The sequence below is a fragment of the Azospirillum sp. A29 genome, assembly GCF_042604625.1.
Classification (GTDB): Bacteria; Pseudomonadota; Alphaproteobacteria; order Azospirillales; family Azospirillaceae; genus Azospirillum; species Azospirillum palustre.
Genome location: NZ_CP170466.1, coordinates 1880001 through 1934781, shown reverse-complemented (window position 1 = coordinate 1934781; position 54781 = coordinate 1880001). Strand labels below are relative to the sequence as shown.

The 54781-nt window shown below is 67.3% G+C and carries 54 protein-coding genes, 1 tRNA gene and 2 rRNA genes (2 of these 57 only partly in view); 24 read left to right on the top strand and 33 right to left on the bottom strand.

The genetic code is table 11. The features are described from left to right. Positions 1–40, top strand: the final stretch of a protein-coding gene (locus ABNQ38_RS24195) for a metallophosphoesterase family protein (protein ID WP_377808396.1). It extends 491 nt beyond the left edge of the window; 40 of the gene's 531 nt are visible here — the last part of the coding sequence; its start codon lies beyond the left edge, outside the window; the stop codon is at positions 38–40. Here ABNQ38_RS24195 and ABNQ38_RS24190 read toward each other — a convergent pair. The 6 genes from ABNQ38_RS24190 to ABNQ38_RS24165 all read right to left on the bottom strand — a co-directional run bounded on the left by ABNQ38_RS24190 (position 26) and on the right by ABNQ38_RS24165 (position 6097). Continuing rightward, positions 26–2410: an EAL domain-containing protein gene (locus ABNQ38_RS24190; protein ID WP_377808395.1), complete on the bottom strand. Its 2385-nt coding sequence runs from the start codon at positions 2408–2410 to the stop codon at positions 26–28. The two genes, ABNQ38_RS24195 and ABNQ38_RS24190, sit on opposite strands and share 15 nt — an antisense overlap. A gap of 242 nt (positions 2411–2652) precedes the next feature. Further along, a complete protein-coding gene (locus tag ABNQ38_RS24185; RefSeq protein ID WP_377810115.1) occupies positions 2653–3435 on the bottom strand; it encodes a hypothetical protein in 783 nt (260 codons plus the stop codon). 50 nt (positions 3436–3485) lie between these two features. Beyond that, complete coding sequence (locus ABNQ38_RS24180) at positions 3486–3770, bottom strand: hypothetical protein (RefSeq protein ID WP_377808394.1); 285 nt, start codon at positions 3768–3770, stop codon at positions 3486–3488. 7 nt (positions 3771–3777) lie between these two features. Next, positions 3778–5319, bottom strand: coding sequence for a portal protein (locus tag ABNQ38_RS24175; RefSeq protein WP_377808393.1), 1542 nt, complete (start codon positions 5317–5319; stop codon positions 3778–3780). Next, entirely contained in the window at positions 5298–5696 is a 399-nt protein-coding gene (locus ABNQ38_RS24170) for a hypothetical protein (RefSeq protein ID WP_377808392.1), read from the bottom strand. Before ABNQ38_RS24170 ends, ABNQ38_RS24175 begins: the two co-directional genes overlap by 22 nt. Next, positions 5693–6097 (bottom strand): hypothetical protein, encoded by a 405-nt coding sequence (locus tag ABNQ38_RS24165; RefSeq protein ID WP_377808390.1) that lies wholly within the window; start codon positions 6095–6097, stop codon positions 5693–5695. The genes ABNQ38_RS24170 and ABNQ38_RS24165 overlap by 4 nt, the downstream gene beginning before the upstream one ends. 162 nt (positions 6098–6259) lie before the next feature. On the opposite strand from ABNQ38_RS24165, the gene ABNQ38_RS24160 reads away from it, so the two are divergent. Further along, a complete protein-coding gene (locus ABNQ38_RS24160; RefSeq protein ID WP_042701266.1) occupies positions 6260–6892 on the top strand; it encodes a helix-turn-helix transcriptional regulator in 633 nt (210 codons plus the stop codon). A 107-nt stretch (positions 6893–6999) separates the two neighbouring features. Next, entirely contained in the window at positions 7000–7287 is a 288-nt protein-coding gene (locus ABNQ38_RS24155) for a hypothetical protein (protein WP_377808389.1), read from the top strand. Here the strand turns inward: ABNQ38_RS24155 and ABNQ38_RS24150 are convergent. Beyond that, positions 7263–8111, bottom strand: coding sequence for a branched-chain amino acid aminotransferase (locus tag ABNQ38_RS24150; protein ID WP_377808387.1), 849 nt, complete (start codon positions 8109–8111; stop codon positions 7263–7265). The two genes, ABNQ38_RS24155 and ABNQ38_RS24150, sit on opposite strands and share 25 nt — an antisense overlap. Before the next feature lie 226 nt (positions 8112–8337). Between ABNQ38_RS24150 and ABNQ38_RS24145 the strand changes: the two genes are divergently transcribed. Next, the gene (locus tag ABNQ38_RS24145) at positions 8338–8547 is read left to right on the top strand and encodes a hypothetical protein (RefSeq protein WP_377808386.1); all 210 of its coding nucleotides are present in this window, start codon (positions 8338–8340) and stop codon (positions 8545–8547) included. A gap of 66 nt (positions 8548–8613) precedes the next feature. Here ABNQ38_RS24145 and ABNQ38_RS24140 read toward each other — a convergent pair whose 3' ends face one another. From ABNQ38_RS24140 to ABNQ38_RS24110, 7 genes are all read right to left on the bottom strand, one after another. Continuing rightward, positions 8614–9390 carry a succinate dehydrogenase iron-sulfur subunit gene (locus tag ABNQ38_RS24140; protein ID WP_377808385.1) on the bottom strand — a complete coding sequence of 259 codons (777 nt, stop codon included), beginning with the start codon at positions 9388–9390 and terminating at the stop codon, positions 8614–8616. Positions 9391–9416: 26 nt separating this feature from the next. Continuing rightward, positions 9417–11201 carry a succinate dehydrogenase flavoprotein subunit gene (gene sdhA, locus ABNQ38_RS24135; protein ID WP_109051846.1) on the bottom strand — a complete coding sequence of 595 codons (1785 nt, stop codon included), beginning with the start codon at positions 11199–11201 and terminating at the stop codon, positions 9417–9419. 5 nt (positions 11202–11206) lie between these two features. Beyond that, the gene (gene sdhD / locus ABNQ38_RS24130; protein ID WP_098738834.1) at positions 11207–11602 is read right to left on the bottom strand and encodes a succinate dehydrogenase, hydrophobic membrane anchor protein; all 396 of its coding nucleotides are present in this window, start codon (positions 11600–11602) and stop codon (positions 11207–11209) included. Positions 11603–11613: 11 nt separating this feature from the next. After that, positions 11614–12003 (bottom strand): succinate dehydrogenase, cytochrome b556 subunit, encoded by a 390-nt coding sequence (sdhC, locus tag ABNQ38_RS24125; RefSeq protein ID WP_098738833.1) that lies wholly within the window; start codon positions 12001–12003, stop codon positions 11614–11616. A 276-nt stretch (positions 12004–12279) separates the two neighbouring features. After that, positions 12280–12543 (bottom strand): hypothetical protein, encoded by a 264-nt coding sequence (locus ABNQ38_RS24120; protein ID WP_042442270.1) that lies wholly within the window; start codon positions 12541–12543, stop codon positions 12280–12282. 197 nt (positions 12544–12740) lie between these two features. Continuing rightward, on the bottom strand, positions 12741–13910 hold the full coding sequence (rlmN, locus tag ABNQ38_RS24115) for a 23S rRNA (adenine(2503)-C(2))-methyltransferase RlmN (RefSeq protein ID WP_109051844.1): 1170 nt from the start codon (positions 13908–13910) through the stop codon (positions 12741–12743). Between the two features lie 78 nt (positions 13911–13988). Further along, entirely contained in the window at positions 13989–14555 is a 567-nt protein-coding gene (locus ABNQ38_RS24110) for an invasion associated locus B family protein (protein ID WP_377808384.1), read from the bottom strand. A gap of 232 nt (positions 14556–14787) precedes the next feature. Between ABNQ38_RS24110 and ABNQ38_RS24105 the strand changes: the two genes are divergently transcribed. The 6 genes from ABNQ38_RS24105 (at position 14788) to ABNQ38_RS24080 (ending at position 19781) form a co-directional block, all read left to right on the top strand. Then, entirely contained in the window at positions 14788–15162 is a 375-nt protein-coding gene (locus ABNQ38_RS24105; protein WP_377808383.1) for a response regulator, read from the top strand. 65 nt (positions 15163–15227) lie between these two features. Then, positions 15228–16889, top strand: a complete 1662-nt coding sequence (locus tag ABNQ38_RS24100) for an HD domain-containing phosphohydrolase (RefSeq protein WP_377808382.1) — start codon at positions 15228–15230, stop codon at positions 16887–16889. Between the two features lie 134 nt (positions 16890–17023). Continuing rightward, positions 17024–17278 carry a DUF1272 domain-containing protein gene (locus ABNQ38_RS24095; protein ID WP_377808381.1) on the top strand — a complete coding sequence of 85 codons (255 nt, stop codon included), beginning with the start codon at positions 17024–17026 and terminating at the stop codon, positions 17276–17278. A gap of 117 nt (positions 17279–17395) precedes the next feature. Next, positions 17396–18031: a glutathione S-transferase family protein gene (locus ABNQ38_RS24090; RefSeq protein WP_377808380.1), complete on the top strand. Its 636-nt coding sequence runs from the start codon at positions 17396–17398 to the stop codon at positions 18029–18031. A gap of 81 nt (positions 18032–18112) precedes the next feature. Then, complete coding sequence (locus ABNQ38_RS24085; protein ID WP_377808379.1) at positions 18113–19294, top strand: M20 aminoacylase family protein; 1182 nt, start codon at positions 18113–18115, stop codon at positions 19292–19294. 7 nt (positions 19295–19301) lie between these two features. Continuing rightward, complete coding sequence (locus ABNQ38_RS24080) at positions 19302–19781, top strand: protease complex subunit PrcB family protein (protein ID WP_377808377.1); 480 nt, start codon at positions 19302–19304, stop codon at positions 19779–19781. 30 nt (positions 19782–19811) lie between these two features. Here the strand turns inward: ABNQ38_RS24080 and ABNQ38_RS24075 are convergent, their stop codons facing one another. Further along, a complete protein-coding gene (locus ABNQ38_RS24075; RefSeq protein WP_377808375.1) occupies positions 19812–21557 on the bottom strand; it encodes a putative bifunctional diguanylate cyclase/phosphodiesterase in 1746 nt (581 codons plus the stop codon). A 520-nt stretch (positions 21558–22077) separates the two neighbouring features. On the opposite strand from ABNQ38_RS24075, the gene ABNQ38_RS24070 reads away from it, so the two are divergent. The 3 genes from ABNQ38_RS24070 (at position 22078) to ABNQ38_RS24060 (ending at position 25132) form a co-directional block, all read left to right on the top strand. Further along, complete coding sequence (locus tag ABNQ38_RS24070; RefSeq protein WP_377808374.1) at positions 22078–22917, top strand: universal stress protein; 840 nt, start codon at positions 22078–22080, stop codon at positions 22915–22917. A gap of 360 nt (positions 22918–23277) precedes the next feature. Continuing rightward, a complete protein-coding gene (locus ABNQ38_RS24065) occupies positions 23278–24198 on the top strand; it encodes a replication protein RepA (protein ID WP_109051836.1) in 921 nt (306 codons plus the stop codon). Positions 24199–24361: 163 nt separating this feature from the next. Further along, complete coding sequence (locus ABNQ38_RS24060; RefSeq protein WP_377808373.1) at positions 24362–25132, top strand: sulfite exporter TauE/SafE family protein; 771 nt, start codon at positions 24362–24364, stop codon at positions 25130–25132. Between the two features lie 19 nt (positions 25133–25151). Here ABNQ38_RS24060 and ABNQ38_RS24055 read toward each other — a convergent pair whose 3' ends face one another. After that, positions 25152–26063 (bottom strand): methyltransferase domain-containing protein, encoded by a 912-nt coding sequence (locus ABNQ38_RS24055; RefSeq protein WP_377808372.1) that lies wholly within the window; start codon positions 26061–26063, stop codon positions 25152–25154. A 111-nt stretch (positions 26064–26174) separates the two neighbouring features. Between ABNQ38_RS24055 and ABNQ38_RS24050 the strand changes: the two genes are divergently transcribed. The 4 genes from ABNQ38_RS24050 (at position 26175) to ABNQ38_RS24035 (ending at position 28453) form a co-directional block, all read left to right on the top strand. Beyond that, positions 26175–26441: a flagellar biosynthetic protein FliQ gene (locus ABNQ38_RS24050; RefSeq protein WP_377808371.1), complete on the top strand. Its 267-nt coding sequence runs from the start codon at positions 26175–26177 to the stop codon at positions 26439–26441. A 12-nt stretch (positions 26442–26453) separates the two neighbouring features. After that, a complete protein-coding gene (locus ABNQ38_RS24045; protein WP_377808370.1) occupies positions 26454–27221 on the top strand; it encodes a ComF family protein in 768 nt (255 codons plus the stop codon). Positions 27222–27338: 117 nt separating this feature from the next. Further along, positions 27339–27602, top strand: a complete 264-nt coding sequence (grxC, locus tag ABNQ38_RS24040) for a glutaredoxin 3 (protein ID WP_014248998.1) — start codon at positions 27339–27341, stop codon at positions 27600–27602. Continuing rightward, positions 27599–28453 carry a carbon-nitrogen hydrolase family protein gene (locus ABNQ38_RS24035; protein WP_377808369.1) on the top strand — a complete coding sequence of 285 codons (855 nt, stop codon included), beginning with the start codon at positions 27599–27601 and terminating at the stop codon, positions 28451–28453. The genes grxC and ABNQ38_RS24035 overlap by 4 nt, the downstream gene beginning before the upstream one ends. Positions 28454–28468: 15 nt before the next feature. Here the strand turns inward: ABNQ38_RS24035 and ABNQ38_RS24030 are convergent, their stop codons facing one another. The 5 genes from ABNQ38_RS24030 to ABNQ38_RS24010 form a co-directional block, all read right to left on the bottom strand. Continuing rightward, on the bottom strand, positions 28469–28948 hold the full coding sequence (locus ABNQ38_RS24030) for a DNA polymerase III (protein ID WP_377808368.1): 480 nt from the start codon (positions 28946–28948) through the stop codon (positions 28469–28471). A gap of 10 nt (positions 28949–28958) precedes the next feature. Then, complete coding sequence (locus ABNQ38_RS24025) at positions 28959–30827, bottom strand: DUF294 nucleotidyltransferase-like domain-containing protein (protein WP_377808367.1); 1869 nt, start codon at positions 30825–30827, stop codon at positions 28959–28961. Positions 30828–31096: 269 nt separating this feature from the next. Then, entirely contained in the window at positions 31097–32818 is a 1722-nt protein-coding gene (locus ABNQ38_RS24020) for a cation acetate symporter (RefSeq protein WP_377808366.1), read from the bottom strand. After that, on the bottom strand, positions 32818–33120 hold the full coding sequence (locus ABNQ38_RS24015) for a DUF485 domain-containing protein (protein ID WP_098738812.1): 303 nt from the start codon (positions 33118–33120) through the stop codon (positions 32818–32820). The genes ABNQ38_RS24020 and ABNQ38_RS24015 overlap by 1 nt, the downstream gene beginning before the upstream one ends. A gap of 384 nt (positions 33121–33504) precedes the next feature. Further along, a complete protein-coding gene (locus ABNQ38_RS24010) occupies positions 33505–34092 on the bottom strand; it encodes a DUF1178 family protein (RefSeq protein WP_377808365.1) in 588 nt (195 codons plus the stop codon). Positions 34093–34291: 199 nt separating this feature from the next. Between ABNQ38_RS24010 and ABNQ38_RS24005 the strand changes: the two genes are divergently transcribed. Then, on the top strand, positions 34292–34852 hold the full coding sequence (locus tag ABNQ38_RS24005) for a class I SAM-dependent methyltransferase (RefSeq protein WP_377808364.1): 561 nt from the start codon (positions 34292–34294) through the stop codon (positions 34850–34852). A 23-nt stretch (positions 34853–34875) separates the two neighbouring features. On the opposite strand, the gene ABNQ38_RS24000 is transcribed toward ABNQ38_RS24005, so the two are convergent. Then, complete coding sequence (locus ABNQ38_RS24000; RefSeq protein ID WP_377808363.1) at positions 34876–35460, bottom strand: RNA methyltransferase; 585 nt, start codon at positions 35458–35460, stop codon at positions 34876–34878. A gap of 79 nt (positions 35461–35539) precedes the next feature. On the opposite strand from ABNQ38_RS24000, the gene ABNQ38_RS23995 reads away from it, so the two are divergent. From ABNQ38_RS23995 to ABNQ38_RS23985, 3 genes are all read left to right on the top strand, one after another. Then, entirely contained in the window at positions 35540–36676 is a 1137-nt protein-coding gene (locus ABNQ38_RS23995; protein WP_377808362.1) for an asparaginase, read from the top strand. A gap of 61 nt (positions 36677–36737) precedes the next feature. Then, on the top strand, positions 36738–37655 hold the full coding sequence (locus tag ABNQ38_RS23990; RefSeq protein ID WP_377808361.1) for a GyrI-like domain-containing protein: 918 nt from the start codon (positions 36738–36740) through the stop codon (positions 37653–37655). 106 nt (positions 37656–37761) lie between these two features. Next, a complete protein-coding gene (locus ABNQ38_RS23985) occupies positions 37762–39000 on the top strand; it encodes a class I SAM-dependent methyltransferase (protein ID WP_377808360.1) in 1239 nt (412 codons plus the stop codon). A 27-nt stretch (positions 39001–39027) separates the two neighbouring features. Here the strand turns inward: ABNQ38_RS23985 and ABNQ38_RS23980 are convergent, their stop codons facing one another. Then, a complete protein-coding gene (locus tag ABNQ38_RS23980; RefSeq protein WP_377808359.1) occupies positions 39028–40410 on the bottom strand; it encodes an aspartate aminotransferase family protein in 1383 nt (460 codons plus the stop codon). 224 nt (positions 40411–40634) lie between these two features. Between ABNQ38_RS23980 and ABNQ38_RS23975 the strand changes: the two genes are divergently transcribed. Continuing rightward, positions 40635–41270 (top strand): glutathione S-transferase family protein, encoded by a 636-nt coding sequence (locus tag ABNQ38_RS23975; protein WP_377808358.1) that lies wholly within the window; start codon positions 40635–40637, stop codon positions 41268–41270. A gap of 42 nt (positions 41271–41312) precedes the next feature. Here ABNQ38_RS23975 and clpB read toward each other — a convergent pair whose 3' ends face one another. Then, on the bottom strand, positions 41313–43916 hold the full coding sequence (gene clpB, locus ABNQ38_RS23970) for an ATP-dependent chaperone ClpB (RefSeq protein WP_377808357.1): 2604 nt from the start codon (positions 43914–43916) through the stop codon (positions 41313–41315). A gap of 306 nt (positions 43917–44222) precedes the next feature. Here clpB and ABNQ38_RS23965 point away from each other — a divergent pair, with 306 nt between their 5' ends. Beyond that, the gene (locus ABNQ38_RS23965) at positions 44223–44774 is read left to right on the top strand and encodes an NUDIX domain-containing protein (protein WP_377808356.1); all 552 of its coding nucleotides are present in this window, start codon (positions 44223–44225) and stop codon (positions 44772–44774) included. 127 nt (positions 44775–44901) lie between these two features. Beyond that, positions 44902–45666: an MOSC domain-containing protein gene (locus ABNQ38_RS23960; protein WP_377808355.1), complete on the top strand. Its 765-nt coding sequence runs from the start codon at positions 44902–44904 to the stop codon at positions 45664–45666. Between the two features lie 26 nt (positions 45667–45692). Here the strand turns inward: ABNQ38_RS23960 and ABNQ38_RS23955 are convergent, their stop codons facing one another. From ABNQ38_RS23955 to ABNQ38_RS23915, 9 genes are all read right to left on the bottom strand, one after another. Beyond that, a complete protein-coding gene (locus ABNQ38_RS23955) occupies positions 45693–46133 on the bottom strand; it encodes a DUF4167 domain-containing protein (RefSeq protein WP_377808354.1) in 441 nt (146 codons plus the stop codon). Positions 46134–46416: 283 nt separating this feature from the next. Beyond that, the gene (prmC, locus tag ABNQ38_RS23950; RefSeq protein ID WP_377808353.1) at positions 46417–47265 is read right to left on the bottom strand and encodes a peptide chain release factor N(5)-glutamine methyltransferase; all 849 of its coding nucleotides are present in this window, start codon (positions 47263–47265) and stop codon (positions 46417–46419) included. A 4-nt stretch (positions 47266–47269) separates the two neighbouring features. Beyond that, complete coding sequence (gene prfA / locus ABNQ38_RS23945; RefSeq protein WP_109051815.1) at positions 47270–48355, bottom strand: peptide chain release factor 1; 1086 nt, start codon at positions 48353–48355, stop codon at positions 47270–47272. Beyond that, a complete protein-coding gene (gene hemA, locus ABNQ38_RS23940; RefSeq protein WP_377808352.1) occupies positions 48330–49661 on the bottom strand; it encodes a glutamyl-tRNA reductase in 1332 nt (443 codons plus the stop codon). The genes prfA and hemA overlap by 26 nt, the downstream gene beginning before the upstream one ends. Positions 49662–49698: 37 nt before the next feature. Then, positions 49699–50868 carry a flavodoxin-dependent (E)-4-hydroxy-3-methylbut-2-enyl-diphosphate synthase gene (gene ispG / locus ABNQ38_RS23935; protein ID WP_377808351.1) on the bottom strand — a complete coding sequence of 390 codons (1170 nt, stop codon included), beginning with the start codon at positions 50866–50868 and terminating at the stop codon, positions 49699–49701. Between the two features lie 152 nt (positions 50869–51020). After that, a complete protein-coding gene (locus ABNQ38_RS23930) occupies positions 51021–52274 on the bottom strand; it encodes a RodZ domain-containing protein (protein WP_377808350.1) in 1254 nt (417 codons plus the stop codon). 224 nt (positions 52275–52498) lie between these two features. Beyond that, positions 52499–52575: transfer RNA gene (locus tag ABNQ38_RS23925), tRNA-Met, on the bottom strand. 81 nt (positions 52576–52656) lie between these two features. After that, positions 52657–52772, bottom strand: a 5S ribosomal RNA gene (rrf, locus tag ABNQ38_RS23920). A 147-nt stretch (positions 52773–52919) separates the two neighbouring features. Next, positions 52920–54781: ribosomal RNA gene (locus tag ABNQ38_RS23915) — 23S ribosomal RNA — on the bottom strand (it continues 883 nt past the right edge of the window).

The window sequence follows — 54781 nt, the reverse complement described above, 5'->3', positions numbered from 1 at the left end:
CCCGCGGCGCAAGGCGGTTCCGGTGTCAGGCAGCCCCTAACGCCGCCGTCTGCCGCAGACGCTCCATCAGCAGACGGCAAGCGGCGTCGGCCGGCACCGGGCGGCCGGTCAGCCAGCCCTGGACCTGGGTGCAGTTGTGGTGGCGCAGGAAGTTGGCCTGCTCGGTCTTCTCGACCCCTTCGGCGACCACATGCAGGCCCAGCATGTCGGCCATGGCGATGATGGTCGAGACGATGCCGGCGTCCTCGCGCTCGTTCGGCACGCCGTTGATGAAGGAGCGGTCGATCTTCAGCGTGGTGATCGGCAACCGCTTCAGGTAGCTCAGGCTGGAGTGACCGGTGCCGAAATCGTCCACCGCGACCCGGATCCCCATCGCCTTCAACGCAGCCAGCACCGCCAGCGCATGATCGAGATCCTGCATCACCGCACCTTCGGTGATCTCCAGCTCGATCAGGCCGGGAGGCAGGCCGTGGCGGTCGATGATGCGCCGGAAATCCTCGGCGCTGCGGTTGCGCAGATGCTTGGGCGAGATGTTGACGGCGACCGGTACCGGCTCCATCCCGGCATCGAGCCATTCGCGCATCTGGCGGCAGGCCTCGTCCAGCACCCAGTCGCCAAGCGGGACGATGAAGCCGGTCTCCTCGGCCACCGGGATGAACTCGCCGGGCGGGATCATGGTTCCCTGCGCTTGCCCCTGCCCCGGCTTCTCCCAGCGCAGCAGCGCCTCGAACCCTTCCAGCGAGTAATCGATCAGCGACACCTTCGGCTGGTAATGCAGGCGGAATTGCTTCAGCGCCAACGCCGCCCGCAGATCGCCGTCCAGCGCCAGCTGACGCCGCGCCTGTTCGGCGAGTTCCGGACGGAAGAAGGCATGGCGGCGTCCACCCATCCGCTTGGCGGCATAGAGCGCCGTCTCGGCCGCGCGCAAAAGCGCCTGCGGATCGTCGCCGTCCCTGTGTCCCTCGGCGGCGCCGACCCCGGCGAGATCGGTCGGGTAGACGGCGATGCCGACCGCCGGCCGGACGTAATGCTCGCAGCCCGGCAGGGTGACCGGCGCGTCGAAGGCGTCCAGGATGCGCCCGGCAATCGTCGCCGCCTCGTCAGCGTCGCGGATTTCCTCAAGCAGCACGGCGAAATCGTCGGTGCCGATGCGGCCGACCAGATCGGCGGCGCGCACCGAGGCGACGATCCGTTGCGCAACCTCCTGCAACAGCGCGTCGCCGGCCTGATGGCCCAGCGTGTCGGTGATCAGCTTGAAGCGCGACAGGTCCAGGCACAGCACGGCAAAGGGGCGTCGGTAACGGCGGCTGCGTTCCACCGCCGCTTCCAGCAGCGATTCGATCATCGCGCGGTTGGGCAGGCCGGTCAGCCGGTCGCGGGTGGCCAACCGCATCAGTTCGCGTTCGTGGCGCACCCGCTCGGTCACGTCGGCCAGCGCGCAGACGAAGCCGCGCCGCCCCTGCACCACCAGCGGCGAGACGCTGAGCGAGGCGTCGATCCGCTCGCCGCTTCCGGCACGTTCGATCCCCAGCGCCTCCTCCCGCACCGGCTCGGGCACGCCGGTGTCGGCAGCCATTCCGGCCAGCAGCGCATCGATCCGCGCGCGGTCGGAGGCGGCGAACAGCCTGGACAGCGGCCGGCCGCGCAGTTCCCCGGCAGGCACGCCGAACAGGGCGACGGCGGCGGGGTTGTGTTCCTCGATGCGGCCGCGGCCGTCGACCAGCAGGATCGCCTCGCCGACATTGTTCATGATGCCGGCCAGCCGCTCGTCCCGTTCGATCAGGGCGATGGCGGCGCGGCGGAAGAACTCCATGGCGCGGGCCATCGCACCGAATTCGTCGCGGCGGTCGCGGCCGGGAATGTCGATGTCGGTCCGCCCCTCCGTCAGCAGCCGCATGCGGTCCGACAGCGCTTCCAGCGGCCCGACCACATGCTGCGACAGGAACAGCGATCCCGGCCAGCTCAGCACCAGCAACGCCGCCAGGAACAGCAGGAAGCCCGACGCCTCGATCAGGAAATCGCGGTCGAGGTCGCCGATGTCGCCAGCGGCGGCGATGGCCCAGCCCCAGGCTTCGAAGCGCCCCTCCGCCGTCACCGCGCGGTCGATGGCCGGCCAGTTCGGCGGGACGACGCCGTCCGTGAAAAGTTTGACATGAAAGGGTTTGGCCGACAGGGCCAGCAGGGCTGTCCGCGCCCGGTCGCGCGCCTCGTCGCCGGAGATCGCACCCGATGCCGCCGACCGTTCCAGATCCTGCAGAAGCAGCCCGGCGGACTCCACCAGGGCGGCGGCAAGCTGGCCCCGCTCGGCGATCATGCCCTGCCGCAGCAGGTGGAGCGCGGGGATCGCCGCCATCAGGCAGCCGATCAGGCCGATCCAGGTCAGCCAGCGGATTTTGCGGCGCAGCGTCATCGGCCCTGGCGTCGCTCTCTGGTCCGTTCGATAAACGGACGGTTAGTCATGTGAAAGGGAAGGTGACGACTTCGTTTCAGTCGTGCAACGCAATTTTTCTTCGCACGCGCAAGATACGTCTGTCCAACCCATACGAAGGTTGCATGCTGCGACGCTTTGTCTCTGCTCCGCCTTCCGGTCCCCCCTGCCACTCCCCCGCCGGACAGCGAGCGGCGGGGGAGAACGGCCGGCACCGCTTCACCTCACCCCTGGCCGGGATAAAGGCGCTGGAAGCCTTCGGTGACGCGGGCAATCACCGCAGGATCGCGATCCCGCCAATAGCGCGGGTCGCGCATCAGGGTGCGCAATTCCACCTCGCCCTCGCCGCCACCCGCGCGGTTGCCGGCCATCGAGAGCGCCGCCGGCTCGCTGCCGGTCATCATCGCATAGAGCGCCATGACACCTTCGTAGGTGGTCGCCAGCCCTTCCACCGCGGCCGGCGGCAGGGTCTTGCCGGCCCAGGCCAGGAGCTGCCGCGACACCTCGCGCCAGCGCTCCTCTCCGCCGAACCGGGCGACCAGCCGCTCGACCTCGCGCTCCGCTTGAAATTCGGCGGCCATGGTCTGGATCAGCGGCACCATCCGCTCGGCGGCGAGATCATAGAGAAGCTGCGCCTGATCCGCGGTGTAGCCGGCTTCGTGCAGGCGGCCGTTGATTTCCGGGTCGGGCTGGAACAGGCCATGGTCGCAGGCGATGCTGTAACCGTCCGGCGTCTCTGGCGCGCCCAGCAGCCGGCGGCGCTGTGCCGGGTCGAGCGCGGCCAAATCGACGGGAGCGGCCTGCGGAGGCAACTCGGACGCGGTGTCCAGCGGTGCCTGCCTGGACTGGCCCTGCGACGACAGGCGGCGCTCCAGCTCCAGATAGGATTTCAGCAGGGCTTCGACCCGCAGGGCGCCGGTCTTGGAATCGCGGAATTTCTCCGGAACCGGCAGCGGCGGGACCGTGTCGGCGGCAGCGGCGGATTCGGTCAGCAGAGTGTCGGCCATCATCAACTCCTGCAAGGAAGGGGAAAAAAAGAGGGCGGCAGAACCGCCGGTCAGCCGGCACGCCCCCGCGCGACCAGCGCGAGGATGGTGGCGACCAGCTGGCGCTGTCCTTCGAGGTGACGCAGCGCCGCTTCCGGCGCGTCGGGACCCAGCGCGCGGTCGAGCGTCATTGCCCGCAGCACCGCCAGCACCCGTCCTCCGTCAGATCCGGCGAAGCAGCGGGCGAAGCTGGGCGCCGGGTCGGCGTCCGCTGCCACGGCAGTTTGCCGATCGGCAGGAAGCGTCGCCTCCAGCCAGTCCCAGCCGGCCTGCTCGATCGTCGGGCGGTCAGCCATTGAGCAATCAGCCATTGGAGCCCCCGGCCCCCGCTCCGGCGTCCAGCCCCGCGCCGGCAACCTGCGCACGCATCAGCTTGGCCGGCACGCCGAAGGCCTCGCCCAGCCAATGGGCGGTCGCCGCCGCATCCACCGTGGCCTCCGCTTCCGGCCCCAGCGCCTTGACGCTGTCCAGCCAGCGCAGGGTCGCCTGCACGTCGCGCTGGGCCTGGGCCTGGGCGAGCGGGGAGCGGTGTTGCAACTCCACCAGCCGGCCGTCCACCGTGATGTCGGGAATCTCGCCGCGCCGGCGCAGGATCGACACCGCCCGCAGCACCAGCGGCGTCATCAGCTCCGCCTGCAAGCGGCCATAGGTGGCACCCAGCAGCCGCGCCATCTCGACCGAGCGTTCCAGCACCTCGGTCGCGGTCATCCGCGCCGATTCCACCGGCCCCAGCCGGTCGACCAGCAGCGCATGGCGGATGCGGCCGCGCAGATCGTCCAGCACCAGCTGCGACACGTCGAACCGGCCGGGATTGGCCAGTGGTGTCAGGCCGGCGGAGCCGACCGCCTTGGGGATGATGGTGCCGGGCACCAGCCGGATGGTGGTAGGGTTCAGCACCCCGTCGTCGTCGGCCTGCCAGATGCCGGTGACGGCGATGGAGGCGTTCTTCAGCACCAGCTCCACCACCTTGTTGGCGGTCTTGATGTCGGGCAGTGCCTTCATCACCGGTGACCGGCCATAGGTTTCGCCGGGTGCCTTGAGCCAGCGGAAATTGACGAAGGGCGACTGGGCGAAGCGCCCCTGCGCCAGCCAGGACGGCTCGGCCAGCCCGCTGTCCAGCACCACGCCCCAGCGATAGGCCGTACCGTCGGGCAGCACCGCCTCGACCAGGGGGAAACGGCTGTCGGGATCCCCGGCCGCCTGCTTCCGCACCTCATCCGGCAGGTCGGCACCGGGAAAGCGCTGGAGGATCTGGGCCAGCGTCGCCTCGCTGCGGCGGAACGTGGCGTCGAGCCGTCCGTCCGGCCCCTCCTCCAGAACCGCCTCGGCCAACGGCACGGCGGTGAAGCGCAGGCTGGACGGGGCGCCGGGGGCGGCTTCCTCCATCAGGAGGCTGGCGGTGCCGACGGCGACGAGGTCGAGGAAGGACTGATGAATCTCCACCGCGAAGTTGGAGCGGTCGAAATGCGCCTGGACGATGCCGGCGGCACGGTCGAGCAGCGGAGCGACCCGGTCGCGCTCCGCCCCGGTCAGGGTGGGACCGGGCTGGAAGCCGAACCAGCGCGACCAGGGCGGCGTCAGTTCCGACAGCAGGCTGGCGGCCAGCTGCTCCACCGCGTCGGGGGCGGTTCCGTCGAACAGCCGGTCGACCCGGCGTTCGCCCGGCGTGCCGCCGCCGCGGAAGGGCCGCCCGTTGGGCAGCGCATGGTCGTAGCATTCCTGCCAATGGCTTTCCCACACGCCGCGCCGGTCGCGGGCGACGCGGTAGCGGTCCAGCAGGGCTTCCGGTTCCGACAGGTCACCCTTCCGCCGGGCGGGCGATTTCACGGCTGCGGATGCGGGCATGCGCGGTCTCCTCCAGTCAGATGGCGGTGCAGTTGCCAGGGGGTCAGCACCCGGCGGGCGCGCAGGCCGATCAGGCGCTTGACCGCCTCGACGCAGGTGAAGGGCCCCCAGGGAGCGGTGCCGGCCGGGCGGCGTAGCGGGGCGGCGTCGACCGTCAGCCCCTGGGCGCGGTACCAGCCCGGCAGGTCGAAGTCGGCGGGCAGGTCCAGCACCGCGATGTCGGTGAAGCCGGCCAGCGGATCGACCGCCACCCAGCGCCGACCGTCGGTCAGCAGGGCCAGACAGTGGCGGAAGCCCGGCTTCAGCAACCGCAGCCACCACAGAGGGGATTCGCCGCGATAGACGATCCAGGCCGCGGTCCAGGGGGTGGCGCTCATCGCGCAATGCCTTTTTTGCGCAGCGCCGGGGCGATCACGGTGAACGCCTCCTGCCACAGCGAATGGGCCCGCTGTTCGCGGAAGCGGTCCGGTTCCGGCGCGCTCTGGCGGCGGCCGTAATGGACCAGCACATGCAGGTGGTCGCGCACCAGCTTGCGCGCCCGGTAGAGGCGGTCGATCACCTGAAGAAGATCCTGCGGCTCGCAGGGCCGCGCGACCTGCCCGCAGCCGGCGATGACCCGCGCCCCGGCCGCCTTGGCGTCATGCGCCTGCACTGCCCAGAACCACGCCTCCTCCGCGTCGGCAAAGGGTTCGCCCTCGACGCTGTAGGGTTCCGGCTTCAGCGGTACGGTCCGGGAAACGCTGGTTGCTGGCAAAGCGGGGGCGGCCGGACGCAGCATACTGGTCTCCTTGCGGCTTCGGATTTTTTGAAAAGGGAGGCGTCGGACCTGCTTCGCGGCCGCGCCTTCTGTTTGCGTTATGTTCCGCCCACTGCCCGCGGTCAATGGTTTTATGAAAAAGTTCCTAGGGACGCTGTCGCCGCTTTATGAGATTATCGTCCCATGCTGAAACACACGGACATCTGGCGGGCTATCGACCGCCTCGCGGCACAGCACGGGCTCTCCGCCTCCGGGCTGGCGCGGCGCGCCGGACTGGACCCGACCACCTTCAACAAAAGCAAGCGCACCACCAACGACGGCAAGCTGCGCTGGCCGTCGACGGAAAGCATCTCCAAGGTGCTGGACGCCACCGGCGCTTCCTTGTCGGAATTCGTGTCGCTGGTCGGCGACGGCGCCGGCACCACCCCGCTGCAGCGGGTTCCGGTGATCGGCTATGCCCAGGCCGGGTCGGCCGGCTATTTCGACGATGCCGGCTTCCCGGCCGGCAGCGGCTGGGACGAGCTGCTGTTTCCCAGCCTTGGTGACCCGCATGCCTATGCGCTGGAGATTTCCGGCGACAGCATGGAGCCGGTGTATCGCGACGGCGACACCATCATCGTCTCGCCTGCCGCGCAGATCCGCCGCAACGACCGCGTCGTCGTCCGCACCAAAGGCGGCGAGGTGATGGCCAAGCAGCTGATCCGCGAGACGGCGACCAAGATCGAACTGCTGTCGATCAACCGCGCCCACCCCGACCGCAGCATCCCGCTGTCGGACGTCGCCTGGATGGCGCGGATCATCTGGGCGAGCCAGTGAGCGTGAGGGCATACGCCTCCACGGCCATTGCCCGGTCCTAGGAAAATTTCCCTTTACTGCGTATCCCAACAGGCGGTACCGTCCATTCTATGGACCGTGCCGCCCACTTGGACAGCCTTCACCGCACCCATGACGCCAAGCCGCCGAAGCAGGAGCTTCGCTCCGCTCTGCTTGGCGGCCCAGGCCGCGCCAACGCCATCAAACGCGCCGCAACGCTCCGCCTGCACAGCACGCTCGCGGCGGAAGCGCGGCTTGCCACCGCCCGTCGTCGCGGCGCGCCGACCGCCGCAAACTGCGGGACCGACGCGTGGCTGGCCCAGCTGGCCGCCACGCTGGCCCATCACCGCCGGGCGGCGGTGGCGCTGCTCGATCAGCGGAACGCATATTCCCAATAGAGCGCCCGCGCCCGCTGGAACAGCGGTCCCGCCACGAGGCTGCGGTCCTCCACCTTGATCACCGGCACGCATTTGGCGTGGTTGCCGGTGGAGAAGACCTCGTCGGCCTCCAGAACGTCCTGCGGCGTCAGGGTGCATTCCTCCACCGTCACGCCATCGTTGCGCAGCAGGGCGATGACGCGCTGGCGGGTGATGCCGTTCAGGAAGCAGCCGTTCGGCACCGGCGTGCGCACCACCCCGTCCTTGGCGATGAAGATGTTTGATGTGGCGAACTCCGCCACATTGCCGATGGCGTCCAGCATGATGGCGTTCTGGAAGCCGCGCTTGCGCGCCTCGGTCAGCGCAAGCCCGGCGTTGGGATAGAGGCAGGCGGCCTTGGCCTCGGTCGGGGCCATGGTCGGGATCGGCCGGCGGCGGGTGGAGATGCAGGCGGCGAAACCCGTCGGCTTCGGCAGCGGGTCCTCGTAGATCGACAGGACGAAGCGCGTGCTCTCCGGCGCCGGGGCGACGAAGCCGTCGTCGGCGTAGAACATCGGGCGGATATACAGCTCCGCCTCCTTGGGAAAGCGGTGGATGCCGTCCCAGCACAGCTCTTCGATCTCACCGGCGGTGACCATCGGCTCCAGCCCCATCACCTGGGCGGACCGGATGGCGCGGGCGCAGTGCAGGTCCAGGTCGGGGGCCACGCCCTGGAAAGCGCGCGCGCCGTCGAAGACCGTCGAAGAGAGCCACAGCGTGTGGGACAGCGGTCCGACGATCGGCGGATTGCCTTCCACCCACTCGCCCTGGATCCAGCTCCACGCCTGGCCTGCCATGCCGCCCATGATTTTGGTCCTTCCCTAGAATGTGTTCGTACGCTGGGCGCCGCCGGCCGGCACCGCCCATTCGTGGTTCGTCGTCGTTGGTGATCTCCCGAAGAGCATACCCCCTCGCCGCCACCGGTCAACCGGTGCGCACGCAATCGTCCCGTGCGATGGAGCGGATGGCGGCTTCGGCCGTTGATAGGGGAGAGCGAGCAACTGCAATCCACCGACGGAGGGAAGTTACCTCATGCCGATCATCGATCCCGGCCTCAGCGCCGTCCCGCCCAACGTCTCCACTGGCCCCTTCCCCGGCCCGCACGAGGACATTCCCGGCGTCGATCTGCCGGGCACCGACAACCCCGACCTGCCCAATCCCGGCGGCCCCGGCACCACCGATAGCCCGGCTCCCGGCAACGACCTTCCGCCGTCGCGCCCGACCGACCCGGATTTCGTCTAGGCACCGGAAACGAAAAAGGCACCCCCGAGGGGGCGCCTTTTCCATGTCGCAAACGCTCACCCGCGATCAGCGGCGCGCAACCATCAGCTTCTTGATCTCGGCGATGGCCTTGGCGGGGTTCAGACCCTTCGGGCACGCCTTGGTGCAGTTCATGATGGTGTGGCAGCGGTAGAGACGGAACGGATCCTCGAGGTTGTCGAGGCGCTCGCCCGTCATCTCGTCGCGGCTGTCGGCGATCCAGCGATAGGCCTGGAGCAGGATCGACGGGCCGAGATACCGGTCGCCGTTCCACCAGTAGCTGGGGCAGGAGGTCGAGCAGCAGAAGCACAGGATGCACTCGTAGAGGCCGTCCAGCTTGGCGCGGTCCTCCGGCGACTGCAGCCGCTCGCGGCTCGGGGCCGGCGACTGCGACTGCAGCCACGGCTTGATCGAGGCGAGCTGGGCGTAGATGTGCTTCAGGTCGGGGACCAGATCCTTCACCACCGGCATGTGCGGCAGCGGGTAGATCTTGACGTCGCCCGGCACGTCCTCGATCGCCTTCAGGCAGGCCAGCGTGTTCGTGCCGTCGATGTTCATCGCGCACGACCCGCAGATGCCCTCGCGGCAGGAGCGCCGGAAGGTCAGCGTGCTGTCGACCTGATTCTTGATGTAGATGATCGCGTCGAGGATCATCGGCCCGAACTTGTCGAGGTCGACCACATAGGAGTCAACGCGCGGGTTCTGGCCGTCGTCCGGGTTCCAGCGGTAGATCTTGAAGGTCTTGGCCCGCTTGGCGCCGCTCGCGACGTTGACGGTCTTGCCGACGCCGACCTTGGAGTTGGCTGGCAGGTTGAATTCAACCATGGCTGATTTCCTTTATCCGGCGGGCCTTAGTACACACGGGCCTTGGGCGGGAAGACCTCGACCTCATCGGTCAGCGTGTACATGTGGACCGGGCGGTAATCGATCTTCGTCTCGCCATTGTCCGCGACCCAGATGACGGTGTGCTTCATCCAGCCTTCGTCGTCGCGGTTCGGATAGTCTTCACGGGCATGGGCGCCGCGGCTTTCCGGACGGTTCTGGGCGGAGTGCAGGGTGGCGACCGCCTGGCCCAGCAGGTTGTCCAGCTCCAGCGCCTCGACCAGATCGGAGTTCCAGACCAGCGAACGGTCGGAGATGGCGATCTCGCCCTTCTTGGCATAGACCGCGTCGATCTTCTTGACGCCTTCGTCCAGAACCTCGCCGGTGCGGAAGACGGCGCAGTTGTTCTGCATCGTCCGCTGCATGTCCAGCCGCAGGTCGGCCGACTTGATCGAGCCCTTGGCGTTGCGGATGCGGTCGAACCGCTCCAGCGCCTTGTCGCAAGCATCGGGCTTGACCGACGGAGCCTTGCCCGGCTGGACGATCTCGGCGGCGCGGATGGCGGCCGCACGGCCGAACACCACCAGATCGAGCAGCGAGTTGGAGCCCAGGCGGTTGGCGCCGTGCACCGACACGCAGGCGGCCTCGCCGATTGCCATCAGGCCCGGCACCACCTGATCCGGGTTCGAAGCGGTCGGCGACAGCACCTCGCAGTGAACGTTGGTCGGGATGCCGCCCATGTTGTAGTGGACGGTCGGCAGAACCGGGATCGGCTCCTTCGTGACGTCCACGCCGGCGAAGATCTTGGCCGTCTCGGCGATGCCGGGCAGGCGCTGGTGGATGATCTCCGGCGGCAGGTGCTCAAGGTGCAGGTGGATGTGGTCCTTGTGCTCACCCACGCCGCGGCCTTCGCGGATCTCGATGGTCATCGAGCGGGACACGACGTCACGCGACGCCAGATCCTTGGCCGATGGGGCATAGCGCTCCATGAAGCGCTCGCCGTTGGAGTTGGTGAGGTAGCCGCCCTCGCCGCGCACGCCCTCGGTGATGAGGCAGCCGGAGCCGTAGATGCCGGTCGGGTGGAACTGCACGAACTCCATGTCCTGCAGCGGCAGGCCGGCGCGCAGGACCATGCCGCCGCCGTCGCCGGTGCAGGTGTGGGCCGAAGTCGCCGAGAAGTAGGCGCGGCCATAGCCGCCGGTCGCCAGCACCACCAGCTGGCCGCGGAAGCGGTGCAGCGTGCCATCGTCCAGGTTCCAGGCCAGCACGCCCTTGCAGACGCCGTCCTCCATGATGAGGTCGAGCGCGAAGTATTCGACGAAGAACTCCGCCTCATGCTTCAGCGACTGCTGGTAGAGGGTGTGCAGGATGGCGTGGCCGGTGCGGTCGGCGGCGGCGCAGGTCCGGTAGGCCTGGGTCTTGCCGTACTGCGCGGTCATGCCGCCGAAGGCGCGCTGGTAGATCTTGCCTTCCGGCGTGCGCGAGAAGGGCACGCCGTAGTGCTCCAGCTCGATGATCGCCGGGATGGCCTCGCGGCACATGTACTCGATGGCGTCCTGGTCGCCCAGCCAGTCCGACCCCTTCACGGTGTCGTACATGTGGTAGCGCCAGTCGTCCTCGCCCATGTTGCCGAGAGCGGCCGAGATGCCGCCCTGCGCCGCCACCGTGTGGGAGCGGGTCGGGAACACCTTGGTGATACAGGCGGTCTTCAGACCCTTTTCGGCCATGCCGAAGGTCGCGCGCAGACCGGCGCCGCCGGCGCCGACGACGACGACGTCATAGGTGTGGTCGATGATGTTGTAGGCGGTCGCCATGGTCGTCAGGCTCCGATGAAGATCTTCACGACGGCCAGCACGCAGGCCGCCGCCAGGGCGAAGGACAGGAACTTGACGCCGATGATCAGCGCCATCTTCTGCCATTCGGCATGCACGTAGTCCTCGATGACCACCTGGAGCCCGGACTGGGCGTGGTGGAAGGTGACCACGGCGGTAAGGATCATCATCACGGCCGAGAAGGGCGACTTCATCCAGGCAATGAAAGCAGCGTGATCGGCACCCAGATGACGGATGACGCCGAAGACGAACCAGACGGTCAGCGGGACCAGGGCAATCGCGGTCAGACGCTGCGACCACCAGTGTTCGGTGCCATGCTTGGCGGAACCCAGACCGCGTGCGACCTGCAACGGCGAGCGGAGGGTCTTGCTATTGGACGCCATGTCTTATCTCCTCACCATACGGCCAGGCCGACGATCCAGGTCAGCACGGTCAGCACTGCCGTCGCGCCGAGGACGACCTTGTTGTTGCGGTCGGCATCGGTCAGCTCGAACGACTTGCCGGCGTCCCAGACCAGATGGCGGATGCCGTTGCACAGGTGATAGTACAGCGCCGCCGACCAGCCGAACATCAGCAGCAGGCCGAAGAAGGAGCCGATGAAGCCCTGCGCGCGCGCAAACGCTTCCGGACCGGCAGCGGCGGCGACCAGCCACCAGACCAGCAGAAGCGTGCCCACAGCCAGCCCCACGCCCGTGATGCGGTGCGTGATGGACATGACTGCGGTCAACGGGAGTTTGTAGACTTGAAGGTGCGGGGAGAGCGGCCGACCGCTGCCGTTTGCCATTGCGTCGTCCTCTGTTCGCGGCCGGACGCGGCGCAACATGACGATTGCCGCGGCGGCTGGGTGGTGCGTGCCCTTTTGAGACGGCTGTCCCGTCCTATTGGTTGGCGCAATGAATTACGCTCCCGCAGCATCCGAGTCAACGGCGGGGGGTGGCCGAAAGTGCTGGTGTGACGATTTTGGCGCAGCGCGGGAAGTGGCTGAAAAGAAACGGCCTTCGGGTCCTGTGGTAATACCAGCCAATGAGGACAGTCCGGGACCGCCGCGCTTGCGCTGGCGCTACTTGTCGAAGCGGCGCACGTTCTCGACCATCATCGAGTACATCTGTGTAATCAATTCCGCGGGACGAAGACGACCGAACGGAATGTTGTCCTTCGCCCATTCGACAAGCCCCGGCGGCGGCTTCACCGGCGCCACCTCGTACCCCGCCTTCTTCAGGGCGGCGGTCACCGCCTTCGCCTGTTTGGCGTAATCCTCGTTGAAGAACGACTTGTCGGCGTCCTTGATCGCCTTGGCGATGATGTCCTCGATGGGGGTGGGCATGCCGATGCTGGAACCGGGTCTGTTGGGCGAAGATGCCGACACCCTGTCACAGCGCGGAGCCATCCGCAATTCCGGGGGGAGGCGGACGGCATCGGCGAAGACTCCGAACATACAGGGAACATAGGCACCCGACGGCCGGGTTTCAACATGCCCGGCCCAGAACCACCTCGCCATCGGAGGTTATCGTCCGCTGCCCCTTACGACACCAGCGCCGCGTCCTTTTCAGCGATGACGTTGGCGATGGCGGCGCGTTCGGCAGCGGTCAGGCGCAGGCTGGCGCTCTTCAGCTGGCCGCAGGCGGCCATGATGTCCTCGCCGCGCGGGGTGCGGACCGGGCTGGCATAGCCGGCATTGTTGACGATGTCGCCGAACACCTGGATCGCCTTTGCGGTCGACCGCTCATAGGGGGCGCCCGGCCATTCGTTGAAGGGGATCAGGTTGATTTTGGCCGGAACGCCTTCCAGCAGCTTGACCAGCGCACGCGCATCGGCCGGCGTGTCGTTGATTCCCTTCAGCATCACATATTCGAAGGTGATGCGGCGGGCGTTCGACAGGCCCGGATAGTTCCGGCAGGCGTCCATCAGCTCGCGCAGCGGGTATTTGCGGTTGATGGGCATGATGATGTCGCGCAGCTCGTCGGTCACCGCATGCAGGCTGACCGCGAGGTTCACGTTCAGCTCCTGGCCGCAGCGCTCCATCATCGGCACGACGCCGGAGGTCGACAGCGTGATGCGCCGCTTGGAGATCGAGATGCCGTCGCCGTCCATCACGATCTTCAACGCCTTGGCGACGTTGTCGTAATTGAACAGCGGTTCGCCCATGCCCATCATGACGATGTTGGACAGCATGCGCCCGTCGGGCGGCGCCGGCCATTCGCCCAGCATGTCGCGCGCCAGCATCACCTGCGCCACGATCTCCGCCGCGTCCAGGTTGCGCACCAGACGCTGCGTACCGGTGTGGCAGAAGCGGCAGGTCAGCGTGCAGCCGACCTGGGAGGAGACGCAGAGCGTGCCGCGGTCCTCTTCAGGGATGTGGACGCTCTCCACCTCCTGCCCGTCGGGCATGCGCAGCAGCCACTTGCGGGTGCCGTCCGCCGACTTCAGATCCTTCACCACCGTCGGCCGCGCCACGATGTAGGCGTCGGCCAGCTTTTCCCGCACCGGCTTGGCCAGGGTGGTCATCTCGGCGAAATCGGTGGAACCGCGGTGATAGAGCCAGTGCCAGAGCTGGCGTGCCCGGAACTTTTCCAGGCCGATCGACAGCATCTCGGCTTCCAGCTCTTCGCGGGACAGGCCGACAAGGTTCTTGCGTCCGTCGGCATCGGTCGCCGGCAGAACGAAGGCGGAAGCATGATTGGAGGCGCTCATGGCCCCATTACATAGGGCCATGAGCGCGCGGAGTCAAAAGACTCGAAGGCAAAAAGACCAAGTAATCCGCTGCGGCGATCAGCGCTTCACGGCGCAGGCCTCGTTGATGGCGTCATAAGCCTGCCCGACGCCGGCCAGGCTGTAGGTGTCGGTCGTCTTGGTGCCACGGCCGGACACGCCCTTCACCACCATCTGCTTGCCGTTGCGCAGCGCCGCTGTCACGGCGCGGTCGGCGTCGGCATCGCGGGCCCAGGCGGTCTCGCCGTCGGTGAACAGCTTGAAGTCCTTGCCGTCGATGCTGACCTCGGCCTCGCTGCCCTTCTTGAACGGATAGCCGACGATGACGCTGACGACATCCAGGGCCTTTTCCGCCGGGCGGTGGGTGACCAGCGTATAGATGTCGCCGCGCTTCGCCTTCGGCTCCGACTTCTTGGGCTGGCTGGAGATGTAGCACACCTTCTGGCCCTTCTCCTCGAACAGGAAGGCGTTCCAGTCCTTGAAGGTGCCGAGATGGCGCGGGTCGGCCGCAGCGGCCGGCGCGGCGGTCACGCCGGCGGCCAGAAAGCCGGCGGCGAGGATGGAAGAGACGACAGAACCGGCAAAGACGGCCCCGGCAAATCGGCGGACGGCGTTGGGAAGCAACATCGGTCTTGCGTCTGCTCGTTGTTGGTCCGTGGGGTGCGGGCGGACACTACCCCAAACGGACTGACCATTCCAAGACCGCCGGGCCGGTGCAGGCTCGTTTCTCACAGGCCGCCCTGCTCGTCGCGTAACATTTTGACACGCATAAGCACAATGGGGGGTCATAAACTTGCCGCTGGCGTAACCGGGGGGTCACGCTATACCTGTGCCCGGCATGAACGCGACAGGGACTGGCATGGCCAAGCTACTGGTGGTGGACGACGATCCGGTCACACGCAACCTGATCCGCGCGATCCTAACCCGCGAAGGCCATGACCTGACCCTGTGCGCCAGCGCCCCGGAAGCCATCGGCATCCTTTACGTCCAACGGTTCGACCTCGTCCTCACCGACATCATCATGCCCGACCATGACAGGTTCGAGGTCATCAAGGCCGCACGGACGCTGCGTCCGGAGATGCCGGTCGTCATCCTGTCGACCATCGACGACAAGGTGCCGGCCGAACTGACCTCCGCCGCCTTCGCCAAGCTGGGCGTGTCGCGGGTGATCTCCAAGCCGGTCAACCCCAGCCTGCTGGCGTCGGAGGTGTTGGCGGCACTTGTCGCCGGTTGAATGAATTACGCAATGGGATTACTTTGCCGGACGCGCACCGAAGGCGCGCAACCGCTGGGAATGCCATGCGCCACGACGATGCACGGCCGGAGATGGCCGGTCCGGTTGCCAAACCACCGTTCAAGGTTCTGGTCGTCGATTCCGATCCGTCGCTGCTGGCCAAGGCACGGTCGGCGGTGGAGGGGCTGTCGATCGACGGCGCCGGGGTCGACCTGACCGGCGCGACCTCCGCCGCCGAGGCGCGGGATGCCCTGCAGCGGCATCCCGACACCGCCCTGATCCTGCTGGAAACTGCGCTGGGAGGCCCGAAAGCGGGGTTGGAGCTGGTGGCCTATCTGCGGCGCGAACTGGGCAACCAGCGCACCCGCATCTTGGTCTGCACCGACGAGCGGGATTCGGAAACCGGGAGCGCGGATACCGGAAGCGAGGATGAGGCCATCGCCGCCAACGACGTCGGCGACTGGCGGGTCAAGGCGGAACTGACGCCGCGCGCACTGCGCACCGCCGTCGCCGGCCAGCTGCGCACTTTCGCCAGCCTCCAGGCGCTGGCGGCGGGACGCAAGGGGCTAGCCCGCATGCTGGTGGCAACCACCGGCCTGCTGGAGATGCGCACGCCCGACGTGCTGTTCCCCAACATCCTGCCGCGCGTCGTCGGACTGCTCGGCATCGGCCACCATGCGCTTCTGTGCATCCAGGGCGACACGCTGCCGCGCGACCGAAAGATCCGTGTGCGCGCCTCCACCGGCCGCTTCGCCAAGTGGAAGGACGTGGAGGTCGCGGAGCTTGGCGAACCGCGGGTGGAGGCGGCGCTGGAGCGGCTGTCGCCCAGCAGCGAGACGATCATCGAGCCGGATTTCTGCGCGCTGCGCCTGCGCGCCAACGGCGGCATCACCGGCATGATCTATGTCGAGGGCCGCAACGACGGCACCGCCCGCGAATGGCAGCTGATGGAGCTGTTCCGCAACAAATGCTCCATCGCCTTCGAGAACGCCCTGCTGATCGAAGAACTGAACACCTCGCAGAAGGCGACCGTCCTGGCGATGGGTGCGCTGGCCGAATACAAGGACAACGCCGCCACTGGCCATCTTCAGCGCATCGAGAAGCTGGTGGGCTCCATCGCCCGTGAGCTGCACCGGCGCGAGAAGTTCCGGGACGAGCTTGATGCCGACTTCGTCGAGAAGGTCGGGCTGGCGGCCCTGCTGCACGATGTCGGCATGCTGAGCGTGTCGGACGAGACGCTGGGGATGCCGGGCGAGCTGACCGGCATCGACATGCAGATGATCCAGCGCCATACCGAGATCGGCCACCGCATCCTGGCCGAGGCGGCGGTGCCGCTGCGCGGCCGGTCGCTGCTGTCCATCGCGGCGGAGATCGCGCGCTACCACCATGAGCGCTACGACGGATCGGGCTATCAGGAGGGTCTGCGCGGCAGCGCCATCCCCATCGGCGCCCGCATCATGGCGGTGGCCGACGTGTTCGACGCGCTGATCACCAGCCGCCAGTACCGCAGCGCCTGGGCGGTTGAGGACGCGATGGCCTGGATCGTCGAACGGTCGGGCCGCGATTTCGACCCCGACGTCGTCGATGCCTTCGTGCATGTCGTCCGCCGCTTCCAGACCGACGATCCCGGCTGGTTCCCGAAGGCGGGGGGCGGCCACGGCATGCTGGGCGGCGCCATCGGCCGCAAGCTGCGCGCCCTGTTCGGCCGCCGGGCCGAGGCGATGTAGCCTCACCCGAGGTAGAGTACGGAAGCGCCTGTCGTTTTGGCAGGATTTGGACGCCCATCGGCAACAGCGCCACTCACCCCGGCGCACGAAGCCCGTTATTCTCCCTGGCACACCCCCGAGCCGGAGACCGTGCCATGCTGGACCTGCGCCCCAACTGCGAATGCTGCGACCGCGACCTGCCGCCCGAGGCGACGGACGCCTATATCTGTTCCTTCGAATGCACCTTCTGCGCCGATTGCCGCGCCCGGCTGCCGGGGGAGCGCTGCCCGAACTGCGGGGGCGAGCTGGTGCGGCGGCCGATCCGCCCGGCGGCGAAGCTGGCGGCCAACCCGCCGTCGGCCACGCGCATCGTCAAGCCGGACGGCTGTGCCCCGCTGTTCCAGCCCTGACGGATAGTAGGACCGGAGCGGCAGTGCTCTCGCTGGCGTTCGCCGCGCAAATCGGCCAGACTGGCGCCATCGCTCCCGGGGATATGCCCCCGGACGGAGCGCAGGGACCGTCGCAGCATGCTCACGCTCTACAGCTTTCCCACGCCCAACGGACGCAAGGCCTCCATCCTGCTGGAGGAGTTGGGACTGCCCTACACCATCCACCGTGTCGATCTGGCCGCCGGCGAGAACAAGCGGCCGGACTTCCTGGCGGTCAGCCCGATCACCAAGATCCCGGCGCTGGCGGAAGAGCTTCCGGGCGGGCGGGTGCGGCGCCTGTTCGGCTCCGGCGCCATCCTGCTGCATTTCGCCGAGCGCACCGGCCGGCTGCTGCCCGAGGATGAGGACGAGCGGGCGGAGGCGATGAGCTGGTTCATGCTGGGCATCAGCGACCTCGGCCCCACCGCCATAGACATGCAGCGCTTCGCCGCCCGCTCCCCCGACCGCATCCCCCATGCCATCGACCTGTACAAGGGCGAGCTGATGCGTTGCTATGCGGCGCTGGAGGAGCGCCTGGGCGCGGCGGAGCATCTGGCCGGCGCCTCCTACTCCATCGCCGACATCGCCTGCTTCCCCTTCATCGCCGCCGCGGCGGTGGCGGGCGGCGGACTGCTGGAGCGGTTCCCCAACCTGAAGCGCTGGCACGACACCGTCGCCGCAAGACCGGCGGTCCAGCGCGGAATGGCGGTTCCCGATTTGGCCGCTTCCGGCTGAGCGGACGATCCTCGACCCTCAGCCTTCCTCGCCCGGTTTTCCCCGAACGCCATCCGGCCGTTCTAACCAGACGTCAGAGACATGCCGATCAACAACCGCATCGCCGCCTTCCAGGACGACATGACCGCGTGGCGGCGCGACATCCACGCCCACCCGGAACTGGGGTTTGAGGAAAAGCGCACCTCCGACATCGTCGCCACGAAGCTGGCGGAGTTCGGCATCGTGGTGCATCGCGGCCTGGGCGGGACCGGCGTGGTCGGCACGCTGACGGGGTTGGGCACCGGCAGCGGCCGGACCATCGGTCTGCGCGCCGACATGGATGCGCTGCCGATGCCGGAGGCCAACGACTTCGACCATGCCTCGCGCCATGCCGGCAAGATGCACGCCTGCGGCCATGACGGGCACACCACCATGCTGCTGGGTGCCGCCCGCTATCTGGCGGAGACCCGCAACTTCGACGGCACCGTCCACTTCATCTTCCAGCCGGCCGAGGAAGGGCTGGGTGGGGCGAAGCGGATGATCGACGACGGGCTGTTCCGGCAGTTCGACTGCGAGCAGGTCTATGGCCTGCACAATTGGCCGGAACTGCCGGCCGGCCGGATCGCCGTGCATCCCGGCCCGGTGATGGCCGCGGCCAACCAGTTCGAAATTCATGTGACCGGCCATGGCGCCCACGCCGCCATGCCCCATCGCGGCATCGATCCGGTCCTGGTGTCGGCCCACATCGTCACCGCGGCGCAGAGCCTGGTCAGCCGCGGCACCAACCCGGCCGAGAGTGCGGTCGTGTCGATCACGGTGGTGGAGGCCGGGACCGCGGCCAACGTCATCCCCGACAGCGCGCGGATGCGCGGCACCATGCGCACCTTCTCGGAAGAGAACCACCGCCGCATCCAGGAGCAGTTCGGCCGCCTCGTCACCAGCATCGCCGAAGGTCTGGGTGCCACGGCAGAGCTGCGCTTCCGCCCCGGCTATCCCGCCACGGTCAACAGCGAGCCGGAGGCGCGCATCGCCGCCGCCGCCGCCGCCAAGGTGGTGGGCGAGGAGAATGTGGTCTGGGCGCCGGACCCGACCATGGCGGCGGAGGATTTCGGCTACATGCTGAAGGAGCGGCCGGGTGCCTATGTCTGGCTCGGCCATGGCGGGCATCTTGGGTCCTCCTGCCGTCTGCACAACCCGCATTACGACTTCAATGACGCGATCCTGACCACCGGCGCCAGCTATTGGGCGTCGCTGGTCGAGACGATCCTGCCGCGGAGCGCCTGACCGTCCCATGAAGCTGCCGTCCCGTCCCCGCCTGATCCCGCATCTGATCCCGCTGCTGTTCGCCCCTGCCCTTCTGCTGGCCTCCTGCCAGGGCGGCAACGACCGTGCCGACGGCAACCTGCTGCCGGCGCAGGCGGAGGCCGGCACCGTCTGGCAGGGCGACCACAGCAGCGCCGCCGAGCGCGCCTATGTCGTCGCCCGCGACAGCGGCGAATGGTCGGCCCTGTGGGCACGGGTCGGCGAGCCGGCCCCGTCCTCCTTGCCCGGCGGGCGGATGGCGGTGGCGGTGTTCCTGGGGCCGCGCGACAGCGCCGGCTACGGCGTCGCCATCGACAGCGTGCAGCAGAAGGGTGCCGACCTGATCGTCGGCTATCACGAGATGGTGCCCGGCCCCGCCCAGGCGGTGGCGCAGATGCGCACCAGCCCCTACGCCATCCGCCTGCTGCCCGGCACGGCGGGGACGCCGAAATTCGTTCGGGGGAAATAAAAGACGGAAGGTGGCGTCAGACCGCCACCCTCACCGCGGCATCTGCCACGGCAACTCCCCGCCGACCAGCTTGCCGGCATCCGCCGACGGCAGCGGTCGGGCGAAGTGGTAGCCCTGGCCATAGTCGCAGGCCAGCGCCCGCAGCAGGTTGGCGTCGGCGCTGGTCTCGATGCCCTCGGCGATGACGTCGAAGCCCAGCAGACGCGCCAGATCCATGATGATGCGGACGATGGCGCGGTTTTCCTCCGACTGGTGCATGGCGGAGACGAAGGAGCGGTCGACCTTCAGGCTGTCGATGGGCAGCTTGTGCAGGTAGGACAGCGACGAATAGCCGGTGCCGAAATCGTCGATCGACAGCTTGATGCCCAGCGCCCGCAGATCGCGCAGCAGGCGGATCGACTGTTCCGCCTTGTCCATGACAGCACTTTCCGTCAGCTCCAGCTTGATCCAGGACGGCTCCACCCCGGTTTCGCGCAGAACCTCGCGCACGACCTGGACGAAGTTGGGGTCGGACAGCTGGTGGGTGGACAGGTTGACGCTCATGAACAGCGGGGCGGAGCCCGGTTCGCGGCGGTCCTGCCACTCCGCGATCTGCAAACAGGCCTGCCGCAGCACCCAGGTGCCGAGCGACACGACCAGACCGGTGCTCTCGGCGATAGGGATGAAGATGCCGGGTGGGATGTTGCCGCGTTCCGGGTGGTTCCAGCGCATCAGCGCCTCGAACCCCGCCAGCCCGCCGGTCACCATCTCCACAATCGGCTGATAGGCGACCCACAGGTCGCTGCCGCTGTCCAACGCGCTGCGCAGGTCGTGCTCCAGCCGCACCTGCTCGACCACATGGGAGTGCATTGCCGGGTCGAACCAGGCCTGCCGCCCGCCGCCCTGTTCACGGGCGCGGGCGGTGGCGATCTCGGCATCGCGCAGCACGTCGTCGGGACGTTCGTGGGTCGGCGCCGCGATGGCGACGCCGATGCTGGCGGACAGGAACACCGTACCGCCCGAACTGGAACGGGCGGAGCGTACCACCGACGCCAGCTCCTCGATGGCACCTTCCAGCACCGGCCGGTCGCAGGCGCCGCCGGCCAGCATGGCGAAGGCATGGTCGCTGACGCGGGCGATCAGGTCGAAGGCGGCGGCCTGCGCCGCCATCCGCTGGGCCAGACCGTCCAGCACCTCGTTGGCGAAGCCCTGGCCCATGCTGCTGCGGATTTCCGCGAAGCGGTCGATGTCCAGGATGACGAGGGTGAAGGGCTCGCCCATGTTGCGGTAGTCCGCCATGTGCTTCAGCAGCATCAGGCGGTTGGCCAGCCCGGTCACCGGGTCGTAATAGGCGAGGCGGAACAGGTCGTCCTGCACCTGACGGCGTTCGGTCATGTCCTGCAGGATGACGAAATAGCCGGTGATGGCGCCGTCTTCCGCCCGGTGCGGCGCATGAAGCCGCGTGACGTAACGCTGCTGGCCGTCGGCCTGGGTGATCCAGCCTTCCGTCTGCACCGTCTCGCCCGCCAGCGCGCGCTTGGCCGCCCCGACGGTGTTGCGTAGCTGGTCCTGCCCCAGCAGGTCGCCGATGGTGGTGCCGACCGCCTTCTCCAGAGTTGTCCCCATCATCTCCAGATAGGCGCGGTTGGCGTAGATGTGCCGCCTCTGCGGGTCCATCAACGCCACCTTCACCGTCATGGCGTCGAGAATCTGACGCAGGGCGTCGAGCCCCGGCGCGCCGGATGTGGCACCCGATAAAGCGTCGGCCAGCGCGGTGATTCGGGGATCAGGACTCATGGCGAGGATAGAGTGGGGTACTCATCAGGAAATCGATACCCAACACTTACGCGAAGTGTCACCCGCCCGTCAAAACCAAAGCTGCCTTAGTGCAACAGAGCTTGAACGTTTCTATAGCCCATCCATCGGAGACACGGCGGCATATCCATGGGCATATCATAGTATTCATTCAAGCGCGGGTTGCACCATCGCCGAACGCACAATCCTGATTTTCTGTTCCTCACTGTGCGAATAGAGTAATGGATTTCATTTTTTATCGGGGTATCTGCGGCCTGCGATTGCATCCCAAATTGAATGTTCAGCGGACGATCAGTCTTGTGCGGTGCAGGAACGCGGCAAAGGCATGGCTGTGCCCTGTAATGGAAGGACATCGGCGGACAGGCGCGGATTTATACTGCCAAGACAAGTGGGGACAAGACGTCGAGGATGTCGCCCGGCCCGGCGCCGCCTTACCGCAAATCCCATGATGAAAAGCCTCCAATGATGGGCAACCATCACCATTCTGGGCAGGAACCACGCCATGGCTCTCAAGGACTTCCTGGTCGTCGTCGACGATACGCCCGCGTCCGCAGCGCGTCTCGACCTCGCAGCACGGCTCGCGGCGCGGTGCGATGCGCACCTGACCGCGCTCTATGCCTTCACCGACACGGTGTTCCCCGGCTACATCGAAGCCGAATTCCCCCAGGAATTGCGCGAAAGCCGCCGCCAGAGCCGCAAGGACCAGACGGACCGGATGCAGGCGGCCTTCGACGACGTCGTGCGCCTTCATGGCATAACCGACCGCTCCGAATGGCTGGCGCAGGAAGCCGATCCGACCATCGCCGCCGCGGTGCGTGGCCGCTACGCCGATCTGGTCGTGGTCGGCCAGCCCGATCCGGACCGCGACCGCGACCAGCTCGTCGCCCAGCCGGCGGACCTTCTGTTCGAATGCGGCCGGCCGCTGCTGGTCGTGCCCTATGCCGGTCGTTTCTCCAGCATCGGCGAGCGGGTTCTGGTCGGCTGGAACGGCAGCCGCGAGGCGGCGCGCGCCATCGGCGACGCCATGTCCCTGCTGACCGCCGCCAAGCGCGTCGTGGTGATGGCCGCCAATCCGAAGCCCGGTCCGAACGGCCTGGGCGACGAGCCCTGCGCCGACATCGCCCGCCATCTGTCCCGCCACGGCTGCCGCGTGGAGGCCACCCATGTCGCCACCGACGTGGTGGAGCCCGGCGACACCCTGCTGAACATGGCCGCCGACGAAAGCTGCGACCTGCTGGTGATGGGCGCCTACGGCCGTTCGCGCTTCCGCGAACTGGTGCTGGGCGGCATGACCCGCTTCATGTTGCAGCACATGACTGTTCCGGTGCTGATGAGCCATTGAGGCGGCGCAGCCAGGAGGCGGGTGGGGACATCGCCGACGGACAGGTTCCCGCCCGGTTCCCCGTCCGTGGGGTTAAGCGACCGCCTGCCTCGCCCCGAGTCCCTCCGCAACCGTCGCGAGTCGTCGCTGCCAGCCCGTGGGGAAAAGCGACCGTCCCCCTTTGTCCACCCTGCTCCCCTTGGGGAAAAGCGGCGGATTCGTGGGGAAAAGCGGCGCGACTCGGGGTTTCCCCATGGGGACAAGCGGCGACTCAACTAATAAGTCTAACAACTAACCGTCGACTAGCACGGTCGCCTAACCCCACATTGACTCCATCGGCCGCCGCTCACCAGGATGCCACAACATCTGGGTGAGGGCGCCATGGGCGACATACACAGGCTCGTGATCGAGCATGGCCGGGACAAGGCGCGCGCCCTGGTCCGGCCCGAAGAGCGGACGCTGGTGGACATCGCCGCCGACATCCTGGCGGACGAGAACCAGCATCTCGGCATCACCTACAGCGGTTTCTGCCTGACCAGCCTGCCGCACAAGAAGCTGGCCGACGACATGCCCTGGGAAAAGCGCGGCCATCAGGTGACGCTGCTGGTCGAACCGGGCCGGCTGAAAGTGAACGGCAAGATGAAGCTGTTCGGCGTGCCCTATGGCGCGCGGGCGCGGATGATCCTGATCTATCTGCAAACCCAGGCTGTGCGCACCGGCCGCCGCGAAGTCGAACTCGGCCGCTCCATGCGCGACTGGCTGACCCGGATGGGCATCAGCGTCGGCGGCGAGACCTTCCGCGGCTTCCGCGAACAGTCGCTACGCATCTCCGCCTGCTCCTTGAAGTTCTTCTGGGACGGCGAGGATGCCGACGTCTTCGAAAAGGGCGGCATCGTCAAGCGCGGCCTGATCTTCCACGACGCTCTCGGCGACGACCGCCAGGGCACGCTGTGGAACGACGTGGTCCAGCTGGACGAGACCTTCTTCCAGGCCCTGCGCGACCATCCGGTTCCCCTGCTGGAGGAAGCGGTGCGGCAGTTGAAGGATCGCTCTCTGAGCCTCGATCTCTATGTCTGGCTCGCCTACAGGCTGCATTCGCTGAGCCGGCCGCAGCCGATCTCCTGGCCGTCGCTCTATGCGCAGTTCGGTGCTGGCTATGACCAGATGAAGCATTTCAAGCCGCGCTTCGTCCAGGCCCTGCAATATGCGCTGGCCGCCTATCCCGACGCGAAGGTCGAACCGGCCGACGACGGCGTCGTCCTCCATCCCAGCCGCCCGCCCATCGCCCGCCTGCTGGCGTAAGGGCGTGGGGTTAAGCGACCAGCACTGAGATTTCCCGCTGAACTCCCCGCGGTCGCTTTCCCCCACACTCCGGCAAGCCCACCCGCCATTGACCCACGTCATTGGGAGGCCCCTCCCCTCCCCCTAAGATCGCCGCCAGTTCCCGAACCGGAGAGGCTTTGCCTTGGACGCCCTGTCGCTGCTGAATGCCGCACTGAACCAGTGTGCCGTGGTCATCGACCGCGACGGCGGGCTGTTGCTGGCCCTGCTGACCGCCGGACTGGTCGGCGGCACCACCCATTGCGCCGGCATGTGCGGCCCCTTCGTGCTGGCCCAGGTGTCGGCGCGGCTGGAGCGGGTGCCGCTGTCGGCAATGTCGGAGTTCCGGCGGCTGACCGGGGCCGCGGTTCTGCCCTATCACGCCGGCCGGGCGACGACCTATGCGCTGGTCGGCGCGCTGTCGGCCTCGGTCGCCGGCCATGTCGGGGCGCTGCCGGGACTGCGCTGGCTGTCGGTGGCGCTGCTGGCGCTGGCGGCGCTGTTCTTCCTCGGCTACGCCGCGCGCGGCGCCCTGTCCTGGCTGCCCAAGGCGCCATCGTTGGGGAGCAACGGAGTGCAGCGCTGGTGGAGCGAGCGGGTGTCCGGCCTCGCCCGGCCGCTGTTCGGCAACCCGACGGGCTGGCGCGGCTATGGGCTGGGGGTGGCGCTGGGCTTCATTCCCTGCGGTATGCTCTATGGCGCCATCGCGGTGGCGGCGGCGAGCGGCAGTGCGCTGACCGGCGCACTCGGCATGGCGGCATTCGCACTCGGCACGGTGCCGAGCCTGCTGGCGGTCGGGCTGGCCGGCCATATCGCCGGCCGCACCTGGCGCACCGCGGTCGCCCGCGTCGCCCCGGCGATCATGCTGGTGAACGCCGGGGTGCTGGGTTGGATGGCCTGGAAGCTGGTTGCGTAAACCAGCCCCTGCCCCTGTTTCAGTGGATGCCACCGCCCTTCAGCGCGTCGCCCAGCGGAACCTGCCCGCTGCCGGGTTTCAGCGGCTGCTGCTGGCTCTCGTGCGGCGACCAGCCGGCCAGATAGAGCACTTCGAAGGTCACCGGGATCCGCCCGTCCGGCTCGGCATAAAGCTCGGCATAGCGCCGGGCCGCGTCGAACAGCAGCCCGCGGGTTGCCGGAACCTTGCGGCGGGCCAACACAGTGTTGGTCTCGCCCATGCCGCGCAGTTCGCGCATCAGGGCGAAGGCGTCGGAATAGGTGACGGTGATCACGTCGCTGTCGACCACCGGCAGGGCGAAGCCGGCGCGTTGCAGCAACCCGCCGGCATCCTTGATCTCGGCGAAGGGCGATACGCGGGGGGAGACGCCGCCCGACACCTCCATCTCCGCCTCGTACAGGCAGCGGCGCAGCTCGGCCAGGGTCTGGCCGCCTAGCATGGAGGCGCAGAAGAAGCCGTCGGGCTTCAGCGCCTGCCGGATCTGAACCAGGGCGCCCGGCAGGTCGTTGACCCAGTGCAGGCTGAGATTGCTGACGGCCAGATCGAAGCAGCCGGGGGCGAAGGGCAGGAACTCCTCGTCGGCGGCGACGGTGGCAGCGACGGCGGGGTTGCTGGGATCAAGGGCGGCACGGGCGAAATCCGGCGACAGGTCGCAGGCGACCAGCCGTTCGATCCCCTTGCGGCCTTTCAGGATCCGGCCCATCGCCCCATCGTGGCAGCCGACGTCCAGCGCCAGCGGAAAGGGACGGATCACGTCCTCCAGCCGGTCGGCGAGGCGGTCGGCGATCTCCTCGAACAGGAAGGCGTGGTCGGTGAATTCGGCGACGGCGCGGTCGCGGCGGCGGCGGACGAGCGCACGGTCGAAGACGGTCATGCTGTCGGAGCTTGTCATGGCCGCACTATACCCCAGCCCGGCGGCGCGACAACCGTGCTACACTCGCAGCTCAGCCACCTTCTCCACAGCAGCGCTCCCGAATGGGAGGAAAACCGGACAGGCATCGGAATGGGCATCGACGAGGCTATTTCCGTCAGTCACGAAGCGCTGATGGTCATCCTGAAAATCTCGCTGCCGACACTGGGCATCACGGCATTGCTGTCGGCCGGGCTGATGCTGTTCCAGAGCGCCACCAACATCAACGAATCGTCGTTGCAGCAGGACATGAAGTTCTTCGCCACGCTGCTGATCCTGTTTGTCACCGGCCCGGCGATCTATCTGGCGCTGCGCGACTATACGGCAGTGATCTTCGAACGCATCGCCATGCTGCAGTGACGAGTCCGGCCGATGCAGGCGCCCGCCTCTCTCGCCGGACTTGGCCGCATCGCAAGCGGTGCGGCGACCCTGCTGCTGGACGCGTTGCTGCCGCCGCGCTGTCTCAGCTGCGGCGAGGCGGTGGACCGGCAGGGCGGCCTGTGTGCGGCCTGCTGGGTCAAGCTGACCTTCATCGCCCCGCCGCTGTGCGCCTGCTGCGGCCTTCCCTTCGAATATGAGGCGCAGGAGGGCGCGCTGTGCGGTGCCTGTCTGGCGGCCCCGCCGCCTTTCGCCCGCGCCCGCGCCGTGCTGGCCTATGACGACGGCAGCCGGCCGCTGGTTCTCGGCTTCAAGCATGGCGACCGCATCCATGCCGCCAAATCCTATGGCGTCTGGCTGGCACGGGCCGGCAAGGAGCTGCTGGGGGATGCCGACCGGCTGCTGCCGGTGCCGCTGCACCGCGCCCGCCTGTTCCGCCGCCGCTACAACCAAGCGGCCCTGCTGGCGCAGGCATTGTCGCGGCATAGCGGCATCCCTACCGCGCCCGACCTGCTGCAACGCCACCGGTCCACCCCGACCCAGGGCGGGCTGGACCGTCAGGGGCGCCACCGCAACGTCAAGGGCGCCTTCCGGCTGCGGCCGGGACAGTCGGCAAAGGACCAGGTGACGGGACAGAGGCTGGTGCTGATCGACGATGTGATGACCACCGGGGCGACGCTGACGGAATGCACGCGGGTCCTGCTGCGCGCCGGGGCGGCCCGGGTCGACGTGCTGACCCTGGCGCGTGTGGTGCACCGCTGACGCTTGAAAAGGGCCGCGGCCGGCGACGCTGACCGGCGTTGCACGCGGGCTGCAACGTCTGGCGCCCCTCGTGGGTTGACCTTATAGTTTCTCCACGTCCAAAAGGAGCCCAGTGGCATGGCCGACGTCGTCATCTACACCACGCCCTTCTGTCCCTATTGCATGCGGGCCAAGAGCCTGCTCGACGGCAAGGGCGTGACATACGAGGAAATCGACCTCTACGCCCAGCCGGGCCGCCGTAGCGAGATGATCGAGCGGTCGGAAGGCCGGACCACCGTCCCGCAGATTTTCATCGATGGGAAGCCGTACGGCGGCAGCGACGACATCCACGCGCTGGACCGCGCCGGTAAGCTCGACCCGCTGCTCGGCATCGCCGCGTGAGCGGGGGCGCCGCCGGCACCGGCGTGCTGAGGGCCGCCTGCGTCCAGGTAAATGCCGGCACGGAGCTTGAGCCGAACCTGCGGGCGGCGGGCGATCTCGTCCGCCGTGCCCGCGATGCCGGGGCGGACTTCATCGCTCTGCCGGAGAATGTCGGCTGGATCGTCCAGGGCCGCGACAAGACCATGCAGCGCGTCCGCAGCGAGGCGGAGCATCCCGGCATTCCCTTCTTCGCCGATCTGGCGCGGGAGACCGGGGCCTGGATCCTGGGCGGCACCCTGCATGTCCTGCTGGAGGACGGACGCGCCGCCAACCGCAGCTATCTGTTCGACGCCGGGGGGCGGGTCGTCGCCTCCTACGACAAGATCCACATGTTCGACGTCACGCTGAAGGACGGCGAATCCTACCGCGAGTCGGCCACCTTCCGGCCGGGCGAACGGGCGGTTGTCGCCTCCAGCCCGTGGGGCGGCATCGGCATGACCGTCTGCTACGACGTGCGCTTCGCCTATCTCTACCGGGCGCTGGCCAAGGCGGGGGCGTCGATCCTGACGGTGCCGGCCGCCTTCACCGTGCCGACCGGCCGCGCCCACTGGCACACGCTGCTGCGCACCCGCGCCATCGAGAACGGCTGCTTCGTCGTCGCCCCGGCCCAGACCGGCAGCCACGACCAGGGCCGCCAGACCTACGGCCATTCCCTGCTGATCGCGCCGTGGGGCGAGGTGCTGGCCGATGCCGGCACCGATGTCGGCTTCATCATCGCCGACCTCGACCTCGACCGCATCGCGGAAGCCCGCGGCATGGTGCCATCGCTGACCCACGACCGTGCCTTCGAGGTGGAGCGGATCGGGTTCTGACCCGTCCGCGTCTCCTCAGCGCCCATCCTGCGTCAGCCGCAGCCACGCCATCGCTGCGGTCAGCGCGATGCCGAAGGCGCCGTCGGGCCGCACCGGCAGGTCGAGATCATGGACCAGACTGTCCAGCCGCAGGTCGACCGCCTGCTTCGACAGGCTGCGGATCTTGCGGTCGTAATAAAGGCTCGACACCTCCGTCCGCTCTTCCGGCAGTGGGCGGCCGGTCAGGCGTTCCGCCATGGCGACGGAGAAATCCAAGTAATAGCCGACCAGCGGCCGGCCCCCGATGAAGGCATGCAGCAGGTCGCCGGCCTCGGCCATCCCGGTATCGCTGCCGGGATGGAGCCGCAGCGCGCTGCCGGTCAAAATGCGGGGACCGCGGATGCGGATGGCGGCGAAGGTCAGCGGCGTTGCCGACTCGGGGTCGAAGCTGGTCGCCTCGCAATGGACCGCCACATGCTCCCGGCGGTCTGCGTCGGTGTGATCTGAATGCGCCATGGTCGCCGCCTCAATGGTTCAGGCGGAAATGATGGGCGATCAGCTCCTTGAAGCTCTTCACCAGGGCCAGACAGTCCTTGAACTGGTCGCGGTCGAGCTTGCCCAGCCGGTCCGGGTGGACGAGGTTGTCGATCGCCAGTTCCGCTCCCTCCCCCTCAGGCCCGTCATCGGGAAGATCGACGCGCGCCTTCAGGCGGATGGTCGACAGGATGGTGAAGGCTTCCACCAGATCGGCGGCCATCTTGCGGTCCAGCGCCCCCAATTCGGCCAGCACCTGGATGCGCTCCACCGTGTTGGTTTCCGCCCGGTGCTTTTCCAGCGCCAGCGCGCGCACGCCATGGACGATGGGGAAGATGCCGGCCTTCTTGATGTCCACCGCTTCCGCCCGGCGCCGCTCGAACAGGGCGGCGAACAGGCCGCTCGGCGTGTCGAAGGACAGGGCCGGGCGAGCGAACTGGGTGAAGAACATCTGGTTGTCCTGCAACCGGCTCAGCAGATAGTCCTTGGCCTCGGCCAGCAGCGTGGCGTCGCCGGCCACCGGAGCGGCGTCGTAGAAGATGGCGAGGTTCATCTGCGCCGCCTCGTCCGGGCGGTGGACCCAGTTGAACAGCGCGTCCTTGTAGCCGGCGAGCGGCCGCGTCCATTCGGGGTTCGACACCATGATGTTGCCGGGACAGGGCGGATAGCCGAACTCCACGAGATGGCGGGTGAAGTCGGCGGCGAACCTCGGCAGGTCGGGACAGTCGAAACCGTCGCGTAGGATCAGGCCGTTGTCCTGGTCGGTCTTCAGCAGCTGTTCGCCACGCCCCTCGCTGCCCATCACGATCAGGCAGCTGTTGGCCAGCAGGTCCGGCGGGGCCAGCAGTTCGAACAGCTTGCGGAAGATTCGGCGGTTCAGCTCGGTCACCAGATCGGCGATGAAGGAGACCTTGACCCCGGTGGCATGCAAGGTGCGGATCAGCTCGACGATGGAGCGGCTGGCCCGGCGCAGGTCGGCGGGGTCGGTGGCATGCTCCACCTGCAACCCGATGACCTGGGAATGGTTGGACAGCACCGCCAACAGGTCGCTTTGCTCCAACAGCCCGACGATGGCACCGTTCTCCGTCACCACCACCCGGCGCACCGCATGCTTGGTCATCAGCACCAGCGCATTGAACAGCAGGTCGTCGCGATCCAGCGTCAGCAGTCCGTAGCGGGCGAGCGGCCCGACCGGCTCGCTCACCGGCCGGCCGTCCAGCACCACGAGGTCGCGCAGGTCGGTGCCGGTCAGGATGCCCGCCGCTCCATCGGCTCCGCGCACCAGCACGCTGCTGGCGCGGTTCTGCCGCATCGCCTCGGCCGCATCGCGCAGGCTGGCGGCGGCGTCGACGAACAGCGGCGGGTGGAGATAGGCCTGCCGGATGCGTGCCATGGTCAGCGCCGCCATCTCGCGGTTGGACCGCAAAGCCGCGAGATCGCGCATGCGCTGGGCGAAATCGCCGAGGATGGCGGCACCGAACTCGGGATTCTCCGCCGCCAGCGCTTCCAGAGCGGGGCGCGGGATCAGGTGACAGGCGCACTCCTCAGCCGCGACGAAACGCCGGGCGGTACTGCCGCCCGCGCCGGCACCCGCGGCGCCATAGAGGGCCTGCAAGCCAAAACGGTCGCCGGGTCCGTGGACCGCCGCCACCTCACCGCCACGGCGCTCCTGCACGGTGCCGCGCAGCACGACGAACATCGCATCGGTCGGCTCCTCCCGCGACAGCAGGACCGCGTCACGCGGGTAGAGCGCGATGTCCAGCGCCCCCGCCAGCGCCGTCCGCTGATCGTCGGTCAGCAGGTCGAAGGGGGGCTGGCCGTAATCGAAGTCCGGGGAGGCGGTCGGCATCGCGTGCTGCACGGGCAGGCTCCGTCACAGGAGGGCGGGGCATCGGGAAAAGCGGGCATAAAAAAGCGCCTCCGGATAGGATCCGGAGGCGCTTTCCAGGATACACCCGCCGGGCCCGAGGCCGGTAGCGGGTGCGACATTTGGCGGCGTGGTTCGGTCACCGCACGGGCTTGAGCCTTCCCCGAAGGGGGGAAGGGACGCGGTGCGAGACGCGGTCCCTTCCCTGTTCTTGTCGCTCCGCCCGGTTCGTTCGAACGCTTGATCGCTCGATGGGCAACCGCTTAGTGAGCGGAGGCACCCTCGGCACCCAGGCCGGTCTGCGACCGGATGTACTGGGCTTCGAAGTCCTTGCGCTCCTTCTGGGCCTGCGCGCTGTTGTCGGTGATCGAGAAGAACCAGATACCGGCGAAGGCGAGCGGGATGGTGAAGAAGCCGGGGTTGTCGTAGGGGAAGATCGCGGCCGGATTGCCCAGCACGGCCTTCCACACGGTCGGCCCCAAGACCAGCAGGACGATCGCCGAGATCAGGCCGAGCGCACCGCCCATCACGGCGCCACGGGTGGTCATCTTGCCCCAGAACATCGACATCAGCAGGATCGGGAAGTTGGCCGAAGCGGCGATGACGAAGGCCAGACCGACCATGAAGGCAACGTTCTGGTTCTCGAAGGCGACGCCCAGGATGATCGAAACGATGCCGATGACGACCGTGGTGATCTTCGACACGCGGATTTCGTCCGCCTCGTTGGCACGGCCCTTGGCGAAGACCGAGGCGTAGAGGTCATGGGAGACCGCCGAGGCACCGGCCAGCGTCAGACCCGCGACCACCGCCAGGATGGTGGCGAAGGCGACCGCCGAGATGAAGCCGTAGAACAGGTCGCCGCCGACCGCGTGGGCGGTATGGATGGCCGCCATGTTGGTGCCGCCGATGATCGCGGTGATCGCCGCCTTGGCGCCGGCCGCCGGGCCGGCCGTCAGGAACGGGTAGGCACCGTTGGCGTCGGGAGCCAGGATCATCAGGATGGCGCCGAAGCCGATGATGAAGGTCAGGATGTAGAAGTAGCCGATGAAGCCGGTTGCGTAGAAGACCGACTTGCGGGCTTCCTTGGCGTCCGACACCGTGAAGAAGCGCATCAGGATATGCGGCAGACCGGCGGTGCCGAACATCAACGCCATGCCCAGCGAGATCGCCGAGATCGGATCGGACACCAGCGTGCCGGGCGACATGATCGCCAGACCCTTCGGGTGGATCTCGACGGCGGCCTTGAACATCGCCTCGGGGCTGAAGCCGAACTTGGCGAGGATCATGAAGGCCATGAAGGACGCGCCGGACAGCAGCATCACCGCCTTGATGATCTGCACCCAAGTGGTTGCCAGCATGCCGCCGAAGGTGACGTAGCCGATCATCAGGACGCCGACGAGGATGACGGCGACCAGATAGTCGAGACCGAACAGCAACTGGATCAGCTTGCCGGCACCAACCATCTGGGCGATCAGGTAGAAGGTCACGGTGGCCAGCGAGCCGCAAGCCGACAGGGTGCGGATCGGCGTCTGCTGGAAGCGGTAGGAGGCGACGTCGGCGAAGGTGTACTTGCCGAGGTTGCGCAGCCGCTCCGCGATCAGGAACAGCACGATCGGCCAGCCGACCAGCCAGCCCACCGAATAGATCAGGCCGTCGAAGCCCGAGGCGTACACCAGACCGGCGATGCCCAGGAAGGACGCGGCCGACATGTAGTCGCCGGCGATGGCGAGGCCGTTCTGGAAGCCGGTGATGCCGCCGCCGGCAGCGTAGAAGTCCTTGGCCGACTTGGTACGGCGGGCCGCCCAGTAAGTGATGCCCAGCGTGAACACCACGAAGGCCAGGAACATCAGGATGGCCGACCAGTTGGTCGCCTGCTTCTGCACCGAACCGCCGATGGCGTCGGCCATGGCGCCGGTGGGCAGCAGAAGCGCCGCCCCGGTTGCAGCAGTCGTACCGGCCGCAATGCGGGAGTGGATGGCGCGCATCACTTCGACTCCTCCAGGATCTGGCGGTTCAGCTCGTCGAATTCGCCGTTCGCCCGATGCACGTAGATGCCGGTCAGGATGAAGGCGGACACGATGGTGAAGACGCCGATGGGAATGCCCCAGGTCGTGACGCCGGAGCCGATCGGCGTACCCAGGAACGACTTCCCGAACGCCACCAGCAGGATGAAACCGAAATAAATGACCAGCATGGCAATCGACAAAGTCCAGGCGAAGGCGGACCGTTTCGCCACCAGTTCCTGGAACTTTGGATTGTTCACAATCCTTTGTGCGCTTTGACTCATGTGCGTCCCCTCATCGAGTGCCGGCAAGCTTCTGCGATCCATCAAGACAGGATCTTCTGGCAAGACAGGGTCTTCTGGACCTGCGGGCATTTGCCGTCCGGGCGGTCGCGTCCGGGTTTCTTCCCGTAATTCGTACGCCCTTGACCTGCCCAATTGTTTGATACAGATCATTGTTGGGCGCACCCCCTACCTTGGTCGATGGGGTGGGCGCCGAGGGGGCGGACGGCCCCGAAAAAGCAAGCCTGGGCAAGGCTGTAGCGCCATACGGGAAAGGCGCCCCCGTTGCCGGGCGCGCCTTTCAAACAGTCAGCTTTTCAAACGGTTTCGTTGGGACTCAATGGCAGGGCCGCGCGGTGGCACCACCCTGCCGGGACCGGCTGCCCTTCAGGAATCGGTGCGCGGAATCCAGGGGATGCGGTGAAATGTCACACCTTCCTCGTGGAGTTCGGAAACCTCCTCGTCCGACGCCTCGCCATATATGCCACGCGGGTCGGTCTCGCCGTAATGGATGCGCCGCGCCTCCTCGGCGAAACGGTCGCCGACATAGTCGCAGTTCTTCTCCACACTGCGCCGCACCTCGGTCAGCTGCCGCATCACCTCTGCCACCGCCTCGCGCTGGGCGTCGTTCAGACTCGGCGGCAGGGCGGCGACCACATCGGCGGCGTTCGGCAGCGGGACCGGCGCGGGGATCGGTGCCGGAAGGGGGAGCTGTGCCGCAGTGGCGGGAGCAGCCGGCGGCGTCATCGACGGAGCGTTGGCCGCAACGGCCTCGGCCTGTTCGCGGGCACGGTCGGCGGCCTTGGCGACGCCCTTGGCGATGCGCGGGGCCATCGGCGCCTTGCCGACCACGGTGTCGCCGCAGATCGGACAGGCGATCTGATGGCCCGCCGCCTGTTCGTCATAGGCGGCACCGTTGCGGAACCACGCTTCGAACTGGTGGTCGGCCGAGCATCTCAACGCGAAGAGGATCATATCCCCACAAGCCCCAACTGACCCGCAGCAGGAAAGACAAGTCCGGGCACGCCGGTCCGGGTTGCGGCGCGACTCGGGAATCGCCCTAATTCAGCACGGCTGGGCCGCGCCGTCAAACGCCGGACGGGCCATACGCGCGTACCTCCTGTGATATCGTTCCCGACACCATCGAAAAAAGTCCGGATAAGGGAATTTCTCCATGCCCACACCCCATCCGCTGTCGCCGCCCTCCCCCTGGGTGGAGCGATTCGCCCCGCTGGTGCGGGCGGGCGGGCCGGTGCTAGACCTCGCCTGCGGCGGCGGACGGCATCTGCGCCTGTTCCGTCGCCTCGGCCATCCGGTGGTGGGGCTGGACCGCGACCTCGGCGGCGTCGCCGACCTGGGGGGCGGCACGAACGTCACCCTCGTTCAGGCAGACCTGGAAAGCGGCGACTCGGGGATTTCTCCCACCTCCCTCCCGCTTGACGGCACCTTCGCCGGGATCGTCGTCACCAACTACCTGCACCGCCCGCTCTTCCCCGCCATCCTGGCGACGCTGGAACCGGGCGGCGTGCTGATATACGAGACCTTCGCCGATGGCAATGCCCGCTTCGGCCGCCCGTCCTCTCCCGACTTCCTGCTGCGGCGGGGAGAGTTGCTGGAGGCGGTGCGCGGCAGGCTTCAGGTGGTGGCCTTCGAACAGGGCGAGCTGTCGGTGCCCAAGCCCGCGGTGGTGCAGCGGATCTGCGCCGTCGCCGGGGACGATCCGCTGCCGCTCTGATCCCGCATCCTTACTCGTCGCACTCACTCGTCGCTTTCGTCGGCGACCGGCTTCTGCTCCCCGCGGATCCGGCGGCGGCGGTCCTCCTTGCGCATGATCTGCTTGCCATGCTTGTGCTGGGCCGGCCCCTCCAGCGGGCCGCCGGGACGCACCGGGCGCTCGGCGAAGCGGCCGAGCGAGATCATGCGGTCGTACATCACCAGCGCCCCGGCGACGCCGACGTTGATGCAGAAGGACATGGGGATCTTTACCACATGGTCGCAGCGCGCCAGCAGGGCGGGCGACAGGCTGTCGCGCTCCGGCCCCAGCACATAGGCGGCGCGCGACGGGTGGCGGAAGCTGGGCAGTTCCACCGCGTCGTCGGTCAGTTCCACCCCGACCAGCATGCAGTCCCTGGGCAGGGTGAAGTCGGCCACCCGCTCGTGGATGTAGAGCGGCAGGTGCAGCGTGGCGCCGGAGGTATCGACCAGCTTCGTCTCGCGCAGATCCGGCTCCGGATCGATGGCGAAAAAGAAGGAGGCGCCGAAGGCATGGGCGGTGCGCATCAGGTTGCCGACATTGCCCGGCTTGCTGATCCGCTCCACCCCGATTCCGAAATAGCCACGCATGAAGAGCCCGCTGATCTGGGTAGGAATATGACCGGGCGGGAGCTTGCCGCCGCAGCCCGCCCGAGGCAAGCTTGCCGGCATGAGCCCAGACAATCCTCACGACCATTCCTCCTGCTGCGGCGGCGAACACCACCACAGCGATTCCCACCATGACGGCCACCGGCCTGGCGAGAGCGCCGAGGGCCGTGCCGACCTGTCCGGCCCGGCGGAAAGCCCGATCACCGTCGAGGTGACGCGCGGCAGCCTGGTGGAGTCGGTCCACCGCGCCCGCGCCTGCATCGTCGATGCCGGCGGCCATGTGCTGGCACGCTGGGGCGACATCGATTCACCGATCTACCCGCGCTCCGCCATCAAGTCGCTGCAGGCGATCCCGCTGGTGGAAAGCGGCGCGCTCGACGCCTTCGGGCTGGGGGATGAGGAGTTGGCGCTCGCCTGCTCCTCCCACAATGGCGAGGCGCGCCACACCGAACTGGCGCGGTCCTGGGCCGGGCGGGTCGGTCTGACGCTCGACGACTACGAATGCGGCGCGCAGATCCCCTACGATCCCGCCACCGCCGAGGATCTGGTCCGCCGCGGCGAGGCGCCGACCGCCTTCCACAACAACTGCTCGGGCAAGCACAGCGGCTTCCTGACCACCGCAAAGCACAGGGCCGAACGGCTGAAGGGCTATGTCCGCTACGAACACCCGGTGCAGCAGCGCATCCTGGGCGTGATGGAGCAGATGACGGGCCAGGACCTGTTCGGGGCGCCCTGGGGCGTCGATGGCTGTTCCATTCCCACCATCGGCATTCCGCTGGGCGCCATCGCCTATGCCATGGCCCGCATCGCCGACCCGGTCGACTTGCCCGACGCCCGGGCCGAGGCCGTCACCCGCATCGCCGCCGCCTGGGGCAAGCACCCCTTCCTGATCGGCGGCACTGGAACCTTCGACACGGCGCTGATGGAGGCGGCCGGAGGCGCCGTGCTGGTCAAGGGCGGAGCCGAGGGCGTCGGCTGCGCCGTAATCCCCGAGCAGGGCATCGGCATCGCGCTGAAGATCGAGGACGGTGCCGCCCGCGCCCGCGAGGTGGCGCTGGCCGCCCTGATCCGCTCGACCCAGGCGCTGACCGAGGCGCAATGGGCGCGCGTGCCGCAGCTGCTGACCACCCCGCTGCTGAACCGCGCCGGCGCGCGGGTGGGCGAGGTGCGGGCGGCGGGCGGATGGCCGTCCGCCTAACTCCGCAAGCGCGATCAAGCGGCTGCCGGCTAGCATCGGCGGGACTGGAGGACGTCACGCCATGACCAACGACAGCATCTCCACCGACGCAACGGCCGCGTGGCCCGTGCCGTGTTCCGCGGTTGCGGCCAAGCCCGGCACGCGGCTCGATTACGGCGACCGGATCGAACGGGTGGTGACATTCATCGCCGCGCATCTGGACGAACCGCTCGACCTCGATCGGCTGGCGGAGGTCGCCTGCTTCTCGCCCTGCCACTTCCACCGCATCTACCGGGCGATCACCGGCGAGACGGCGGCGGAGACCCTGCGCCGGCTGCGCCTGCACCGGGCAGCAGGCGATCTGGTGTGCGACAGCATCGCCATGCCGGCCATCGCCCGGCGGGCGGGGTATGGCAGCGTCGAGGCCTTCACCCGCGCCTTCGGGCAGAGCTATGGCGTGACACCGGCCGCCTACCGCAAGCGCGGGCGGCTCAATCCTCCAGTCCCGGCCAACCACCAGATGGAGGACAGCATGCACGACGTCGAAATCCGCGACCTTCCCGCCCACCGCATCATCGGGCTGCCGCACACCGGCCCCTATATGACCATCGGCACCAGCTTCGACCGGCTCTATACCTGGGCGTCCAAGCAGGGGCTGACCGGCCCCGGCACCCGCAGCTTCGCCATCTATTACGACGATCCGGAATCGGTGAGGCCGGAGGATTTGCGCTCCTTCGCCGGGCTGATGCTGGACCTGGGCATCGTCGAGGATGGGTTGATCCGTGTGGTGGACATCCCCGGCGGGCGTCATGCCGTGGTGCGGCACAAGGGCCCCTATGCCGAACTGGGCGCGGTCTACCGCTGGCTTTATGGCGAGTGGCTGCCCAACAGCGGCCACACGCCGGGAGATGCCCCCTGTTACGAGGAATATCTCAACAACCCGCGGGCGTTGCCGCCGTCCGAGTGGCTGACGGAGATCTGCGTTCCCCTGGCTGGGTGATCGTCAGCGAAAGGCGGTCACCGAAAGCACGTCATCGGGCAGGTGCGATACGGGCGGATGCGGTGCTATGGTCGCCGCGCCCATTTTTTCCCGTTGAGCGGTTCCCATGAGCATCGACGATCTGCGCGCCCAGTATGAAGCCTATCCCTATCCGGCGCGCAATCCGGCCGACGAGGCCGAACGGCTGATCAACGGCTCGCCCAGCCACCTGGACGAGTTCGTGCAGCATGTCTTCGGCGGCCGGATCGACCATTCCAGGCCTCTGCGGGTTCTGGTGGCCGGCGGCGGCACGGGGGACGGCACCATCATGCTGGCGCAGCAGATGGCCGATGCCGGCAATCCCGGCCGCATCGCCTACATCGACCTGTCGGACGCCAGCCGCGCCGTCGCCGAGGCGCGGGCCAGGGCGCGCGGCCTGACCAACATCGACTTCCACCGTGGGTCGCTGCTGGAGCTGGACGGGATTACGGCGGAAGCGGGGCCGTTCGACTACATCGATTGCTGCGGCGTGCTGCACCATCTGGACGACCCGTCTGCCGGCCTGCGCTCCCTGGCCGGCGCGCTGGCGCCCGGTGGCGGCATCGGCATCATGGTCTACGCGCCCTACGGCCGCACCGGCGTCTATCCGATGCAGGAGGCGCTGCGCGGCATGACCGAGGGGTTGCCGCCGGCCGAGAAGGTGGCGCTGGCCCGCCGGCTGATCCAGGCGCTGCCGCCGACCAACTGGCTGCTGAACAACCCGCACATCGGCGACCACCGGCTGGCCGACGCCAATCTCTACGACCTGCTTCTGCACAGCTGCGACCGCCCCTACAGCGTGCCGCAGCTGGCGGAGCTGGCGGACAGCGCCGGGCTCGCCGTCGCGACGCTGATCGACCCGCTGCGCTACGAGCCGTCTCTCTGGGTCAAGGACGCCCGCATCCTGAAGCAACTGGCGGGGCTGGGCATGCTGGAGCGCGCCGCCTGGACCGAGCGCATCACCGGCGCCTTCACCAAGCACATCGCCTATCTGCTGCGCCCGGCCGATCTGGAGGCCGCCTGCATCCGGCCGGACGGGCCAGACGTGGTCCCGGTCCTACGCGACATCGACGGCAAGACCGTGGCGAAGGCCGTTCCGCCCGGCGGCAGCCTGGAATTCGACCTGATGGGCAACGTGGTGTCGCTTCCCCTGCCCCGGCTGGCCGGCCCGATCCTGTCGCGGATCGACGGCAAGACCAACCTGGGCTCCCTGCACGCCGCCATCGAACCGACCACCAAGGTGACCTGGGAACAGTTCCTCACCCAGTTCCGCCAGCTGTTCGACGCGCTGGGCGGCCTGGGCAAGATGCATCTGCGGCGGGGATAGGGCGGAAACCCCACCCCCGGCCAATTCTTACCCCCGCAGAACCGGCACCGCGGCATCGAGCGCCTTGGTCAGACGGTCGAAGGTCTGGTGGATTTCCGCTTCGGAGATCACCAGCGGCGGGCAGAGCGCAATGGAATCGCCCATGGCGCGGACGATCAGGCCGTTGTCCTGGGCCAGACCGTTGACCAGGGCGCCGGCACGGCCGGGCGGATCGAAGGGCGTCTTGGTCCCCTTGTCGGCCACCAGTTCCAGCGCGCCGATCAGGCCGATGCCGCGGGCCTCGCCGACCAGCGGATGGTCCGCCAGCGCTTTAAGCCGCGACTGGAAGGCCGGGGCGACCGAGCGGACATGCCCGACGATGTCGCGTTCCTCGTAGATGTTCAGCGTTTCCAGCGCCACCGCCGCCGCCACCGGGTGGGCGGAGTAGGTGTAGCCATGGCCGAAAGTGCCGATCTTCCGGCTTTCCTCGACGCAGGCGCGATAGATGGCGTCGCTCACCATCACGGCGGAGATCGGCAGATAGCCGGACGACAGCTGCTTGGCGCAGGTCAGGATGTCCGGCTGCATGCCGACGGTCTGGCTGCCCCAGAAATTGCCGGTACGGCCGAAGCCGCAGATCACCTCGTCGGCGACCAGCAGGATGTCGTATTTCTTCAACACCGCCTGGATCTTGGCGAAGTAGGTCGCGGGCGGAACCACGACGCCGCCGGCGCCCATGATCGGCTCGGCGAACATGGCAGCGATGGTGTCCGGCCCCTCGGCCAGGATCAGCGCCTCCAGCTGTTCGGCCAAGCGGGTGGCGAAGGCCTCCTCGCTCTCGCCTTCAAGCCCATTGCGATAATGGTGCGGGCAATCGCCGTGGATGATGCGGGCGATCGGCAGGTCGAAGTCGCGGTGGTTGTTGGGCAGCCCGGTCAGGCTGGCGGTCGCCACCGTCACGCCGTGATAGGCACGCTGGCGCGACAGGATCTTCTTCTTCTCCGGCCGGCCGAGCGCGTTGTTGTAGTACCAGATCAGCTTGATCGCAGTGTCGTTGGCCTCCGAGCCGGAATTGGCGAAGAAGACCTTGGACATCGGCACCGGCGCCAGACCGATCAGCTTCTCGGCCAGATCGATGCCGGGCTCGTGCGACTTGTGGCCGAAGATGTGATAGGTGGACAGCTGCCGCATCTGCTTGGTCGCCGCCTGGACCAAGCGCTCCTCTCCCCAGCCGAGCGAGACGCACCACAGGCTGGCCATGCCCTCGATGTAATCCTTGCCGCCATCGTCGAAGACGTGGATGCCTTCGCCGCGTTCGATGATCATCGGCCCCTGCGTCTCATGAGCGTGCAGGTTGGTGTAGGGATGGAGGACGAAGGCCTTGTCGCGGCTGGCGGCAGAGTTGCCGGCGGTGCTGCCCGGAGCGGTCATGGAGTGGATCTTCCTGTTCGGTCTTGTCGGGTTCGTTGCCCTGGATGGCCGTAGCGGCTCACCGCAGGGTGTTCGATTTGTTAAACAGTATCGCCGATCATACGCACAGTTTCGCCACTCGACAAACCCGCTTCGCCGTCATCCGTGCCATGCGCGCAAGACGCTGGCGGGACGCCAAGCCGGATGGGACAGCTTGACCGGAACGACGAGAGGGAGGAGCCGCTTTGCGCACGCTTTACGGTATGGTCAGCACGGCCGCGATGGCGCCACACATCCTGCTGCGCGAGATCGGCGACCCTTTCGAACTGCGGCTGCTCGACCGCGACAGGGCGGAGCATAAGAGCGCCGCCTATCTGGCGCTGAACCCGCATGGCCGTGTGCCGACGCTGGTCGACGGCGATCTGGTGCTGTACGAGGCCGCCGCCATCTGCCTGCATCTGGCCGACAGCCATCCGGAGGCGAAGCTGGCCCCGGCGGTCGGCACGCCCGAGCGGGCGGAGTTCTACAAATGGCTGGTCTATCTGACCAACAGCGTCCAGGCCGAGATGCTGCTGTACTTCTACCCCGAGCGTTATGTCGAGGGCACGCAAGCGCAGGCCGCCTTCAAGGCGGCGACCGAAACCCGGCTGAACGGTCATTTCGATAAGATTGACCGCGCGCTTGCAGAGCGTACGTGGCTGCTGGGCGACACGTACAGCGCCGTCGACCCGTACCTGTTCATGCTGTGCCGCTGGACCCGCTTCATGGGTCGCCCGGCACGTACGCTGGGCAATCTGGGACCTTACCTCGCCCGCGTTCTGGAGCGTCCGGCGGTGAAGGCCGCTTTCGAGGTGGAAGGGCTGGGGGCGCCGTTTTACTGAGGAAAAAAGCCCTCTCCGACGGTTGGGAGAGGGCCTTCGGCCTTACGCCTTGCGAATCAGCCCGCTCACCGGCTGGCCGTCGATGGTCAGGGAGCCGCCTTCGGCTCCGACCGCCACCGTCTGGCCGTCCTTGATGCGGCCCTCGAGAATCAGGGTCGCCATCGGGTTCTGCAACTCGCGCTGGATCACCCGCTTCAGCGGACGGGCACCGTAGACCGGGTCGTAGCCGGCCTCTGCCAGCCATTCGGTCGCCGCCTCGTCCACCGTCAACGTGATCTCGCGGTCAGCGAGCATCTTCGTCAGGCGGCCGAGCTGGATCTTGACGATGCCGCCCATATGCCGGCGGTCGAGCCGGTGGAACAGCAGGATCTCGTCCAAGCGGTTCAGGAACTCCGGCCGGAAATGGGCGCGGACCGCTTCCATCACCTCGTCGCGCACGGCGGCGCTGTCCTCGCCCTCCGCCTGCTCGGCCAGCGCCTGCGAGCCGAGGTTGGAGGTCATGATGATGACCACGTTGCGGAAATCGACCGTGCGGCCCTGCCCGTCGGTCAGCCGGCCGTCGTCCAGCACCTGGAGCAGCACGTTGAAGACGTCGGGGTGGGCCTTCTCCACCTCGTCGAACAGCACGACCTGATAGGGCCGGCGGCGCACCGCCTCGGTCAGCGCCCCGCCCTCCTCATAGCCGACATAGCCCGGAGGCGCGCCGATCATGCGGGCGACGGAGTGCTTCTCCATGTATTCCGACATGTCGAGGCGGACCATCGCCGTCTCGTCGTCGAACAGGAACTCGGCCAGCGCCTTGGTCAACTCGGTCTTGCCGACGCCGGTTGGACCGAGGAACAGGAAGGAGCCGATGGGACGGTTGGGGTCCTGCAACCCGGCCCGCGCCCGGCGCACAGCATTGGACACGGCGACGATGGCCTCGTCCTGGCCGATCACCCGCCCGCGCAGCTTGTCCTCCATCGCCAGCAGCTTCTCGCGCTCGCCGGCCAGCATCTTGTCGACCGGCACGCCGGTCCAGCGGCTGACCACCGCGGCGATGTCGCTGTCGCGCACCTCCTCGTTCAGCATGCGGCTGCTGGCATGCTCCTCGGCGTCCTTCAAAGCCTTTTCCAGACCGGGAATGACACCATAGGCAAGCTCGCCCGCGCGGCCCCAGTTGCCGTCGCGCTGCGCCGTCTCCAGTTCGGTGCGGGCCTTCTCCAGATCCTCCTTGATCTTCTGCGCGCCCTGTAGCTGGTCCTTCTCGGCCTGCCACTTGGCGGTCAGTTCTGCCGATTCCTGCTCCAGATCGGACAGCTCGCGCTCCAGATTGACCAGACGGTCGCGCGACGCGGAGTCCTGCTCGCGCTTCAGCGCCTCGCGCTCGATCTTCAGTTGTATGATGCGGCGGTCCAGCTCGTCGATGGCTTCGGGCTTGCTGTCCACCGCCATGCGCAGGCGGCTCGCCGCCTCGTCGATCAGGTCGATGGCCTTGTCGGGCAGGAAGCGGTCAGTGATGTAACGGTTGGACAGGGTCGCCGCCGACACGATGGCGCTGTCGGTGATGCGCACGCCGTGGTGCACCTCGTAGCGCTCCTTCAGGCCGCGCAGGATGGAGATGGTGTCCTCCACCGTCGGCTCCGACACGAAGACCGGCTGGAAGCGCCGGGCCAGCGCCGCGTCCTTCTCGATGTATTTGCGGAACTCGTCCAGCGTGGTGGCGCCGACGCAATGCAGCTCGCCGCGCGCCAGCGCGGGCTTCAGCATGTTGGACGCGTCCATCGCGCCGTCGGACTTGCCGGCGCCGACCAGCGTGTGCAGTTCGTCGATGAAGACGACGATCTCACCGGCCGCCGCCTGGATTTCCGACAGCACGGCCTTCAGCCGCTCTTCGAACTCGCCGCGGTACTTGGCGCCCGCCACCAGCGCGCCAAGGTCGAGAGACAGCAGCTGCTTGTTCTTCAGGCCCTCCGGCACGTCGCCCTTGACGATGCGCTGGGCCAGCCCCTCGACGATGGCGGTCTTGCCGACGCCGGGCTCGCCGATCAGCACGGGATTGTTCTTGGTGCGCCGGGCCAGAACTTGGATGGTGCGGCGGATTTCCTCATCGCGGCCAATCACCGGATCGAGCTTGCCGTCGCGCGCCGCGGCGGTCAGGTCGCGGGCATATTTCTTCAGCGCGTCATAGCCCTGCTCGGCGCTGGCGCTGTCGGCGGTGCGGCCCTTGCGGATGTCGTTGATGGCGGTGTTCAGCGCCTGCGGCGTCACGCCGGCGGACTTCAATGTCTTGCCCGACGGGGTGCCGTCGGCCATGGCCAGCGCCAGCAGGATGCGTTCGGCGGTGACGAAGCTGTCGCCGGCCTTCTCGGCGACCTTCTCGGCCTGTTCGAAGACGCGGGAGAGTTCGGGCGTCAGGTAGAGCTGACCGGCGCCGCTGCCTTCGACCTTCGGCAGCTTGTCCAGTTCGGCGTCAACCGCCGACAGGGCCGCCTTGGAGTCGCCGCCCGCTGCACGGATCAGATTGGCGGCAAGCCCTTCCTTGTCGTCCAGCAGCGTCTTCAGCAGATGTTCCGGGGTCAGGCGCTGATGCCCACGGCGCACGGCCAGGGTCTGGGCGGCCTGAATGAACCCGCGGCTGCGTTCGGTATATTGCTCGAAATCCATGATGCTCCCCTATCTCCTGTCGACCGTCCGCGAGGCAGCCCGGTCGACGTGATCCACGCAACTGTGCGATCCGCAAGGATGCTGCCGAAGATGTAGGCAAGGCCGAAGGCCATGCAAGACCATCTGCGTAGAAAGGTTATCGGTAGAGAAACGTGACCATACCTGCCTCCTCCAGACCGGTTAGGATCGGGAAAAAGAGGTAGCGCGCGACCTGCCGATTGCCCCCTACACCATCCCTCCCGCCCACGGCTAGACTGCCGCCATTCCGCCTTTCCGCCTTCCAAGGGCCCCGTTCCGGATTTCATCATGACCGATCTGGCCGCCTCCGGTTCCCCGACCAGCACGACGCCGGCATCCGCCGACAGGCCGATTCCGAGAACCATGACGGGCCGGCTGCTTCGTCTCGCCTGGAGCCTGCGCGGGGTCTGGCATCGGCTGGCACGGCCGCTGACCATGGGGGTGAGGGCGATCATCCTGGACGAGGCGGACCCGGCATCGCCCGGCGTCCTGCTGATCCGGCACAGCTATGTCGATGGCTGGCACCTGCCCGGCGGCGGTGTCGGGCGGGGAGAGACGCTGGTCGACGCCATGCGGCGCGAGGTGCGGGAGGAGGTCGGGCTGATTGCCGACCGCCCTGCTCAGCCTTTCGCCATCTATGCCCGTTTCCGCAACGGAGCGAGCGACCATGTGGCGGTCTATGTCGTGCGCGGCTGGAGCGGCAGCCCGAAGGCCGACGGTGTTGAGATCGTCGAAACCCGATTCTTCCCGCTCGACCGGCTGCCGACCGACCTGTCGCCTGCCACCGGGCGGCGGCTGGAGGAATTTCTTGGTCGACGGCCCGTCGCCGAACGCTGGTAGCGGCACCAGATTACGGGGTGGAGCGGGCGGTTCGGGCGATCCGGCCTGCTATACCCCAGCCGCAGCGTGAGAAATAGGCACCGCATCGGTTGACAGGGACGCTCAAGCCCTTTCATTGTGCAGTGCAATGAACGCCACACTGACCGTCATCCGCCGCTATCCCGTCAAGGGGATGAGCGGCCAGGACCTTCCCGCCATCGAGCTGACCGCTGGTCAGGCGATTCCGCTCGACCGCCGCTATGGGCTATTGCACGGTCCGGCCGCGCTGGATACCGAGACGCAGGGCTGGCGCCTGCCGTCGGATTTCTTCACGCTGGATCGTACGGAAAAGCTGGCGGTCTTGCAGAGCGAGTTCGACGAGGCGACGCAGGCTCTGATCATCCGCCGCGGCGGCCGGCAGGTGTCGCGCGGCCGGCTGGACCAGCCGATGGGCCGCAACCTGCTGGAACAGTTCTTCGCCGCCTATCTGGCCGGGATCGTCCCCGGCATGCCCCGCCTGATCGAAGCGCAGCAGGGCGGCTTCGGCAACAGCGAGGAACCGTCGGTCACGCTGCTGAACCTCGCCAGCCTGCGCGACCTGGAGGAGCGGATCGCAAAGCAGCCGGTCGATCCCCGCCGCCTGCGCGCCAACCTGCTGATGGACGGCATCGATCCCTGGGCGGAGCGCGGCTGGGTCGGCCGGACCCTGACCGTCGGTAAGGCAACGCTGGAGGTGGTGGAGGCGCTCGACTGCACGCCCGGAAACGATGTGAGCCCGGATACCGGCGTCGCCGACCTCAGCCTGACGAACATTATGGAACGCGGCTATGGCCACAACCAAATGCTGCTGCGCGCCCGGGTGACCGGCGGCGGCCGGATCGCAGTGGGCGACCCGGTCACGCCGGCCGAATAAACGTCACCTCAGGTAAGCGTCACATATCAGGCGTTTACGGCCGCCCGTTCCTCGCCGTCGGTCTCATCCTCGGCCGGCTGCTCGTCCTCGTCGCCACCATGCGAAGACATCTGCGGCTGGTGGCCGTGCCCATTGCCGGGCTGCCCACCGCGCTGGCGGTTTTCCGATTCCTGGATCTGGTTGATGATGCGGAGGTAATGCTCCGCATGCTGCAGGTAATTTTCCGCCTGCACCCGGTCACCGGATGACATCGCGTCGCGGGCAAGCGCCTGATATTTCTCCTGCACCTGCCACGCATTGCCGCGGATGCGGACATCGGGGCCGTTGCTGTCGAAGGTCTGGTGGCGCAGCGGAACATTCTGGCGCCGGCCGGCACTGCCACCCCCGCCGCCACCACCACCACCGCCGCTGCCCCCGCCGCTGTTGCCACGACCACGCGAACGCCTGGAGTTCGGTCCCTGTCTCATTCGGCTCTTAAGGCCCCATGCAAGAGAAGCGCAGTCCCCGGAACGCTCAAGCAGCCATCCGGCCCTGCGGCCCGGCCACCGAGCCCACCATGGACGATTTCCATGGGTCGCTCACGGGGTTCAAACGACGCGTCCGCATCGCGTGCGGCAGGCCATGGCGGTCAGCGCTCGGCAGAAAACCATCCGAGATTTTTGCTCCGCAGGCCTCAGGTTCGCGGTCGTGTACCGCACACTACCCGCCAAAGCCTGCCGATCCAACCGTTTTTTTGAATGGGCAGCCGCCTCACAGGCTCTTCCGAGCCCTGACACAGCGCTTTACCCCACCAAGGTCACACAGAATTGCGGTGTCACCCAACCCCTGTGCCCCGATCAGTGCCGCCACGTCTTCCGCCTGGCCCTGCCCGACTTCGAACGCGACCAGTCCACCGGGGACCAGCAGACGCGGCAATTCGGCTGCGAGGATACGGTAGGGCTCCAGCCCGTCCGGCCCGCCGTCCAGCGCGCGAAGCGGGTCATGCTCCCGCACCTCCGGCTCCAGCGTGGCAATGTCGGCGCTGGGGATGTAGGGCGGGTTCGACACCACGATGTCGAAACGCTCATCGATCCCCTTGGCCCAATCGCCGGTCTGGAAGCGGGCGCGCTCAGCCAGCCCGTTGCGGGCGGCGTTCCCGGCCGCCGCCTCCACCGCCAGCGGGCTCAGATCGACGCCGACACCGGTGGCATTCGGCAGCTCCGACAGCAGCGCCAGCAGGATGCAACCCGTTCCGGTTCCGAAATCGATCAGATGCAGCGGAGCTTTCCGGTCGGAGATGGCGGCCAGAACAGCCTCCACCACCGTCTCGGTGTCCGGCCGCGGTTCCAGCGTGTCGGGGTTGAGGGCAAGATCGATGGTCCAGAACTCCCGGTGCCCCAGGATGCGCCCAACCGGCTCCCGCGCCGCACGCCGCTCCACCAACGCCAAGGCATGGGCAGCATCCGCATCGGGAATAAATTGTTCCGCTTTCGTAACGAAGTCGGTGCGGGTGAGGGTCAACGCATGCTCCAGCAGATAGCGGGCGTCGAGTTCCGGAGTATCGACGCCGGCCTCACGCAGCCGCGCCTCGGCCTGGGCACGCAGGGTGCGGAGGTTCATGCGATCACCCCAGCTCCGCCAGCCGGGCGGCCTCGTCCTCGGCAATCAGGGCGTCGACCAGTTCATCCAATGCCTCCCCGGCCATCACCTTGTCGATCTTGTAGAGCGTCAGGTTGATGCGATGGTCGGTCACCCGCCCCTGGGGGAAATTGTAGGTGCGGATGCGTTCCGAGCGGTCGCCGCTGCCCACTTGGTTCTTGCGGTCGGCCGCACGGACGGCGTCCTTCTCCGCCCGCTCTCTGTCGTACAGCCGGGCACGCAGCACCTTCAGCGCCTTGGCCTTGTTCTTGTGCTGCGACTTCTCGTCCTGCTGGCTCACCACCAGCCCGGTCGGCAGATGGGTGATGCGCACGGCGCTGTCGGTGGTGTTGACCGACTGGCCGCCGGGACCGGAGGAGCGGAAGACGTCGATCCGCAGATCCTTCTCGTCGATATGGATATCCACCTCCTCCGCCTCCGGCAGCACGGCGACGGTGGCGGCCGAGGTGTGGATGCGGCCCTGTGCCTCGGTCGCCGGCACGCGCTGGACGCGGTGGACGCCGGACTCGAATTTCAGCCGGGCGAACACGCCACGGCCGGTGATGTTGGCGGTGGCCTCCTTGTAGCCGCCGATGCCGGTCTCGCTGACATCCATCGCCTCGAAGCGCCAGCCATGCAGGCCGGCATAGCGGCGGTACATCTCGAACAGCTCGGCGGCGAACAGCGCAGCCTCATCGCCGCCGGTCCCGGCCCGCACCTCTAGGATGGCGTTCTTTTCGTCCGCCTCGTCCTTGGGCAGGAGCGAAATCTGCACCTTGCGCTCCAAATCCGGGATGCGCTTGGTCAGGACGTGGAATTCCTCCTCCGCCATCGCCTTCATCTCGGGGTCGGCGCCGGGATCGCCCATCATCGCCGCGATCATTTCCGCCAGATCGGCGGCCTCGGCGCGGCCCTTCTTCAGTTCCGCGATGGCCTCGGCAATCGGGGTGAGGTCGGCATATTCCTTGGACAACCGGGCGAAGTCGCCGGACTCGGCAAGGCCGGCCGCAAGCGTGTCGCGCAGCTCGTCGTACCGGGCCATCACCTTATCGAACTTCTCGTCCAGGCTCACGTCGCTCGTCCTTATCCCGTTCGTTCTCTTCCAATGCGGCAGCGGTCAGCCGGTCCAGCCCGAACAGGCGGAACATCAGCCGTTCCGCCGCCGCCCGTTCGGCCAGCCCCTCGCCACTGCCGTCGGCAGCGAGCGCCCGCAACGCCTCCGATGGGGCGTGCAGCAGGCGGTTGACCAGCAGCCGCGTCGCCGAGGCCGCGTCCAGATCGGCATGCCCGGCCAGCAGGCGCCGCCGCTCCGCTTCGAAATGGCTGCGAAGCGCCGCCACGGCGGGCACCGCGGCGCGTTCCGCACGGTCGCGGGCGAAAGCGGCAACCGCCTCGTCCACGATCATCCAGGCCGCCTGGGTCGCCGCCTCGCGCCCAACCCGGCCCTGCAGCGCCACCCGCTCCAGATCGGCCAGATCATAGACGAAGGCGCCGTCCATACCCGCCACCGCCGGATCGACGTCGGCCGGAATGGCGGCATCGACCACGAAGACCGGCCGGCGTCGGCGGCGCTTCAACACCGTCTCCATCATCGGAGCGGTCAGGATATAGCGCCCAAGGCCGGCCGCGGTCACCAAGATATCGGCGCCGGTCATCGCCGCCTCCAGATCGGCCCAGGGAGCGAAATGCCCGTCGAGCCGCCGAGCCGCCGCTTCCGCCCGCCGATCCACCGGCGCTGCGACGGTCAGCCGCGGCAGCCCGGCCTCGCGCAGACCCTCCAGAACCAGGGCGCCCATGTCGCCCATTCCCACCAGCAGAGCGCCGCAGCGCCTGATGTCGCCGTGCAGGTCGCGCGCCACCTGGATGGCTGCCGCGGCCAGCGAGGTGGCGCCCTCCGCAATCGGCGTCTCGCTGCGCACCCGCTTGGCGGCGGCATAGGCAGCCTGCAGAACCGCTTCCAGCTCCGGTCCGGTCAGCCCCGCACCGGAAGCGCTGCGGTGGGCCGCCTTCAGCTGCCCCAGGATATGAGGTTCACCGACGATTTGGCTGTCGAGCGAGCAGGCCACCGCGAACAGGTGGCGCACGGCGTCGATACTGGTGCGGGTGTAGAGCTGCGGCGCCAGATCGGATGTCGACAGGCCGGCGCGGTCGGCCATGACCTCGGCAATCGCCAGGGCCGCCTCGTTCGGGCGTTCATGGACCGCCTGCACCTCCACCCGGTCGCAGGTGCTGAGCCACAGCGCCTGCCCCACCCCCACGGCACGCAGCCGCTCCAGCATTCCCGCCACTTCCGCCTCGTCGGTGGACAGGCGGTCGCGGACGACGCCGGAGCAGGTCCGGTGGCTGGCGCCGATGACGAGGTAGGAGGTGGTGGTCACGCCGCGGATCGCTGTCCCTGCCCGAATTCCGGGCAGCTTACTCCGCGGCGGGGGCCACGTCTCGCGTGGTTTCTCGGGTGGTTTCGGCTTCGGCAGCCTCCGCGGCAGCCTTCGTCGCCTCGATCTCCGCCGCCTTCTTCTCGACCAGCCCGACCAGATGCTGGACGATGTCCTGGTCCTTCAGCCGATGGTCGGTGACGCCGGACAGATAGACCTGATGGGTGTTGTTGCCGCCGCCGGTCAGACCGATGTCCGTTTCCCGCGCCTCGCCCGGACCGTTCACGACGCAGCCGATCACCGACAGGGTCAGCGGGGTGGTGATGTGGGCCAGCTTCTGCTCCAGGAGTTCCACCGTCTTGATGACGTTGAAGTTCTGCCGGGCGCAGCTGGGGCAGGAAATGACGGTCACGCCGCGCCGGCGCAGCCCCAGCGACTTCAGGATGTCGTAGCCGACCAGGACCTCCTCCGCCGGATCGGCCGACAGCGAGACGCGCAGCGTGTCGCCGATGCCGGACCACAGCAGCATGCCCAGACCGATCGACGATTTCACCGTTCCGGCGCGCAGGCCGCCGGCCTCGGTGATGCCGATGTGCAGAGGATAGTCGCACGCCTCCGCCAAGCCCTGGTAGGCGGCGACGGCCAGGAAGGCATCCGAGGCCTTCACCGAGATCTTGAACTCGCGGAAATCATTGTCCTCCAGGATCTTCGCATGGTTCAGCGCGCTTTCGACCATCGCCTCTGGGCAGGGCTCGCCGTATTTCTCCAGCAGATCCTGCTCCAGCGAGCCGGCATTGACGCCGATGCGCATCGAACAGCCATGATCCTTGGCCGCCTTCACCACCTCGCGCACCCGCTCGGCCGAGCCGATGTTGCCGGGATTGATCCGCAGGCAGGCGGCTCCGCTCTCCGCCGCTTCGATGGCGCGCTTGTAGTGGAAGTGGATGTCGGCGACGATCGGCACCTTTACCTGCCGCACGATGTCCTTGAGCGCCAGAGCCGATTCGCGGTCGGGGCAGGAGACGCGGACGATGTCGGCCCCCACCCGTTCGGCCGCCTGGATCTGCTCCACCGTGGCCTTCACGTCGGTGGTCGGCGTGTTGGTCATGGTCTGGACCGAGATCGGCGCATCACCGCCGACAAGCACGTTGCCGACGCGAATTTGGCGCGATTTGCGGCGAAGGATCTGGCGGTAGGCGCGCACGGTCATCTCAGGTCAGCCTCTGGACAGCAAAACGGAGCCGGGTGCCGCATCCTAGCGCAGCCGGCATCAGGCCAGAAGTGCGCTCCGGTGCCGGGGATTCAAGGGACAGGGTTGGTGGGGCGCGGCCGACGCATGGCTGACGCCCTCACTGGCCGGTTTCAGCGCCGCACGACCCCGTGGCCGTCGATGGCGACATCGCGCAGCACCTGCCCGACGGAGCCCAGTGGCGGACTTTCACCGCCATCGGCCATCACCACCAGACCGCCAGCGTTGCCGGTGCGGATCTTCACGTTGGGCTTGTCAGGGACGCGGAAGGTGTCGCCCGGCTTCAACACGCGGGTGAAGACGATCTCGCTGCCATCACGCACTTGAAGCCAGCTTTCCTGCGTCGCCTTCAGGATCAGCTTCGCATTGGTGTTCAGGGTGCCATAAACCTTGCCGTTGGCCGGGACCGACGCGGCCGGAACCGCGGGCGCGGCCGGAGGGGCCGCCGCGGCGTTCAGCGGAGTCGGATCCTGCGGCGACGCCTCGTCGTCATCCTCGGCCGGCGGGGCCGGCACATTGACGATGCCCTGCCCACTCGCCTGGTTGGCAGCGGGTGCGTTGGCGGAGGGTAGCGGAGACTGGGCCGGCGGCAGTCCGGCGGCAGCAGTCCCAGCCTGCGGCTTGGCAGTACCGCCCTGCGGAGTTGCCGGCGCTGGCGTGGCGGTGGATGCGGCAGTCTGCGGCGGCTTGCCGGCGGTGGACGGCGTTGCGACAGGTGCCGAAGTAGAGGGTGCCGATCCAGCCTGAGTCGGGACCGGAGCCGGATTGGCCGGAGATTGGGCTGTGTTTGGAGCCGGTGTCGTGATCGCCGGTGCCGGAACGGCGGGTTCGGCGCCGGGCTGGCTGGCCGTTGCGGACTGGTCGGCAACTTGCTCGACCGGTTTGGCCGGCACACCGTCCAGCAGCGAGACCAGACGGTCCGGCAGGGTCGGAACGAGGTCCGCCACCGACCGGTCGGTCGCCGACAGGTAGTACCAGCCGCCATAAACGATGCCGGCAAGCACCAGCGTGCCGAGCAGCAGCGTTCCACCCGATGCCCGCCCTTCGGCCGCCGGAGTAGGCAGATACAATTCCTGCCGGCGGACGCTGCCGGTAGCCTCCTCCTTGTAGCGGGTGACGACCATGTCCGGGTCGAGCCCCAGGCACTCGGCATAGGAGCGCAGGAAACCGATGGCGTAGGTGCTGCCCGGCAACTCCTGATACCGCCCTTCCTCGATCGCCAGCAGGTAAGGATAGCGGATGCGCAGCATCGTCGCGACGTCGCGCAGGTCATAGCCATGCGCCATCCGCGTCGCACGCAGAGTCTCGGAGACGGAGGGACCGGACGGAGCCGGATCGAAATCGTCGAAAACTTTGCGCTTGGCCATGGGCTCGCCATCTGCTCGCAGCTTGTGCACACACTGGAAAAGCATGCGCAGCGGGGGTATCCGCGTGGATGCAACTTGCGAAATGGGTACGACATGCCGCCCCCACGGCGCAACCGCAATGACCACGGGTCAGGGAACGCGGGTCGTGACAAGTGGGTGCAGGGACTCCGCTCCGAACAGCAAGAAGCCCGCCGTGCGTGAGCGCGGCGGGCTTCTTGTTGATTTGGTTGCGGGGGCAGGATTTGAACCTGCGGCCTTCAGGTTATGAGCCTGACGAGCTACCGGGCTGCTCCACCCCGCGGATGTATCATTGTCGGGTCATGGAGTTGGTGAAGATGCAAGCATTTGTGCTTTGGTTTGGAGCGTCTCTTGTGCCTGAGCGACCTGGCGGCGACCTACTCTCCCACGTCTTAAGACGCAGTACCATTGGCGCGGAGGCTTTTCACGGCCGAGTTCGGGATGGGATCGGGTGTTTGACACCTCGCCATGACCACCAGGTCACCGAGGCACAAGACCGACGCATCGTTACCGAAAGCGCATATGCTTGTTCGTGCAAGTGATTTGAGGATGTATCGAACGGCGATGCGCTGGTCAAGCACTGCTTGGAGCAGGCTTGCTGCTGCGCATGGCGCGGTTAGTGGTGTCGAGATCAAGCCGATCGAGCGATTAGTAAGGCTTAGCTTCAGGCATTGCTGCCCGTCCACATGCCTCCTATCGACGTGATGGTCTGTCACGGCTCTCAAGGGAGCTCTGGTTTAGAGGTGGGTTTCCCGCTTAGATGCTTTCAGCGGTTATCCCGTCCATACTTAGCTACCCGGCCATGCCACTGGCGTGACAACCGGTGCACCAGAGGTATGTCCATCCCGGTCCTCTCGTACTAGGGACAGATCCTCGCAAAACTCCGACACCCACGGCAGATAGGGACCGAACTGTCTCACGACGTTCTAAACCCAGCTCACGTACCACTTTAATCGGCGAACAGCCGAACCCTTGGGACCTGCTCCAGCCCCAGGATGTGATGAGCCGACATCGAGGTGCCAAACGACTCCGTCGATATGGACTCTTGGGAGTCATCAGCCTGTTATCCCCGGCGTACCTTTTATCCGTTGAGCGATGGCCCGTCCACGTGGAGCCACCGGATCACTATGGCCGACTTTCGTCTCTGCTCGACTTGTCAGTCTTGCAGTCAGGCGGGCTTATGCCATTGCACTCGTCGAGCGATTTCCGACCGCTCTGAGCCCACCATCGCGCGCCTCCGTTACACTTTGGGAGGCGACCGCCCCAGTCAAACTACCCGCCATGCAGGGTCCCGGACCCGGATAACGGGCCACGGTTAGATGCCAGAGACTTCAAGGGTGGTATTTCAAGGTTGGCTCCACACGAGCTGGCGCCCATGTTTCCAAGCCTCCCACCTATCCTACACATGAAGTCCCTAGCACCACTGCAAAGCTGTAGTAAAGGTGCACGGGGTCTTTCCGTCTGACCGCGGGAACTCCGCATCTTCACGGAGAGTTCAATTTCGCTGAGTTGGTGTTGGAGACAGCGGGGAAGTCGTTACGCCATTCGTGCAGGTCGGAACTTACCCGACAAGGAATTTCGCTACCTTAGGACCGTTATAGTTACGGCCGCCGTTTACCGGGGCTTCAATTCAGAGCTTGCACTCCTCCTCTTAACCTTCCGGCACCGGGCAGGCGTCAGACCCTATACGTCGCCTTGTGTGGCTTCGCAGAGCCCTGTGTTTTTAGTAAACAGTCGCTACCCCCTGGTCTGTGCCCCCCGCCATGGCTTGCGCCACAACGGGGCCCTCTTCTTCCGAAGTTACGAGGGCAATTTGCCGAGTTCCTTCAACACCATTCTCTCAAGCGCCTGGGTATACTCTACCAGTCCACCTGTGTCGGTTTGGGGTACGGTCTGTAAGGCGGGGCTATTTCCTGGAACCGGTCCACAGCACGATCAATCCGATAAGATCGTACACGCTTTCCAATCCGTCACCTCCGCCAGGCCCACGAATATTAACGTGGTTCCCATCGACTACGCCTTTCGGCCTCGCCTTAGGGGCCGGCTCACCCTGCGTGGATTAACCTTGCGCAGGAACCCTTGGACTTTCGGCGACAGTGTTTCTCACACTGTTTGTCGCTACTCATGTCAGCATTCTCACTTCCGATACCTCCAGGCGGCCTCACGGACACCCTTCGCAGGCTTACGGAACGCTCCGCTACCACGCGATCAAAGATCGCATCCGCAGCTTCGGTACACGGCTTGAGCCCCGATACATTTTCGGCGCAGGCCGGCTTAACTAGACCAGTGAGCTATTACGCTTTCTTTAAAGGATGGCTGCTTCTAAGCCAACCTCCTGGTTGTCATGGCCTTCCCACATCCTTTCCCACTTAGCCGTGATTTGGGGACCTTAGCTGGCGGTCTGGGCTGTTTCCCTCTCGACGATGGACCTTAGCACCCACCGTCTGTCTGCCGGACTGCACTCTGCGGTATTCGGAGTTTGGTTAGGT

What these genes read in the sequence shown, in the direction of transcription:
- ABNQ38_RS24190 (WP_377808395.1), bottom strand. Translation starts at nt 2,410, where the DNA reads ATGACGCTGCGCCGCAAAATCCGCTGGCTGACCTGGATCGGCCTGATC.
- ABNQ38_RS24185 (WP_377810115.1), bottom strand. Translation starts at nt 3,435, where the DNA reads ATGGCCGACACTCTGCTGACCGAATCCGCCGCTGCCGCCGACACGGTC.
- ABNQ38_RS24180 (WP_377808394.1), bottom strand. Translation starts at nt 3,770, where the DNA reads ATGGCTGACCGCCCGACGATCGAGCAGGCCGGCTGGGACTGGCTGGAG.
- ABNQ38_RS24175 (WP_377808393.1), bottom strand. Translation starts at nt 5,319, where the DNA reads ATGCCCGCATCCGCAGCCGTGAAATCGCCCGCCCGGCGGAAGGGTGAC.
- ABNQ38_RS24170 (WP_377808392.1), bottom strand. Translation starts at nt 5,696, where the DNA reads ATGAGCGCCACCCCCTGGACCGCGGCCTGGATCGTCTATCGCGGCGAA.
- ABNQ38_RS24165 (WP_377808390.1), bottom strand. Translation starts at nt 6,097, where the DNA reads ATGCTGCGTCCGGCCGCCCCCGCTTTGCCAGCAACCAGCGTTTCCCGG.
- ABNQ38_RS24160 (WP_042701266.1), top strand. Translation starts at nt 6,260, where the DNA reads ATGCTGAAACACACGGACATCTGGCGGGCTATCGACCGCCTCGCGGCA.
- ABNQ38_RS24150 (WP_377808387.1), bottom strand. Translation starts at nt 8,111, where the DNA reads ATGGGCGGCATGGCAGGCCAGGCGTGGAGCTGGATCCAGGGCGAGTGG.
- ABNQ38_RS24145 (WP_377808386.1), top strand. Translation starts at nt 8,338, where the DNA reads ATGCCGATCATCGATCCCGGCCTCAGCGCCGTCCCGCCCAACGTCTCC.
- ABNQ38_RS24140 (WP_377808385.1), bottom strand. Translation starts at nt 9,390, where the DNA reads ATGGTTGAATTCAACCTGCCAGCCAACTCCAAGGTCGGCGTCGGCAAG.
- sdhA (WP_109051846.1), bottom strand. Translation starts at nt 11,201, where the DNA reads ATGGCGACCGCCTACAACATCATCGACCACACCTATGACGTCGTCGTC.
- sdhD (WP_098738834.1), bottom strand. Translation starts at nt 11,602, where the DNA reads ATGGCGTCCAATAGCAAGACCCTCCGCTCGCCGTTGCAGGTCGCACGC.
- sdhC (WP_098738833.1), bottom strand. Translation starts at nt 12,003, where the DNA reads ATGGCAAACGGCAGCGGTCGGCCGCTCTCCCCGCACCTTCAAGTCTAC.
- ABNQ38_RS24120 (WP_042442270.1), bottom strand. Translation starts at nt 12,543, where the DNA reads ATGCCCACCCCCATCGAGGACATCATCGCCAAGGCGATCAAGGACGCC.
- rlmN (WP_109051844.1), bottom strand. Translation starts at nt 13,910, where the DNA reads ATGAGCGCCTCCAATCATGCTTCCGCCTTCGTTCTGCCGGCGACCGAT.
- ABNQ38_RS24110 (WP_377808384.1), bottom strand. Translation starts at nt 14,555, where the DNA reads ATGTTGCTTCCCAACGCCGTCCGCCGATTTGCCGGGGCCGTCTTTGCC.
- ABNQ38_RS24105 (WP_377808383.1), top strand. Translation starts at nt 14,788, where the DNA reads ATGGCCAAGCTACTGGTGGTGGACGACGATCCGGTCACACGCAACCTG.
- ABNQ38_RS24100 (WP_377808382.1), top strand. Translation starts at nt 15,228, where the DNA reads ATGCGCCACGACGATGCACGGCCGGAGATGGCCGGTCCGGTTGCCAAA.
- ABNQ38_RS24095 (WP_377808381.1), top strand. Translation starts at nt 17,024, where the DNA reads ATGCTGGACCTGCGCCCCAACTGCGAATGCTGCGACCGCGACCTGCCG.
- ABNQ38_RS24090 (WP_377808380.1), top strand. Translation starts at nt 17,396, where the DNA reads ATGCTCACGCTCTACAGCTTTCCCACGCCCAACGGACGCAAGGCCTCC.
- ABNQ38_RS24085 (WP_377808379.1), top strand. Translation starts at nt 18,113, where the DNA reads ATGCCGATCAACAACCGCATCGCCGCCTTCCAGGACGACATGACCGCG.
- ABNQ38_RS24080 (WP_377808377.1), top strand. Translation starts at nt 19,302, where the DNA reads ATGAAGCTGCCGTCCCGTCCCCGCCTGATCCCGCATCTGATCCCGCTG.
- ABNQ38_RS24075 (WP_377808375.1), bottom strand. Translation starts at nt 21,557, where the DNA reads ATGAGTCCTGATCCCCGAATCACCGCGCTGGCCGACGCTTTATCGGGT.
- ABNQ38_RS24070 (WP_377808374.1), top strand. Translation starts at nt 22,078, where the DNA reads ATGGCTCTCAAGGACTTCCTGGTCGTCGTCGACGATACGCCCGCGTCC.
- ABNQ38_RS24065 (WP_109051836.1), top strand. Translation starts at nt 23,278, where the DNA reads ATGGGCGACATACACAGGCTCGTGATCGAGCATGGCCGGGACAAGGCG.
- ABNQ38_RS24055 (WP_377808372.1), bottom strand. Translation starts at nt 26,063, where the DNA reads ATGACAAGCTCCGACAGCATGACCGTCTTCGACCGTGCGCTCGTCCGC.
- ABNQ38_RS24050 (WP_377808371.1), top strand. Translation starts at nt 26,175, where the DNA reads ATGGGCATCGACGAGGCTATTTCCGTCAGTCACGAAGCGCTGATGGTC.
- ABNQ38_RS24045 (WP_377808370.1), top strand. Translation starts at nt 26,454, where the DNA reads ATGCAGGCGCCCGCCTCTCTCGCCGGACTTGGCCGCATCGCAAGCGGT.
- grxC (WP_014248998.1), top strand. Translation starts at nt 27,339, where the DNA reads ATGGCCGACGTCGTCATCTACACCACGCCCTTCTGTCCCTATTGCATG.
- ABNQ38_RS24030 (WP_377808368.1), bottom strand. Translation starts at nt 28,948, where the DNA reads ATGGCGCATTCAGATCACACCGACGCAGACCGCCGGGAGCATGTGGCG.
- ABNQ38_RS24020 (WP_377808366.1), bottom strand. Translation starts at nt 32,818, where the DNA reads ATGCGCGCCATCCACTCCCGCATTGCGGCCGGTACGACTGCTGCAACC.
- ABNQ38_RS24015 (WP_098738812.1), bottom strand. Translation starts at nt 33,120, where the DNA reads ATGAGTCAAAGCGCACAAAGGATTGTGAACAATCCAAAGTTCCAGGAA.
- ABNQ38_RS24010 (WP_377808365.1), bottom strand. Translation starts at nt 34,092, where the DNA reads ATGATCCTCTTCGCGTTGAGATGCTCGGCCGACCACCAGTTCGAAGCG.
- ABNQ38_RS24005 (WP_377808364.1), top strand. Translation starts at nt 34,292, where the DNA reads ATGCCCACACCCCATCCGCTGTCGCCGCCCTCCCCCTGGGTGGAGCGA.
- ABNQ38_RS24000 (WP_377808363.1), bottom strand. Translation starts at nt 35,460, where the DNA reads ATGCGTGGCTATTTCGGAATCGGGGTGGAGCGGATCAGCAAGCCGGGC.
- ABNQ38_RS23995 (WP_377808362.1), top strand. Translation starts at nt 35,540, where the DNA reads ATGAGCCCAGACAATCCTCACGACCATTCCTCCTGCTGCGGCGGCGAA.
- ABNQ38_RS23990 (WP_377808361.1), top strand. Translation starts at nt 36,738, where the DNA reads ATGACCAACGACAGCATCTCCACCGACGCAACGGCCGCGTGGCCCGTG.
- ABNQ38_RS23985 (WP_377808360.1), top strand. Translation starts at nt 37,762, where the DNA reads ATGAGCATCGACGATCTGCGCGCCCAGTATGAAGCCTATCCCTATCCG.
- ABNQ38_RS23980 (WP_377808359.1), bottom strand. Translation starts at nt 40,410, where the DNA reads ATGACCGCTCCGGGCAGCACCGCCGGCAACTCTGCCGCCAGCCGCGAC.
- clpB (WP_377808357.1), bottom strand. Translation starts at nt 43,916, where the DNA reads ATGGATTTCGAGCAATATACCGAACGCAGCCGCGGGTTCATTCAGGCC.
- ABNQ38_RS23965 (WP_377808356.1), top strand. Translation starts at nt 44,223, where the DNA reads ATGACCGATCTGGCCGCCTCCGGTTCCCCGACCAGCACGACGCCGGCA.
- ABNQ38_RS23960 (WP_377808355.1), top strand. Translation starts at nt 44,902, where the DNA reads ATGAACGCCACACTGACCGTCATCCGCCGCTATCCCGTCAAGGGGATG.
- ABNQ38_RS23955 (WP_377808354.1), bottom strand. Translation starts at nt 46,133, where the DNA reads ATGAGACAGGGACCGAACTCCAGGCGTTCGCGTGGTCGTGGCAACAGC.
- prmC (WP_377808353.1), bottom strand. Translation starts at nt 47,265, where the DNA reads ATGAACCTCCGCACCCTGCGTGCCCAGGCCGAGGCGCGGCTGCGTGAG.
- ispG (WP_377808351.1), bottom strand. Translation starts at nt 50,868, where the DNA reads ATGACCGTGCGCGCCTACCGCCAGATCCTTCGCCGCAAATCGCGCCAA.
- ABNQ38_RS23930 (WP_377808350.1), bottom strand. Translation starts at nt 52,274, where the DNA reads ATGGCCAAGCGCAAAGTTTTCGACGATTTCGATCCGGCTCCGTCCGGT.